Origin of the sequence: Mesorhizobium sp. B2-5-13, assembly GCF_006440535.1 — a bacterium.
GTDB lineage: Bacteria > Pseudomonadota > Alphaproteobacteria > Rhizobiales > Rhizobiaceae > Mesorhizobium > Mesorhizobium salmacidum.
Genome location: NZ_VFUI01000005.1, coordinates 167,295 through 222,143, shown reverse-complemented (window position 1 = coordinate 222,143; position 54,849 = coordinate 167,295). Strand labels below are relative to the sequence as shown.

Sequence of the window (54,849 nt, the reverse complement as noted above, 5' to 3'; positions counted from 1 at the left end):
TGCATCCCACGCGGATACCCGGTGGTGCTCAGCGTCTCTGAGTGCCTCCCCTATCTTGCGCTGGCGAAGCCGCTTTAGAAGCTCGCGTGATGCCGCGATTGCGCGCCGGGTTTGGGCTATGTCACCGCGAAGTGAGGTAATGTCGGCCATAGAACGGTGCTGAGACAGGAAGCTGGCGTCAATCATCGCCTGCGCCATGTCTATATAGCTTACGATCATAGCTACCTCCCAATAGCTAAGACTCTAGCTGTGTAAGCTAATGCAGCCCGTAAAGGATTCAAATGTCGGTTTGATACCAAGGGAATAGGGTGTGGCCCAGCTCAGTGTGGCTTCCCTGTACTCGTCGACGGAAATTCGAGGATTGTCGCAGGTCACTCCGGCTGCAGAGGCTCATGGCTAGGCACTTTACGCCAGAAGACTTGACGCAAATCCCGCCGATCGACCGGCTGACCGCATCCGGGACAATTCTAGGAAACGGGCACCTCGTGGAGGACGATCTTAGAGTGCAGCAGCCCCTGAGCTGCGCATCAAAATTCATGGAGCAAGTTAGCCAAAACCGATCACCCTCCCGGTCAGCGCCTCGTTGCTGACGTCAAAAGCGGCCGTTGATCCGTTCCAACACCGAAGTAGAATTCGAGGCGATGGTATGCGACTTTTCGGGCGAGCGACGCGCAGCCCAGGCTGCCAGCCGCTCTCAATCGCCATCGCTCATATTTCAGCCTTTGAGCGGCACCCTGCGGTCGCGGCGGGATTTTGCTTTTTGCAGCAAGCATGTCTAGCTTCCCGGTTGGGGGAAAGGCTATGCGCGACTTGCCCAAGGACGTTGACGCCGACGCGGTGATTGAGATCGGCCGCTACCTGGATGATCGAGGCAAGGGCGCGCGCATCTCCGTTCACGAGGCCATCAGGATCGTTCGGAAAAAAACGAGGACCAAATTGACTGATGCTGGCCTCCAAGAACTGATTGTGGAATGTGCGGCAGCACGGCACCTGGCGATTGTTCTGGATTCGTGACTGATCGTAATGCTTATCCAGAAAGCCCGCCAAGCGTACTGAGAGCTGGCGCTATCCGCGCAGTCTAGGTCTGGATCCCAACGAACTTTCCGTGGGGTTTGCGGCCAATCTGGCGGTTCGCCGATCCTTAAGCCAAAGCGCCTTCTTTCTTCGTGCCAGTAACTCGACGTAGTCGCCACCATCAGCAAGCGCACCGCCGCGCTTCGCAGCAATCGCATAGTCAGCCCTGTTCGTTCGATAGTCTTCTTTTTGCACGGACATCGCTTTCTCCCACTTCGCGGCCTCTCTCCCTTTTTGGCCTGACGGACGAATTAGCTGCCGGTGTATCGCACAAGTCCACCAATTGAGGATTGTATTAAAATGATACACCCGCGTACCGACAACCGGGGGCACGCGCGGAGCTGCCCGACGTAGGTCGCGTGGCGCGGTTCTCCTCCCTTCAGACTGGCTCCGCAAGCCCGTTATATGCATTTTTGCTAAAGTTCTCGGAACTGATTGCCGTCGCACGGTTTGACTCCCGGTTCCGGGAGTCGCGAGCACATGAGCAGGACCGAAGACCGGCTGTCGTTCATCGAGTTTCAATCGCCGACGCTGGTGGAGAAAGCTCCTGATGGCGGCAACTGGCTTCACGAGATCAAGTACGACGGCTACCGGACTCAACTTATCCTCGAAGGTGGAAAAGCGCGAGCCTTCACCCGGCGAGGCTACGACTGGTCGCATCGGTACAAGAGAATTGTTCAGACGGCGGCGAGCCTGCCGGTGAAATCCGCGATCATCGATGGTGAGGCTGTGGTCTTAGGCGATACTGGGCTGCCGGACTATCAAGCCTTGGAACGGGAGCTAGGCAGTCCGAACTCGTCGAGGCTCATGTTCTACGCGTTCGACCTGCTTCATCTCAACGGGCGCGATTTCCGGCAGCAGCCGCTTTCGGAACGCAAGGCTGCGTTGGAGAAGCTGCTCAAAGATACAGCTCCGACCCTGACCTATGCCGAGCATCTGGAGGTAAGCGGGAAGGACATGTTCGCCCACGCCTGCAAGATGGGGTTGGAGGGCATCGTCTCCAAGCGCGCCGATTCCCCCTATCGCTCCGGCGTCCAGACAAGCTGGGTCAAGATCAAATGCATCAAGAGCGACACCTTTCCCATCGTGGCTTTTGTCGAGAAGCTTGGCGCTCACCCGCGTCGCATCGCCTCGCTCTACATCGGCAGGCCTGAAGGCGACCGGCTGGTTTATGCCGGGAAGGCGCAGAGCGGCTACAGCTTGATCACCGCGCGGCAGGTCCACGAGCGGCTCGACCCGCTGATTATCGACAAGTCGCCATTGTCGGAGCCGATCGACAAGCCCAAGGCCACATGGGTTAGGCCGGACGTTTTGGCCGAGGTGCAGTTCAGCGGCGTGACCGACCGCGGCATCTTGCGGGAAGCGGTATTCAAGGGCCTTCGTGAAGACCTCGTCACGATCCCCGCAAAGCCGCCCGCCCCATCTAAGCGGCGGCACGAGGCCAACGAACGCGGTGTGCCTCGTGAGAACATCCTGCAGCTGCTGCCAGACGCGGTGTCGCCTTCCAAGCATGAGCTTAGGGGCTACTGGGAGCAGGTTGCCGACCAAGCTCTGGTTCATCTCAGCCACAGACCGTTGAAACTGGTCCGGCATGCCCATGGGGCGACTTTCTATCACAAGGGCCCCTTGCCCGACATTCCGAGGGCCGTGCATCAGTTACGCGTCCAGAAGCGCGAGGGAGGCGAAGGAGTGCGCGTGTGGGTCGACGATCTTGCTGGTCTGCTCGGGCTGGTCGAAATGGATGCGGTGGAGCTTCATCCTTGGAACGCCACCATTGATGACATCGATCGCGCCGATCGCGTGGTTCTCGACCTCGACCCAGGCGAGGGCGTCGAATGGAAGCAGGTGATCGAAGCGGCCCTGGCGCTTCGCGACATCATGGAGGCTGCAGGTCTGAAGAGTTGGCCTAAGGTCACCGGCGGCAAGGGCATCCATTTGATGGCGCCTATTGAACCAAAGATGACCCACGACAGCGCCCGGCAACTAGCCAAGTCGCTTGCCCGAAGTCTTATCAACGTTCAGCCCGACCGTTACCTTTTGTCCGCTGCACCGGCAGCACGGATGGGACGCATTTTCATCGACTACCTTCGCAACGGGAGAGGCAACACGGCCGTAGGTGCGTTCTCCCCACGAGCCCGCCCCGGGTTTCCAATCGCGCATCCAGTGACATGGGCTCAGGTTGAGCGGTCCATTCGGCCCGACGCCTTCACCATGGATCATCCGTTCAGGGCAGCCACTAGGAAGGCAGCCTGATCCGGCGAGGACCGGAGCAGCGAACCTGGATCAGAAGTGGGAGCTGCCGTCAGCAAATTGCAGCGAACCTCAAAGTTCCGCACGAGCTAACAAACCACGGGTTCGTATCGTAGCCGAGACGCGGTTTTCGTTTTCGGTTGGAGGCAATGCGGCTCTCCCGACGAGTTGGCGGGCTTGGGGATCGGTCCAGCCGCGATTCTCACCGCGTTCTTTGGCGGGTTATTCTGCCTGAGCGCATTTCTGGCTTTGGGATTGCTCCTCAGGGTGCAGGGTTCTCACCGACAGCACTGGCTGGGATCGTTTCCGCCAGCATTGCTGGCGGGTTGATCGGATCAATGGCAAGTAGACAGGGCGCGGAACCTTTCGAGGGGATCGTCTTAGTGACGGCGCGCATCAACGGCGCTAGCGACGGTGTTTTGGCTCTCTACTCTGATGGACGCAGCGAGCTATCGAGAGTGGGTCACCAACGTTGGAAGGCGCGACGCCTATGCTCGGACGGCGCACATTGTGTGCGAACTCATCGTCAGCTCGGTGTTACCCTCAAGTTCCGCTCACCAATGCTTGCCAGGTTCTACCCGTTTGGTTGAGGCGCGAGAGGTGGCGTATTCGGGTCCGGGCAACCAAAGGTCGACAATTGACCACATCGAGAGGGCCGATCGCCAACGCTGCCATAACGTTCCACGAGTTTTGCGAATCCGTAGGCGAACGCGAAAAGAAGCGCCAAGAAAACCACTATTCGGACGGCCATAAGGGATTGTAGCAGATCGGCACTGGCGCAGCAGTCCGCAAAAAAGCCTGCAACAGGAAGTGGGGCGACCGACGCCGGTTGGCGGGGGGCGGGATAGACGCCGGTCGCCTTCAAGGATGGGGACCATGGATTCAGCAAACTGCGTCGCGATTGGTCCTCGGACAAGAAGAGGCGATTCGCACAAGAATAGCAATTGGCCCGAAGTGCCTCTGTCCGGTCTTAAATCTCTGGGACAGATGGCTTGGCGAACGTCCGACGGAAGGAATAGCCTGAAGGGTAATGCCATAGGCTAGCTTGACGGTGATGTGCGGCCACTGGCTTTGCAAGCCGCTCGCGCTTTTTTAGCAGGCGCGATCGCCGAAAAGCGCCGGGAACATTAGTGCCCCATGCAAGTTCGGCATCTAAATCAATCCGGTCACTGAATTTGGCACATGTCCCTTCCCCGAACATTATGATCCGCAAGCTCCAGAACATCTCTGATCTCACGCAGTCAGACATCGCCGTTTTGGAAAGCATCCAATTCCAGACACGGGACTATCATGCCGATCAGGACATTGTGCGCGAGGGTGATCGTCCCACCAATTCATTCGTTGTCTTGGACGGTCTGGTAGGGTCCACCAAGCTTACAGGCGAGGGCAAGCGGCAGGTCACTTCGTTCTTTGTTCCGGGAGACATTCCCGATCTCCATGGATTGCATCTCTCGGTTTTGGATTGCACGTTCTCACCTCTCACGCGCGTCCGCGTGGGCCTCATGCGGCACGATGCCTTGCGGGCCATTTGCGACCAACATTCTTCCATAGCCACGGTGTTTTGGCGCTCGACTCTGATCGACGCAGCGATCTATCGAGAGTGGGTCACCAACGTTGGAAGGCGCGACGCCTATGCTCGGACGGCGCACATCCTGTGCGAACTCATCGTCCGCCTTCGCTCCGTGGGGCTCATCAGCGACCATGTAGCGGAGCTTCCGATCACGCAGGCGGAACTTGCCGATGCGGTAGGCTTATCCACCGTGCACGTGAACCGAACGCTTCAGGAACTTCGACGCAACGGGTTGATTGTCACCGAGGGCTCGCGATTTCACGCCGTTGATTGGGCCGGGCTCATTCGAGCAGGAGATTTCGACACCACCTACCTGCACCAAAAGAACGCGAGAACGTTGTGAGGGCGGGCTCGATGGCGAGATATTTCTTTGACGCCGGAGACAGCAATGCGGTCATCAAAGGTGAGGTAGGCATCGAATGTGATGGGATCGTGGCAGCACGTCGTGAGGCCATGGAAGGCCTGATCTTCGGCTTGCTGCGGCATGTGCAGTCCGGCCAGGCAATTGGAGATCGCGAGGCTGATGATTGCCATGGACCGGGTCACATTCACATACGTGAAGATGCTCGTCGCCCTTACGCCACAGGGGATGCTGGCCGAGGGTTTTAATCCGGCGATGATTGCCAACGTGTCTGAAGATTAACTGGGAGCGCTGACGCCGGAGCTTGGCAGGCTAAGCCATGAGTTTCTGGGCGCTGTGGAAGGACGTGGCTCTGTGAGCCTGGAACTGTTAGCGACCGGCCGCTACTTTGACCGGCTGATGGATAATTCCAAGGTGGTACGATATTTGGCTCATAATTTCCCGGCCAATTTGACGAGTTTTACAGCCTGTCGACGCCCGGCTTCAAGTCACCAGTTCTCTTCCTGGCGTAATGCTGCTGACCTTTGCCCACTGCCCTCACTCCCAACCGGAGAATGCTTCCATTCAACGTCCGAGTCCGTGCATGTAAGCAATCGCTTGTAGGGAAGGCCACGCGCGAAAGCGAGCTTATAGCGCGGCCACGCAAGGGGTGGACGTCGTGGACAAAGGTCTGGGGGATCACGACATCGAAAGGTTCTGGTGGGAGGCCGCGTGCTGCGTTTCCTGAAACTCAACGTCTCATGCTAGTTCGACGGCTCGGAACTGGTCAGCATCTGGCATTGGGATATCCGCAGGAAAAGTGGACTATGAGATCGGGCCGACCGACTGGCAGCCTTTGCCGCAGTCAACAGGCTGGCACGTGAGACAGAGAGGCAGGCGAACTCGACCTATACCAGGAGCGGGTCCGAGCAGCGGTCCCTGGAGGCCGCAGCGAGGCGCTCCCAACCACGCGTGGGAATGCTGCGTTCGGCCGGCTCGCGCAAATACTGCGGGCAGGCAGTGCCCCGTTGACGGTTGTTCTCAGATAAGCTATTGAACAGGACCATACAGGTTCACTGAACAGGTATCGATATGGCTCGTCGCGCGATGCAACTCACTCCCGGCACGGGCAAGCCCGAGCAGATCGCCACGGTTCTGGAGCATGAGATACGCTCCGGCCTGCTTGGGTTCGGCGACCGCCTGCAGAGCGAAAACGAGCTCGTCCAGCGCTTCTCCGTCAGTCGCAACACAGTCCGCAAGGGGCTCGAAGAATTGTCGAGCCGGGGGCTCATCACAACCAAGGTCGGCATCGGATCCTTTGTCACCTTCGACGGCATGCCGGTCGATGACGCGATCGGCTGGTCGCGCGCGCTTGCCAATGCGGGCGCCAATGCCGAGACCCGCACATTGCGGCTCGAGATTATCGAGGACGCGGAACTTGCGGCCAGGCTCGGGGTCGGGAGTTGGTCCTTCATCGCCGTCGATCGCGCCCGCACCAATGCCGATGACGGCCACGCCATCTCGATTGAGCGCAGCCGCCTGCCGCTGTCGCCCGAATTGGAAGACATACCGCTGCGCGGGTTGCGCGAAGGCTCTCTGCACCAGACGCTGCGCGGGGCAGGACTTGTTCCCGATCATGGCGAGGAATGGGTCGACGTCGAAATGCTGAGCGCTGCCGACGCCGCGATACTCGGTTGTGCGCCCGGCACGCCCTTCCTGCGTACACGCCGCCTGACGCGCGCCGCTGACGGACGCGCCATCGAATTCGTCACCAGCCTGCTCAATCCGGCGCATTTCGCGCTCCATCTGGAGTTCTGAGCATGGCGGACGCTGCCTTGATGGATCGGGCAATGGGGGCGCTGATCGGCGGGGCGCTTGGCGATGCGCTGGGCATGCCGACACAACTTCTGTCGCCGTCTCGCATCGCCGAGCTCTACGGCCATGTCGAGGATTTCGTCGCGCCTGCCGCCGATCACCCGGTGTCGAAAGGGCTGCCCGCCGGCACGGTTACCGACGACACCGAACAGGCGCTGCTGCTTGGCCGCATCCTTGTCGAGTCCGGCGAGCGCTTCGACCATGCGCGCTGGGTCAACGCGCTGCTCGACTGGGAGCGCGACGTCAAGGCGCGTGGCAGCTACGACCTGCTTGGTCCGTCGACCAAGCGCGCCATCGACGCCATCAACAGCGGTGTGCCCGCCGACGATGCCGGCCGCGGCGGCGACACCAACGGCGCGGCGATGCGCATCGCGCCGGTCGGCATCATGATGCCGCCGGAGCCGCTCGATGCCCTCGTCACCAAGGTCGCCCAAACCTGCCGGGCCACGCACAACACCTCGATCGCCATTTCATCGGCTGCCGCGGTCGCTGCCGCTGTCAGTCTCGGTATTTCGGGTGGCGACTGGCGCGCCGCTTGCGGCCACGGGGTCGCAGCGGCAAGACTTGGCGCCGCGCTCGGCCATTGGGTCACCGGCGGCGACATCGCTGCGCGCATCCTCTGGGCACAGGACCTTGTTCGCGGCAAGGGTGAGAAGGAAGCGATCAAGCTGATCGTCGACCTGGTCGGCACGGGCGTCGCAAGTCAGGAATCAGTGCCGACGGCATTCGCGGTGCTGGAGGTCGCGCAAGGCGATGCATGGCGGGCTGCGGTCATCGCAGCCAATCTCGGCGGCGACACCGACACGATCGGGGCGATTGCCGCCGGCATGGCCGGCGCCTGCGCCGGTCTGTCGAAGCTGCCGCAGGATCGCATCTGCGAACTGCATGGTATCGACGTCGCTGACGTCCGCACGTTGGCTCTCGATCTGGTCGCCGCGCGTCATTCCAAGACTGGCCCAGGCAAGGAGGACGCCGCATGAGGGGACGGCTCGTCCATGTCGGCAGCGCCGTGGTCGACTACGTCTACCGCATCGATGCCTTGCCGGCGGCGGGCACGGAAAAGACCGCGACGAGCTACGCACGGGTTGCCGGCGGCGGCTTCAACATGATGGTCGCGGCAAGTCGCACCGGCATGAAGGTGGTATTCGGCGGCCAACTCGGCACCGGTCCGGACGGCGACTTCCTGCGGGCCGCTTTCGCGGCCGAAGGCATCGAGACGCTGACGCCGCCGTCGCCCTCGATGGACAGCGGCAATTGCGTCGCCATGATTAGCGGCGACGCCGAACGCACCTTCGTCTCGTGGCCAGGGGCCGAGAGCCAGCTCACGCCGGCCATGATGGCGCCTGTCACGATCATGGCGGGGGACTGGGTTTTCACCTCGGGCTACACGCTGAGCTATCCCGGCAGCCGCGATGTGCTCGCCGACTGGATCGAGGCGCTACCGGCCGGCATTCCTTTGGTCTTCGACCCGACGCCGGTGATCGCCGACATTCCGCGGCCAATCCTGAACAGGGTGTTGGTGCGGACGACCTGGCTGAGCTGCAACACCAACGAGGCCGCCGAAATCGCCGGCACCGGCGATGCCCAGACCGTCGCGATCCGATTGCTCGCCGAGCACTGCCCCAGGGCCGAAGGCGTCGTCATCCGCGCCGGTGCGCATGGCTGCCTCGTGCGCATAGCCGATGGCGGCACTCGCGCGGTGCCCGGTTTCGAGGTGGGGGCCGTCGATACCAATGGCGCCGGCGACACGCATATCGGCCTTCGTCAGTGCCTTGTCGCGCGGCATCCCGCCCTGCGAGGCGGCCCGCTACGCCAACGCTGCGGCAGCCCTTTCAGTCACCCGCCATGGCGGGTCCTCGGCACCCACGCATGAAGAAACCCAGGAATTCCTGACCCAGCACGCCCAAGCAACGACGGCGCATGGCCGGGAGGAAGCGACTGCAACTTAACAAGTCCATCAACCGGGCAAACAATGAGAGGAAGAAAACATGCGCATGCCCAGACTGACCGCTTTTCTGACGGCGACCGCCGTCTTCGTCTCAGCATTCATGGTTTATGCATTCCCTTTGGCTGCACAAGCGGCCGAGGAAGTGCATGTGCTCAACTGGAAAGGCTATGGCGCCGACGAGCCGTGGGCGGTCGCCAATTTCGAGAAGGCGACCGGCTTCAAGGTGGTCAACGACTTCTTCAACTCCGAACAGGAGATGCTGACCAAGATCCGGACCAATCCCGGCCTCTACGACGTCGTCATGATCAACGCCGCCTTCAACGACCAGGCGATGGCCGGCAAGCTGATCCAGCCGATCGATGTCTCAAAACTCTCCAACTATGCCGACATCGCCAAGGACAAGGCCGGTTCGCCGATGCTTGACCATGACGGCAAAGTCTATGGTGTGCCCTGGGTGTGGGGCCTGACAGCGCTGGCCATCAATGACAAGTCGTTCGACAAGCCGCCGACGAGCATCGCCGAGATGTGGAACCCAGCCCATAAGGGGCGCGTCATCATCCGCGACGACGCCGTCGAGGCGGTGCAGTTCGGTGCGCTGGCTTCGGGACAGAACATCAACGACATCAAGGATATGCAAGCGGTCAAAGCGAAGCTCACCTCGCTGATGCCGCAGATCAAGACCTTCTGGAGCTCGGAGAACGACTGGAACCAGATGGTCGCCTCCAACCAGATCGACATCGGCACCTATTGGAGCGGCTCGGCCGATCGCGCCAAGACGCATTTCAAGTTGCCGGTCTCGCTGGTCATCCCGCAGGAAGGCTCGGTTGCCTGGCTCGACGCCTTCTCGATCCCGGTCGGCTCCAAGAATGTCGCCGGCGCCGCGGCCTTCATCAACTACATGATCGATCCGAAGTTCTACGTCGAATGGGTCACCAAGGTCGGCGCTCCTGTTTCCGCCAACACCAAGGCGGTCGAGGCACTGCCCGGGGATGCCTTCAACCGCAAGGTGATGGGTGATCCGGAGGTCGCCAAGCGCATCCAGTTCCAGGCGCCGATCACCGACGAGCAGCGCGAGAAGTACCTGGCGCTATGGCAGGAGCTGAAGGTCAACGTGAAGTAACGGGCCTCTTTCGGAGGAGAGGCAAAATGGCTGACCAGCTTGCGATCGGTTCGCGCCGTGGATTGAGGCCCGCCCTGCCGCTTCTCCTGCCCGCCTATCTGTGGCTGACGGTGGCGATCTTCTTGCCGCTGTCGGCCATGGTGTTCTTCTCCTTCATGACCGACCTGCCCCTGGCCGGGAAGGAGTGGTCGTTCACGCTCGGCAACTACACGGCCTTCTTTTCGCAAAGCCTCTATTCGAAACTGCTGCTCGCGTCGCTGCGTCTCGGGCTCGAGGTCACATTGTGGTGCGTCGTCATCGGCTACCCGGCAGCCTATGTGCTGGCCAAGGTGCTGAAGGGCCGCAGCCGCGAGGCGATCTTCCTGCTCGTCATCCTGCCCTTCTGGTCGAACGGGCTGGTGCGCATCTTCTCGTGGGCCATGGTGCTGCGCGAAGGCGGCATTCTCGATACGGCGCTCAACGCGGTGCTACCGTTCAAGATCAACATCGATCTGATGTATTCCTATCCCGCCGTCATCATCGGCCTTGTGCACTCCTACGTGCCCTACATGGTTCTGACCTGTTACCTGACGCTGCAGGCCATCGACGACTCGCTGATCGAAGCCGGCCGGTCGCTCGGCGCCACGCGGCGGCAGGTGCTGTGGCGGGTGATCATCCCGCTGTCGATGCCTGGCCTGATCGCCGGTTCAGCGCTGATCTTCGTGCCGGTGGTAGGCTCCTTCATGGAGCCACGCATCCTCGGCGGTCGCACCGGCACCTTCTACGGCACAGTCATCGAGGACCAGTTCGTCGCCGTCTTCAACTGGCCGCTGGGTGCTGCGCTGTCCTTCATCCTGCTGGCGGTCGTGCTGATCATCCTGGCGCTGGCCGCTCCAGTTTTGCGGAGGGCAGGCTGATGGCGACGACGCGCATCCTCGAATGGCTCGGGCGCTTCTACATCGTACTGCTGCTCGCCTTCCTCTATCTGCCGATCATCATCATGGCGCTGATGTCGTTCAACACGTCGCCCTTTTACCAATTGCCGTTCGAGTGGACGACGGACTGGTACGCTTCGCTCTGGCAGAACGACCAGCTGATCGCGGCGACCTGGAACAGCATCGAGATCGCCGTCATCACCACGATCATCTCAACGGTGCTGGGCGTGATGGCTTCCCTCGCGCTCTACCGCTACGAATTCCGCGGCAAGAAATTCCTGCAGGCGCTGCTCTTCCCGCCTATCGCCATTCCGTGGCTGATCACCGGCACGGCGATGCTGATCTTCTTCTTCGGCGTCGGCATCGGTCGCGGGCTCGTCGCCATCCTGCTCGGCCATGTGGCGCTGGCGCTGCCTTATGTGATCGTCGTCGTCTCTGCCCGGCTGCAGACCTTCGCGCCGGAACTCGAAGAGGCGGCGCGTTCGCTCGGTGCCAACCAGTGGCAGGTGACCATGCGCGTCACGCTGCCCTGGATCATGCCTGGTGTGATCGCCGGCGGGCTGTTTGCATTCGCCGTGTCGTTCGACCAGTTCGTGGTCTCGTATTTCCTGTCGACGCCCGGCCAAACGACGCTGCCGGTCGAGATCTATGCCGCGATCCGCAAAGGCTTCACGCCCGAGATCAATGCGGTCTCGACGATCATCATTGTCGTATCCATGGCGCTGATGCTGCTGACGGCACGCTTCTTCAAATTCGGCGGAGAGAAATAATGGCCGGCGTCGAGGTAGCTAACCTCTCCCGCAGTTTCGGCGCGCACAAGGCGCTGGACGATGTCTCGATCGATTTTGCCGATGGCGGCTTTTACGCGCTGCTCGGCCCCTCGGGCAGCGGCAAGACGACCCTGCTGCGCCAAATCGCCGGCTTCGACTTTCCGGATACCGGCCGCATCGCCATCGGCGGTGAAAGCGTCGAGCGCGTGCCGGTCGAAAAGCGGCGCATCGGCATGGTGTTCCAGAACTATGCGCTGTTTCCCAATATGAGCGTCGCCGACAACGTCGCCTTTGGCCTTTCAGTGCGCGGGGAAGCGAAGGCGACGATCGCCACGGAAGTGCAGCGCGCGCTCGACCTCGTCCAGCTCGGCAAGCTCGGCGGCCGCCGGCCGCATCAACTCTCCGGCGGCCAGAGGCAGCGCGTGGCGCTGGCACGCTCCATCGTCACCAAGCCGCGCGTGCTTCTGCTCGACGAGCCGCTCGGCGCGCTCGACAAGGCGCTGCGCGTCGACATGCAGATCGAATTGAAACGCATCCAGCGCGAGATCGGCATCACCACCATCTTCGTCACCCACGACCAGGAAGAGGCGCTGACGATGAGCGACCGCATCGGCATATTGCGCGACGGCCGGCTGGTACAGGAGGGGCCGCCCGAAGAAATCTACGACCGGCCGCAAAGCGAATTCGCCGCGACCTTCCTCGGCGACGCCAACATCTTGCGCGGCGATGCGACCGGCAACGGCATAAAGCTACCGGACGGCACAGCGATCGCTGCCTCTGTCGGCGCGTCCGTGCCCACGGGTGCAAAGGCGAGCTGCGCCGTGCGGCCGGAGCGCATCCAGATCTCGACTGGCGCGGGGAAGTCTGATCACGCCAATGCCAACACGCTCAAGGGCCAGATTTCGAAGCGCATCTTCGCCGGCAACAACAGCACCTATTTCGTCGAGCGCGGTGCCCAGACGCTAAAGGTGATCGTGCAGAATACAGGTGCCGAAAGGCTGGCCGAGGGCCAGGAAGTTGTGCTGAACTGGTCGCCGGAGAGCACGGTACTGATCGCTGCCTGAACTCGCCGATCGCGTGGCATCAGGAGAGGCCTAAATCTCTGGAATGCTCTCGCGGAAATCTCCTGAAGCCGCGGCTGGCGGAGTTCGTATAGCTGTACCACTGACAGAGCAGGGCTCTCCTGGGAGCGTCATGCATAGGTGAAGCTCATCTGATTTGGAGAGGATCGGAGCCCGAGAACGTCCGCACGTGTGACTTGGCGTCACCCGCATGGCAGCCGCGGCCCTGGCCTCCCCGTCACCGCATATTGCTCGGATATCTGGCGCGTGCTGCTGGGAGGGTGAATTTGGAAGGGCGTATGACTGTTCCTCGATAGAGCCATCACAGTTCGTGTCGAGCGGCGCATTGCGCGGGCTGCGACCATCTTGCCGTCATCAAGTTCGGCGCACGAACGGGCCGCGTACCCATCGCAACGGTGCGGTCCAGCGCCAGCTGGTTGTCGTACCGATGTTTGTCCACGTCCCGAACGCCCCAAAGGCAGAATGCGTCCGCCGCGGGGGAGAGTTCAAAACTGCAAACCGAAGCGGAACATCAGAGCTCTCTAACGGTTCTATCTTGGTCGATTTCCAAGGTAGAGGGGCGGCCGTGTCAGCGTTTGAATTCGTGTATTTTTCTGGTTTGACGGCGAGTGATCTCCTAGGCGGCGTTGTCTCCTTGTTGGCCTGTTGTGTGCTCTACAACGTTATCGCGGAGGATCGTCCGCACCGGTAGCGCGGGAGCCGAGCGCCTGGCCCGCTGGCTTCGCAGCACGTCCCGCGCGAGCGGTGTGCCTATCGACCTGCGCGCAAGAGCGCTCAACGCTTCGAACGCCTCGCTCACCCGCTTCTGCGGTGCTTCCAGGGAAGGATAGGCCCGGTCGAGTTCTACTCCGGAGGTCGCCAAGGCTGCATCGCGATCCAAGAGATTACGCTCGCTGACATCGACCGACTGGGCGATGAAGGTCCCCAGTTGACGTCCGTAGTCCCGGTTGACCTCCGTAAGTGTCGACGAGCCTATTCAGCAACTCGGCATCCCTTGCCGCCATAATGTCGGCGCAAGGTGCATAGAACGGACGGGCCTTGCGGACCCGACTTGGATTCCGCGCGAGCCAGCCAACAGTTGCCGGCAACGGAGGTGTGATCAGGCCCTGCACACGCGCGGCACGCGGATAGGCACTTTCGAAGCGCGCAAACGTCTCGAAAATCTCCCGCACCGCGGCTGGCGCCAGTGAGCCGGCCTTCGCCTGGAAGCGCTCGAGCAATCGCCCCTCGGCGCCTGAGGCGCGAAGAACCGTGTTTCCAGATCGTCCAGGCCTTCAAATATCATCTGCTCAAAGGCGGGGTTGGCCAGCCAGGCCGGGAAGCCGCGCAAGACCATCCCAAAGTTGATAGTCGAAGCCAACCTGGGCAATCTCGCCGCCTATGCTCGGGTATCGGTCAGAGCATCGCTTCCCTGCAGCGGGCCCGCGACTTCAACGAGAAGATCGCGGCCGTCACTGCCTCGCGGCCTTCACCGGCGGCCTTGCGAAAGAGGTTCTCGGCAACCTGTCGTTGGCCTTGGTCTGAGGTGATGAAGTTCCTATCGATGTCCTTGCGCAGAGTCTTGGGATCGATGCCGATCAAACCGGCAATGTCGGGTTCCGGCACGCGGTAGCCGGGCCAAAGCCTCGACCTGACGGCGATGAAACCATCGGGTGTATGCCGCGGCCTGGCCATCAGGCAGCCTCCTGAGCCCGCTCGGCGGCAGCCACAGACGCAATCAGGCCGCTGCTCATGAACGATGCTGGCGGCGAGGTTCATCCTCTACAATGGTGCCCACTTGCTCGTATCGGCCTTACGAGGGGTGGAACCCGCATCAATTTCAATAGTTCTTGGCAGGTCAAAGGGGACCAAAGTGCGGCCTAAAAGTTTCGGTGCATTGTCGGCTTCCAGAAATGCCGTCCCGACCGGACGGAGGTTCGCCCGTTGCCTCGACGCTCTCAAGTATGTCGCGGTGGCAATTGCCACGTGTTTCTTCACCCTGGTGGCCATAAACCTCACAGCCGAACCGCGTGTCCTGCGATCCATCGTGCCGCATCGTTTTGACGCGACCGATCCACAATTCGCGCGAAGCATGGCCGCTTATTCGCAAGGACAGGTATTCGAGGCAAACGCTGTGCAAACGCTGGTCAATGGAGATGAGATCTTCCCAGCGATGCTGCAGGCCATCCATGCGGCTCGGTCGACCATCGACATGGAAACTTACATCTACTGGTCCGGAACGGTCGGCTACGAGTTCGCCAATGCCTTGGCCGCGAAAGCGCGGAAGGGCGTCGAGGTTCGTGTGCTGGTGGACTGGGTCGGCAGTCTGCCATTCGACGAGGATCTCATCCACATCATGACAAGCGCCGGCGTGCGGTTTCAGCGCTACCGGCCTATCTACTGGTACACGCTTGACCGGGTGAATAACCGGACGCATCGGAAGCTGCTGATCGTTGACGGACGGTTCGCCTTTACCGGCGGGGTGGGTATCGCAGACAACTGGCTGGGGGACGCCCGCAACCCTGATGAATGGCGCGACACCCACTACCAGATCGAGGGCCCTGCTGTCTCCGCCTTCCAGGCAGCCTTCGCTGAGAACTGGCTCGAGACCGCGGGCGAGACTTTGCAGGGAGAGAAGTTCTACCCGCCACCGGAAGCAGCGGGAGCACTGAATGCTCAGCTGGTGCTATCTTCGCAGCCAAATGGCTCCGAAGGCATGGAGCTGATGATGTTGGCTGCGATAGCCGCCGCCAAAGAACACCTTCGGATAGGGATGGCCTATTTCGTCCCCGATAACATTGCCTTGCAGCAAATATTGGACGCCAGAAAAAGAGGGGTGGCGGTTGACGTCATCTGTCCCAACGGCCTGACAGATGTTCCCATCGTTCGAAAAGGCTCTCGCTATTTCTGGGGTGATTTGCTCAAGGCCGGAGTTCGGATTTATGAGTTCCAGCCCACCATGTACCACCCCAAACTCCTGATCGTTGACGATGTATGGACGAGCTTTGGTTCAACCAATCTGGACGAACGGTCTTTGCGGCTGAACGACGAAGCTTCTCTGAACGTCTTCGGCCGGGATTTTGCGCGCACGCAAATCGACTTGTTCAACGAAGACCTCAAGCGATCAAGGGAGATCAGTTTGGACGAATGGCAATCGCGTCCATTGAGCGAGAAGGTCACGGACTGGATGGCCAGCAGGCTGCATTCACAACTTTAGATGTTTAGTCCTGATCGGCACTTGCTAAAGCTAATTGAATTTGGAGCGTCTCGGTTGTGATGCCACGCCTTGCATATGAACTCGTAGGGTTAGTTTGCCGCTCATGCTGGAGACATGATGGCTCCGAGTAAATGATCTCACAGCACATGGGCTGAAGGCTCGCGGAGGACTTTTGCGGTTGTGGGTCCGACACTGGTCGAACTCGCACGTTATCGACCCGCGCACGGTCAGGCCCGACTTCATCGAAGAGCTGCCGCTGGACGGCCTTTCAAGCAGGATATGCTGGTCGCGACGGAGATGGCCCCAGGCCCCATCACCCCGCGCTGGCGATGGATACTCGGCTCAGAGGAAAGCGGCATGGCGTCGACGCGGCCCCCCGCCCAATGGCGCAGTATGCGGACCTCGCCCAGCTGGGGGAACATATCCAGGCAGATGTTGGCCATGTTAGCCATCACCGGAAAATCGACCTTGAGCGACATACGTGGCCGTTCGGGCACTTCCGTGCCACTGACCACCTCGCCGCGCGAGGTCTGGTGGAAATACGCCAGGCTATCTATGAGCGCGATCGCCGGCTTTATGAAGGTGCTCCAGTGCCATCGCTTCGATGCGCATCCCGAATCCGTTCAACGGCACATCCGCCAGAGATGCGATATCGCGGTTGTTGGGGCCGGCGCAGGCAACGACGCATTCCGCTTCGATCCGACGCTCCCCAACCAGCACGGCGGTCACCCTCGAGGCAGTTCGCACGATCCCCGTGATTTTTGTGCGATATCGCATCTCGATCTGATTGCGATGGCAGAAAGCGAGGAGTCCCTTCATTACGGCATGGTGCGGCGCCACCCCCTCCGCGTCTGGTGCTGTACTGCCCTGACGCGGGATTTGTTGATTGCCGGGAGGAGCTCGTCGATTTCGCGACGGGACAGCCATCGGGCTCTTCACCCCGAAGCTCTGCTGAACCTTCAGCCTTCCAGGAGCATCGCTTCGCTTTCTCCCGCCCGGAGATGCAAGCGATAGGAAGCCCGGTCGGATGAGAATGAACCGGTCGGAGCCCTTCATCATGCCATTTGCCGGCTTTCGCCCGGGCATATCCGTTCTTGACGCTCGCCCGCTATTGTCACAGGTAGCGATGTCGGGGTCCAAGATATACCGTCGTTCGTGTGCTTGGACCTTTTCCGGTCACCTGCCTATTTCAGCTTGCTCGGTCGCCTCTTACTCCCTCGCGTGAGTTAAAATGCGGAATACCGGCCAATGGGCAATCGCTTCGCGCAATTTGCTGAAAAGCTTGCCTTCTTTGTTGATGGCAGACCGAACTTGAACGGCAGCCCATCCGGCTTTCATCCTCCCGCCGACATGGCAATGGCAGACAATAGCGTGCAACTGCCAATCCGTAAGCTCGAAAAAGCGCTTCGCTTCGCCATACGTATCGTTCTTCAGCCCTTCAGTCCGCAAAGTTGGATCGGCGAAAGCGATGCTCAGCGCGGAGCCGAGGGACTGGGTTTTGTCGCGCACGTCCAAGGTCATGTATTCCGTCCCGGGGAAGGCGGCGAGGCACCGCTCGGGATTTCGCTCGAGCAGCATGGCCCAGTGTTCCAAACGCTGGCGCCGCGTCATACCCGGAAACGATGCTTCGACTTCCGCGACCCCATGCAGTTCCGCAAGTGTCTGATGTTTCATGGCCGTCTCCTGTTGGCGAGGCGCTCCGCCTGCAACAGGCCGAAGTAGCCTCAGTCGTCCCTATGCAGGCGAACCTGCAGTCCGTCGGGAAGTTCCACTGGCGAGAAAATTTGACAATGCGGCTGCTCCGATTTCCCGCTGTCTCGGTACGTTAGACCATCCCATGCAACGAGTTACTTCGATGCTTGGACCAAACGCCGGAGCAACGGGTAATCCTTCAGATCCTTATAAGGCGTGAGATCTAAATCCCCAGGCAGCGAAGCTGTTCGTCATCGATCGCTTTCTCATGGATCTTGATAACGCTTTGGTAGTGCCGCCAGGTCAGGCCAGCCCCTTTGACCGCGTCTCTTCGCGCGCGAAGCGATTTAATAGACGTGCAGATGATGAAGGCGCAACTCGTCCAAGAGCTTTTCAACAATTTCGTGGCACACCGGAAACGGTTCCAGGCGCACGTCCTCGCCTCTCCATCTGATGGTACGCCGGCAGGTGTCGGTCGATGTAAATTTTCATTCCATCGCTGCTTTATCCAGCAAAAACTGGTGGCTGACCTTAGCTCGTCGATGAAGCGCGGGTGCGACATCAGACAGAACGAGGTCGCTGATATCTTCAGAGCTATGACGGACCTCGTCGGCTAGTTTCACGTCCGCTCCTGCTATTTGGCTGCCGAAGCGCCCGCCCCAAGGCGAACGCTTCGAGATGACTTTTTTACTTATTGACGATGATACGCTGCTTGTCGCGGTTTTGTGCGTAAGTTGCCTTGTCGTAGGCAGTCTGCGCCTCCAGCTGGTCCTTGGTGAAGTTCGTATAGAGGTAACGGTTGCCGTTTTTGTCGGTCATGAACTTGAGGTTCTCCATACCGACGGCGACCTCCTTTTCGCCGATGCCCAGAAAGCCGCCTACATCAACGATTATCGAGTCGACCTTCTTGTCACCGGTCAGGATAACGTCGCCGATCTCGCCGACCTTCGCATCATCTGCGCCATAGACGTTGGTTCCGATCAAATTCGCGGCACTGATTTTGTCTGACGGCATTTCGGTCAAGGTCGACTTGTCGATCGAGGCCGTCGCAGTCGTATCGGTTTTGCCATTAGCCGCTTGGCTGTCGGCCATGCTGTTGGTCGGCTGGGCCGTTGGGATTGCCGCCGTATTGTAAGCCTTCGTATCGAAATTAGGCTGAGCTTTAAGCTCATCCTTGGTCGTCTTTGCGACCAACCAGCGATCGCCCTTCTTGTTGATCCATTCAAGCTTGTTGAAGTCGTAGGCCACATTTTTTTCGCCCACGCCAAGGAAACCGCCGACGCCAATGACGACGAGTTTGGCGTTCCCGTCCTTGTCCAGGACGATGTCATTAACATCGCCGATCTTCGTCGCGTCATCGGCGCTGCTGTCATAGACCGCGGCTCCCATGATCTTCGAGACGAGTTTGCCATCAATGACCGGGGCAACAGCCTCCGTCTGGGTAGCGGGCTTGCTGGTATTTGCGGCCTGTGCACCGGCCGTGCAGAACGCTGTCGACATGAGAGCAGCCGTCGCTATCGTAGTTAGGATCTTCCGCATCATTGTGAAATTCCTCCTGTTGCCTGGTTGGCGGCGTCGGTAGCTGCCAACGCCATTTCGACCAACGAAAACAAGGCCCCTAGGTTCCGGGAGTAGGTCTATGGTCCTAACGATATAGACTGAAGGCTCATGCAGAACCTGATGCTACGTTGGCGATAGGGGCGCCATCCCTGGGCCCGCAGGCGGCATAGCATCCCAGGCGGCGTTTCGCGCGGCGCCCGGTCCCCAAGCTGGCTCTCTCATATTTTGGATCCGAACGGGACTCCGAGTTGGCCAGTTCGCCAGCACCTTCACCCCGCGACGGTCGCTCGCGCTGCGCTACGCCAACGGCTCCGCGCCAGCGCCCGTCGCTCCACCCGCCCAGCAGGGCATACCCAACGCCGGAAACGAACTCAGAATTGGATAGAAACTGGGGGCAACGTAACGTTCAGCTCATATCCGGAACGCCAGGACCTCCGGTTGGATTTGGAGCCGGTGCATAGCTCCGCCTGTAGCGATGAAGTACAGCCGAACCGCATCGACCTGATTGACAAGCCCGGCCATGACAGGCCCACGACTTTGCCAGACGATTCCGAACCTGGTCCACTGGTTCCTCGCATCCAAAACGTAAAACGCCGGTCTAACGCCGAAAAGCAGAGCGCTTCTGCATGCTCTCGCTTAAGCTGCGAGGGGCATGTTGACCGCCACAAGAAAGAGAGCGTTATGAGGTTCTTTCATCGCGTTGCCAGCGCTCCGAGGGATCACACCAGGCAGCGACTGGTAGAACCGTTGCCTGTTTGCAGCCGCTAGAGCTCGGGCCTCATGCGACAGCTTTCCGCCCAGGCGAGCGGCGCTTGCCGTCGGCCTTTGACGCGGACTTGCGCTTTGAAAGGTGCGCAAGCAGAGCTGCCAAACCCAGCGCATTGAGAACCCGCGTCCTGGGCACTCCTCCCTTGCGGGCCATCTCGACACCCCAATGCATGTGGTCGAGTTCACGGATTGAATGAGCGTCCGGATTGATGCTGAAGATGCAGCCGTAGTCGAGCGCCCTTTGATGCCACCGCCAGTCGAGATCGAGCCGCCACGGATGCGCGTTGATTTCGACAGCGACGTCATATTTTGCGCACGCTCTGAGGACCTTGGCGACGTCCAGCTCATAGCCGGGACGACGCAACAACTGGCGACCGGTCATGTGCCCGATAATTGTCGTGAGGGGATTCGCGATTGCCTCAATGATACGCTCCGTCTGCTCTTTCTTAGGCAACTTGAAGCGGCTGTGCACGCTCGCGACAACGAAATCAAACTGCTTCAAGACGTGGTCCGGACAGTCAAGCGAGCCGTCGGCCAGGATGTCTGCCTCGATGCCCTTCAGGACACGGAATTTACCACCGTACTTCGTGTTCAGCCGATCCGCGTCGCGGTGCTGTTCAGTGATCTCCTGCAGTGTGAGCCCGCCCGCGTAGTGGGCAGACTGCGAATGGTCGGCGACACCAAAGTATTCAAACCCGCGCTTACGTGTCGCTTCAGCCATTGCCTCAAGCGTTTCGGTGCCATCGGATGCGGTCGTGTGAGAATGCAGGATGCCATGCAGATCTCCGTCCCGGACGAGGGGTGGTAACTGCTGGCTCGCTGCCCGCTCAATCTCGTCCCTGCCTTCGCGCAGTTCCGGTTCGATGAACTGCAGGTCCAACGCGTCGTAGATTTCCTCCTCTGTCGCTGCTGCGATCAGCTTTCTCGCGCGATAGAGCCCGTCGGGTTTGAGGGCGAACCCTCTCTCGGTCGCGTACATCTTCAACTGCTCAAGATGGGCGGCCGAACCGGTTGCTTTGAGAAGGCTCGCGCCAAAGTGCTTCTTGTCTGTGACCACAAGTGTGAGGGTGGACTGCTCGATCGCGGTCCGCTTCTTCCCCATTGCGACCAGTGCGAGGTCGATGACCAGTTCGCAACCGCGCCGGAAATCACCGGCAATTTCCACGCGCGAAAACTCGGGATGCTCTTGCTTCACCAACACGACAGCATGTTCGAGAAGAGCGGCGGCCTTGTGCAGGTGAAGTTGTGTTTCGCCGCTTCGCGCGATGGCCAGATTGTGCAGGATCTTTGTCTGAAGCGAAGCACCGAGGCCTTTGACTGGCCGGATTCGATCTGCCTTTGCGGCGGCTTCGAGCTCAGCCAACGAGTTCACGCCGAGGGCCTGATGAAGCTTCAGGATCTTGTCGGGCCGAAGCCCTGGTATGGCAAACAACTCCATCACACCCGCCGGGACCTCTTCCCGCAGCTTCTCAAGGCGTGGATGTGTGCCCGTTTCATAGAGCTTGCGCACAATATCTGCGATCGCGTTACCGATCCCCGGGATCCTGATGAGGGCGCCCGCGGCGATGATCCGGTCGAGCGGCTGCGACAACGCAGCCAGACTGTCTGCAGCGCGCAGATATGCTTTGGTGCGATAGGGGTTGTCCCCGCGCAGCGCCGTGCGATGTCCGTATTCCCTTAGGAGGCTGGCGACTGTCCGCGAATCGGTTTTTGCCATGGTCGAGGCAAACGGGGCCAATCTTCGCAGGTTCCAATCAGGCCAAGGCAACGAAGCCCTTATCCAGCCTTACTGCCTTCGCGGAGTGGGGCTACAAATTTGGCAATGATTGGTCGGCTCGCCCCCATCCCGCCAGAGATTTGCTGATTGCGCGTTTCTTCAATTCAGAAGCGTCGCCGACGTGGAAATGCGAGGGCGCATCAATCGTCTTCATTTCCGCCCAGGTGATCGGCGCCGCGACCGGAGCGCCCGATCGGGACCTTGCGCTGTAGGGCATGATCGCGGTCGCCCCACGCTGGTTGCGCAAATAGTCCACAAAGATGCGACCCTTCCGGCGCTTCTTCGACAACGCGGCCGTAAAGTGAGAGGGATCGCTTTGAGCGACCGCTTGCGCGAGGCGATGCGCGAAGTCTTTCACTTGCGGCCACTCGGCCTGAGGGGTGAGCGGCGCGATCACATGCACTCCTTTGCCTCCGGTCAGCATCGGGAATGTCGTAAGCCCCAATGACTTCAAAATATCACGAAACTGGAAAGCTGCGGCGCGGACAGCTTCAAAATCGAGACCCTCATCGGGGTCGAGATCGAAAACGAGGCGGTCGGCCTTTTCGATATCCTCGATCCGAGCTCCCCACCCATGCAGCTCGATCGTTCCCATCTGTACGCAGGTCATCAGCCCATCGGCATCGTCGACATAAAGGTATGGCTCCTCCTGGCCGTCCTTTTCAGTGATACCGACGTGGTGGACTTTGTCGCCAAAGCTCCCGGCATCATGCTTCTGGAAGAAGCACTTCTTGGCCCGGCCTTGGGGACACCGAACCAGACTGATCGGTCGACTCCCAACCCAAGGAAGCATGATCTCAGCGACGGCCGCGTAGTGGTCGGCGAGCTGACCCTTGGTGATATTCGACTCCGGATAGATCACGCGGTCACGATTGCTGATGGCGATGGTCTTCCGCGGCGACGTGGTCAGCTTGGCTGTGCGACGTTCCGTCTCCAGCATGACCGCCTCCGGCTTCTTGTCTTCGCGCAGACCGAGGTAGCTCGGATGTCTCAACGTTCCTTCGTTAGTCATCTCGGCGAAGGCAATCTCCGCGACCAGCTTGGGGCGAAGCCAGTGTGCTCCGCGAACTTCGGCTCGCGGCGCCGCGACGGTCGCGGCCTTCTGCTCGAGCGGTGCCATGATCTCCATGAGACGGAAAAGTTCAGCTGTATCGAAGCCGGTACCGACTTTTCCGGCATAACGCAGCTTGCCGCCATCATGCACTCCAAGGATCAATGACCGAAACGCGCGGACCTTTTCGGACGGCGTCCAACCGACAATCACGAACTCCTGCCGCTTGATGCACTTGATCTTGAGCCAGTTTCCGCCGCGGGCCGCCACATAATGCGAATCGGCGAGCTTGGAAACCACCCCCTCGAGCCCGGCTGCGCAAAAGCGGCCGAGCAGCTCTTCTCCGCGCCCCAGAATATGATCAGAATAACGAAGCACCGGGTTCTTCGCGGGCAAAATTCTCTGGAGCTTTTCCTTGCGTTCAAGGAGAGGATGCTTCGTGAGATCTTCGCCGTCGAGTTGAAGGAGGTCGAAGGCATAAAAGTCGATAGTGGCTGGCGCACCCTTTAATGCGTTCTGAAGCGCCTGGAAGTTTGATCGTCCGTCGGCATCGACAACGACGGCCTCTCCGTCAATCAGGGCAGAGCGGACCTGGAGCTTGCGGGCCTCCGAAAGAATGGACGGAAAACGGTGAGACCAGTCCAGGCCAGATCGCGTGTAGGCACGCGCTTCGCCGCTGCCGACCGCAACAAGAATGCGATAGCCGTCGTATTTCATTTCGTGGATCCAGCGGTCGCCGGCAGGGACGACGTCCACGAGCGTTGCGAGCTGGACGGGCCGAAAAGTGGGCAGTGCCAAATTGGCTTGCTCACGCGTTGGCGACGTCGCTTGATGAGCGGTTGACCCCTGCATTGCCTTACGCGACGTTGGCATGACCACTCACCGCCCCATACCCAAGACGAAATGGCTTAATCGCGTCCAACGCGCGACTGCTTCTTAAGTTTCGCCGAGAAGCTTGGAGCTTGTTGCCATCATTGTCGCGCCTTATCAGCGCCTCGGCCTGCTCTCAGCTGAATCCGTACTGCCTGCCTCCGTCCACCATCTTCTCAGTTTACCCGCACAATGTCGCCGGGCCGGGCAAGAGCCAGAGTAGTCGCGGAGATCGCTTGAAGCGTCGCGGTGTCACGGGCCTATCGGCCTTCCGCACCAATTGGTGAAGGAAACTCCGGGTAATCGGTCCGCACCCACTCCTCAATGAGCCAGCCTTCATCGTCGAAACGAAAAATGTTGGACAAATCCCAGGTCACACGCCGGCGGTTCGGAGGCAAGGGGGGCCGACGGGCGACTGTGTGAATTCGCGGGCAAAGCGTCCCTCGACCCAGGTTTGGCAGGCGACATAGTCACCTTCGACGATGATGATGCCTCGAGGGATCTAGCGATCGTCGAATGCTATGGACTTGAAGTAGTTGGTAAGCCCGGCGTAGTCCACCTCGAAGCCATCCGGGCCGTGGAAACGGAACTTCTCCGTGTCGAAGCACCCGGCATCGATCGCCGCGCCTGTATGGTTGGCGATGTGGCAGCGTTATAAGACCTCTGCAATTGTCTTATAACGTCACTTGCGTCGCTTCAGCTCATGCCGCTATAAGAGAAACGCATTTTTCTTATAACGGAGCCGACGCATGAAGACGGTCGATCTCGTTTATCGCACGATGTATGCGGAACTCGTTCAGCGCTGCCTTGATGCATCGTTCGTAACCGACTTCTCCACGGCGGGAAATTTCGTCCGGGTTCCGGTGAAGGGGCGGGGCTATTGGTATTTTGAGGAAACCCAACCCAAGAAAACGCGGAAGTATGTCGGCCCGTCCGACGATCCCGAGATCGCGAAACGCGTTGAAGCCTTCCAAGAAATCAAGGAAGACCTCCGTAGTCGACGGAAACTCGTCTCCACGCTGACTCGCGAAGCAGGGCTGACCGCACCGGACCGGTTCACTGGCGATGTCGTTGAAGCCATCGGAGCAGCAGGAATCTTCCGCTTAAGAGGCGTGCTCGTCGGTACGGTTGCCTTCCAGACGTATGCGGGACATCTCGGCGTAAGATTGCCTGGTGCTTCATTGCAAACCGGCGATGCCGATTTCGCGCAGCATTACTCGACTTCGTCGTCAGTCGAAGACACCCTGCCGCCGATCCTGGAAATCTTGAGAGAGATTGATCCAACCTTCAGGGAGATCCCCCATAGATCGGATCCCGGACACACGACCCAATTCGAGAATGCAACGAGATACAAGGTCGAGTTCCTTACCCCGAACCGGGGATCGGATGACTACACCGACCGCGCCAGTCCGATGCCAGCACTGGGCGGAGCTTCGGCGCAGCCCTTGCGTTTCCTCGATTTCCTGATCCACGAGCCCATCCGGACCGTGATGCTGCATCGGTCAGGGGTGCCTGTAACCGTGCCGTCGCCGGAACGGTATGCAGTTCACAAGCTCATCGTCGCCTCTCGCAGGAAATCAGATGCAAACGGCGTCGCCAAGCGCGAAAAAGACGTCCATCAGGCCAGCCTCCTCGTCGAGGCACTGGAGGCGACCCGTCGCAAGGATGACCTTGCAACAGCGTTCTCGGAAGCGTGGGGGAGGGGGCAGCACTGGCGCGAGGCGATGCTGAAGGGGCTGGGCCTGATGCCGCCGAAGAAACGACAGGAAGTTGAGGACACAGTCAGAAAGGCCCTTGTCGAGATCGGCGAGGAGCTGGACGGCTTCGACTCGGCCGTGAACTCGAAGTCGTAGTCAAAAGGGCGAGGCTCGAAAGCCGCCCTTGTCGGTTGGATTGAAGAGGACCAGCGTTGATCAGGATTGCTTACGAGGGAGTATAACCTAGCTGTTGAGGTCTGTTCGCCGTGTGTTCGTCCAAAAAAGCGCATAAAGGCAGTCTGGAATTTGCAGAGAATTTCCAGAAGCCGCCATCTCTTCGCGGCCTCAGATTTGCCAGCATGGCAAAAGCTGCGAACGGATTCAATGGATTGGGTGACGCTGTCAGAGCCGTTTCGACATCCAGGCTGTGCATTGTTCGAGGCGTTCCAGCGTAGCTTTTGGCCAACAAGCTGGTGACCCGCATTAAGCAAATTGGATTGCCTTTGGAACCAGCCGCATTGATCAATTCGGATTCAAGCAGGACTATCCGATCTCCCATCTGCTGAGCCTCCGTCAATCGTATTTCTCTAATCAGCCCAAGCTGCGCATATTCGACGTCACCATCCATGCAGCGTGGAGTAGCGCACGAAAACTAAACACCGGCAGATTTGAAAAACTCGCAAGAAGATGTCGCGCATCCCGGCTGATCACCCGCTGGTCATCCCCGCGAGGAACACCACCTGCTACCCGGGAATACGGCTGATCTGTGCCGTCTGGCACATCCTCAGCCTAGTTGCAGAAGAAACTTAATTGACTTTGTAACGACCGTTTCAGAGCCTTTATCTAAAGAAGCCGTGCCAATCTCCAACGAAACGACATGACGCCTCGCAGATGCCGGTCAGATTAATGTGCTCCCGGAGCGCTGTGCATCCGGCGGCTGCCCGCCCTTCCGCGCGGGTGCGGACGAGGATTTGCCGGAGAACGCCAAACCCAATGCGCTGCGTTTATCGCTCGCCGGTGTGCAGTTCGAACTCCAAAAGACTCTACATTTCCGACCAAGACGCCTGCTCACATCATTTGTTAAAGACTCAAGGGGCACGCGGAGTCATGTTGCAGCGTTCAATGCACATCTGCGGGACGGAGGAGCCATGTTGTTTCCGGGTCAAGTCGTCATGTCCGACGAACTGGAAATGCTCACCCGAGTCTGTCGGACCGCCTGCAACGAGCGGGATATTCCGCTCGACAGCCCGCAGGCACAGACACTCGCGTCCCATGTCCTGAAGCTTTTCCTGAACGGGCTTATGGGCGAGGAAGAGCTGCTAAGCGCCGAGCGGAACCGTATGAAAAGGCAAGCTCACATCGCCGCCTTGAATCAGCCGCCTGCTCCAGCACGCTAAATCCCGGACCCCGCAGCGACTCCTATTGGCGGCGCAGGCGTACCCGATGGTCAGCGCACCAGGAGGAACATTCCTGTCAGCCCGGCGTTAGGGGGGGTCCGCCACACCGGTGCGCTCGTGCTGATCTCGAATCCTCCACGTGAGTGGCTCACCCGAGCCGATTGGCCCGTTATATCGCGGCGCGCGGTTCTTGCAGCGCTTTCCTCCTTGATCGTGGCCGGTCCCACTGCAGCCGCGTCTGGGCAATCCCTCCCTGTCCGGTTTGGCGTGCTCGGATTTGGCACGGCCGCCTGGGAAGTCGACGTGGTCCAACGATATGGGCTGGACATTTCGCACGGCGTCTCTCTCGAGGTGCGGCGTCTTGCCAGCACGGAAGCCGGCAAGACCGCGTTGCTGGCCGGCAGCGTCGACGTCATCGTATCGGATTGGGTGTGGGTGACGCGCCAGCGCGCGGAAGGCGCCGATCTTGTTTTTGTTCCCTATTCGCGCGTGGTCGGCGCACTTGAGCTACCCGCCGGTTCCCCCGTCCGCAGGCTAGCGGATTTCGATGGCAAACGGCTCGGGGTCGCGGGCGGCCCGCTCGACAAGAGCTGGATCTTGCTGCGTGCGCTTAACCTTCGACAGTCGGGACGCGACCTCGCCGCGAGCGTGCAGCCTGTATTCGGAGCGCCGCCTTTGCTCGAACAGGAATTCCTTGCAGGCCGGCTCGACGGGTTGCTGACATTCTGGAACTTCGCGGCCCAGCTCGAAGCCGCCGGAGCCCAGCGGTTGCTGAACGTTGGACAGATTCTGGAGGGGCTGGGCGTTTCCGGCGAGCTGCCGATGCTCGGCTATGTCTTCCATGAAGACTGGGCGCGTGCTGATCCTGCGGTTCTTAGCGGTTTCCTGAAAACGGTCATGGCCGCCAAGTCGCTTCTTGCCACTTCCGACAGCGAATGGCACGCGCTGGCGCCGCAACTGGGAACAGATGATGTCCGGCTTCAGGCCGCCTTGCGCGACGCCTATCGGGATGGAATCCCCCGCCGCTTCGGCAGGAAGGAGCGCGACGACGCGGCGCGCCTGTTTTCAATTTTGGCCGATCTGAGCGGTGAAGCTCTGGTCGGCAAGGCGAAAGGCTTCGATCCCGGCATCTTTTGGAGCATACCCGCTTGAGACCGCATCCATGAGCAACAGCTTGGCCGCTTCCGCCAATGCCCAGCGATGGCAGAGCGTCGCGGCGCTGCTTGGTATGCTTCTGATCTGGCAGGCGGCGGCATCGGTGGTGGCCAGCCGGCTGTTGCCGAGCCCTTTGGAGGTCACCATCGTCCTCTTGCAAGAGGCGCTGCAGGGCGAACTCGCTTTTCACCTCGGCGTCTCGCTAACGCGAGTGATTGTGAGCCTTTCCGTCGCGATCGTGGTCGGCTCCGCGCTTGGCTATGCCGCCGGCCGCTCGCGTGATGCTGATCTTTGGTTGAAGCCATGGATCGTTCTGCTGCTCAACGTGCCGGCGCTGGTGACCGTCATCCTCATCTATGTCTGGCTCGGTCTGGTCGAGACCGCGCTCGTGTTCGCGGTCGCGCTCAACAAGATCCCCAATGTGGTAGTGACCATTCGCGAGGGCGCCAGCCGGCTGGACAAGGACCTCACGGAAATGGCCGAGGTCTATCGTTTCACCGGAACGAGGTCGCTGCGCTACATCGTGCTCCCGCAATTGGCACCGTTTTTCCTCGTCACCCTGCGCAGCGGACTGGCATTGACCTGGAAGATCGTGCTGCTCGCCGAATTGCTTGGCCGCTCCAACGGGGTTGGATTCCAGCTGCAGATCTATTTCCAGAACTTCGACGTGTCCCACATCCTGGCCTATGCCATAAGCTTCGGAGTGGTGATGCTGGCCATCGAGTACGGCCTGCTCGGGCCTCTGGAAGGCCGACTTGGCGTGTGGCGGCGTTGATGCTGACCATCAGGATAGAGATGAAGACCTTCGCTATTCCCGGCCAGGGCCAGGGTAGGACCGTGTTCCGGGACTTCGCTCTCGATGTGCCGCACGGCCAGGTTTGTGTGATCGCTGGGCCCTCGGGAGTTGGCAAATCGACGCTGCTCTCGATCGTCGCAGGCACCGACCGCGAATTCCGCGGCGTGGTGGAGGGACGCGCGCTTCCTGTCGGGATGATGTTCCAGACACCGCGTCTGCTCCCTTGGCTGACCGTCTTGCGCAATGTCGAACTCGTGATCCCCGGGCGGGAGCAGGAGGCATCGAGGTGGGTTGCCGCCGTAGGCCTTGAGGATCACGCAAACGAATATCCGCAGCGTCTCTCCGGAGGCATGGCCCGGCGCGTGGCGCTCGCCCGCGCGCTTGCCGTCGAGCCCGCGCTGTTGCTGCTCGACGAACCTTTCGCTTCGCTCGACGAGGCGACGGCGAACACGATGAGCCTCCTGCTGCGTGAAGTTTTCAATACCAGGCCGCCCATCGCGCTTATTGTCACGCACAATTTGGCCCAGGTCTCGTCGCTGGCCGACCGCTTCGTCGTTCTGGAAGGCTCGCCGGCAGCTATCGTGCGCGATGTCGGGATTGCCCGGGGTGGCGGACCGGCTTCACCGCGTGGCCCGGCCAGCTTGCAGGCAGGCGGAGCGGAATGAGACTGGTGCTGTCGATCGTGCTGCTCCTGTTGGCCGCTGCCCCCGGCTCCGCCGCACCGCAGACCATGGTGGTCGGCTATATCGGCCAGGAGCGCACGCCACCCCTGCCTTTAGGACCGCTTGACCAGCCCGTCAGCGATGACGGCCTGCAGGGGGCCCGGCTGGGCATCGCCGATGACGGCGGCACCGGCCGCTTCCTCGGCCAGTATTTCCAGCTCGAAGAACGCGTGCTGAAGCCAGGCGAAGCGCCCACCGAAGCAATCGCCAGCCTTGCCGCGAGCGGCGTCACTTTCGTCGTGGCCGACCTCGATGCGGCCACGCTGAACCAGGCTCTCGCAGCACCCGGAGCAGACAAGATGCTGTTGTTCAACAGCCGTGCGCCGGACGATGCGCTCCGCCAGCAGCACTGCCGCAAGAACCTCCTGCATACCGTTCCAAGTCGCGCCATGCTCGCCGACGGCCTCGCGCAATATCTCATCTGGAAGCGTTGGCAGCACTGGTTTCTGCTGGTCGGCCCGCATCCTGCTGACGAGGCGCTGGCTGCAGCGTTGCGCCGCGCGGCGACACACTTCGGCGCCGAGATCGTCGTCGACAAGCCTTGGACGTTCCGGCCTGCCAATGGTCGTGCGGACACGGGACATGTCACGCTTCAGACCGAGATACCGGCCGCCACCCAGGTCGGCGATTACGACGTGCTGGTCGTCGCCGACGAGGCGGACGAGTTCGGCGCCTATCTCGAGGGCCGAACCGCGCTACCACGGCCGGTCGCCGGGACGCAGGGGATCGTGGCGACCGGCTGGAGCGCGGTCAACGAGGAATGGGGCGCAACGCAACTTCAAGACCGCTTCCGCAAGCAGGCCGGGCGCTGGATGACGGCTTACGACTACGCCGGTTGGCTCGCCGTGCGCAGCGTCGGAGAAGCGGCAACACGCCTGCGCAGCCTCGATGCTTCGGCGATCACGGCATATTTGCGCAGTGACGACTTCCTTCTCGCCGGCTTCAAGGGGCAGGGGCTCAGCTTCCGGTCATGGGACGGCCAGATGCGGCAGCCCATCCTGATAGCGGGGCCGCGGCTGCTCGTCTCCAGCTCACCGCAACCGGGTTTCCTGCATCAGCGCACGCCCCTCGACACGCTGGGCGTCGACCTCGAGGAGAGCGCATGCAGGTCGTGATCCCAATCCTGCTGTCGGTGTTGATTGTCGCCGGACCTGCCGCAGCGGAGACGATCTACGTATCGAACGAGCAGGACAACACAGTGGCGGTGGTGGAGGGCGCCGGCATGAGCCTCTCCACGGCCATCAACGTCGGAAGGCGCCCACGCGGCATGGCGCTTTCGGTCGACAAGAAGCTGCTCTTCGTGGCTGTGGGCGACGACAACCGGATCGACATTGTCGATCTCGCCAAACGGCAGGTGACCGGCCAGCTCCCCTCAGGAGTCGATCCGGAATTTTTTGTCGTGCATCCTGACGGCAAACGCCTGTTCGTCGCCAATGAGAATGACAATCTGGTCTCAGTCGTCGATATCGCGTCCGCCAGGGTGATCGGTACCGTTGACGTCGGGGTCGAACCCGAGGGTATGGCGGTCAGTGCCGACGGCCATTACGTTGCCTGCACCTCGGAGACCACCAGCATGGTGCACCTCATCGACGCCGGCACGCTCGACATCGTAGACAACCTCCTGGTCGACACCCGTCCCCGCGCGGCGTCGTTCTCGCCGGATGGGAAGCAGCTTTGGGTGTCTTCCGAAATACGCGGAACCGTGACCGTCTTCGACACTACGTCTCGTGCTGAGGCCGGCAAGGTCCAGTTCGAGGTTCCCGGTATCCGCCGCGACGGCGTCCAGGCGGTAGGCATCGAAATGACCCGCGACGGCGCCACTGCCTATGTGGCGCTTGGTCCGGCCAACCGGATTGCCGAAGTCGATACCAGGACGCTGGCCGTGCGCCGCCTCTACCTCGTCGGCCAGCGCCCGTGGCATGTGGCGCTGTCGGATGACCAGAAGCGCCTGGTAAGCGCCAATGGCAATTCCGGGGACATCTCGTTCATCGATCTTGAAGACGAGGAGGTGGTGAAGTCGGTGCCGGTGGGACGCGGCCCCTGGGGAGTGGTGATCGGCCCATGAAGGCGCTGTCACTCGAAGGTCTGGGACACAGCTTCGGACAGCGGCGGGTTCTCGAAGCCGTGTCGTTCTCGGTCGCGGAAGGCAGAATGTGCATACTGCTCGGACGCAACGGCGCCGGCAAGACGACGTTGTTCTCGCTGGTCACCGGCCTCTATCATGCCCGATCCGGCCAGATCGATGTGTTCGGCCACTCCATGCGGGCCGATCCGGCCGCCGCACTTGCCCAGATGGGTGTTGTCTTCCAGCAGCAGACGCTCGACCTCGATCTCACCGCCGCCGAAAATCTGCGCTATCACGGCGCCCTGCACGGGCTGGCGGCCGGCGTCTGCGAAACAAGGTTGCGCGAAGAACTCGAACGGCTGGAGGTCCCTGACCGGTGCGACGAGCCGGTCCGTTCACTGTCGGGCGGTCAGCGGCGACGTGTCGAAATCGCGCGCGCCCTGATGCATCGGCCCCGCATCCTGCTGCTCGACGAGCCGACGACCGGGCTCGACGTGCCTGGGCGCCGGGCGATCGAGCAGCATGTGCGCGCGCTCTGCCGGGAACGAGGTATTGCCGTTCTCTGGGCAACGCATTTCCTGGAAGAGGTGTCGGCCGACGACGACCTGGTGGTGCTGCATAAGGGCAGGCTGCGTTGGGCTGGCGGGGCCGGCCGCGTCGCGGCGGATCTTGCGGTCGCCAGCATGGCCGATGCGTTCGATGTGCTGACGGAGGCGGCATGAAAAGGCGTCACGCGCTGCGGGCCATTACAGGCATACTGCGCCGGGAGATGCTGCGAACGCTGCGGCAGCGTGGCCGGCTGCTCTCGGCGATCATACGGCCGTTGGTCTGGCTCGCCATCTTCGCCGCCGGGTTCCGCTCGGTGCTTGGCCTGTCGATCACGCCGCCCTACCAGACCTACGTGCTCTACGAAGTCTATGTCGTCCCCGGACTGGCGGCCATGATGCTGCTCTTCCATGCCATGGCAAGTTCGCTGGCCATGGTCTACGACCGCGAGATGGGCAGCATGCGCCTGTTGCTGACGGCACCGCTTCCGCGCTGGTACCTGCTTGCCGCGCGGCTGCTTGCGAGCGTCATCGTCAGTCTGCCGCTGGTCTATCTGTTCCTGCTGATCGCGCGCTATTGGGACGTGCGCCCCCCAGTTCTAGGCTATCTGGCCGTGTTTCCGGCGCTCGTCCTGTCCGGCCTGATGCTCGGCGCATTTGGGTTGCTGGTTTCGTCGATCTCGACGCAGATGGAGAACTTCGCCGGCGTGATGAACTTCGTCATCTTCCCGACCTTCTTCGCCTCGACGGCTCTCTATCCGATATGGCGACTCGCCGAGGCGGGGCCGGTGCTGGCAATGATCGCCGCATGGAACCCGTTCAGTTCGGCGGTCGAGCTGATACGCTTCGCCCTCTATCTGCGCTTCGATCCCGTTTCGGCTCTCGTCGTTCTCGCTTGCCTCGTCGGGTTTTTCCTTGCGGCAGTGGTCGGCTATGACCCCGGTCGTGGCTTGTGGTCCCGCCGCGGCGGCGAAGGCTAATCATCTGAGGGCATAGAGATAGGCGGCGATATCGCGCGCCTGCTGCTGCGTAATCCTTGTCGATGGCATCGCCGTGTGCGGATTGATCTCCCTGGCCTCTCGTACCCAGCGGATCAGGTTCTCGGGATTGTTAGCCAGCACCCCGCCGATAAAGACCCGGTCGGCAAGGCTGGAATCGAGGCGCGGACCAACCTGGCCTTGTGCCCCTGGCACGCCGGGGATTGTATGGCACCCCGAGCAGCCATTCGCGGTCATGATCGGAATGGCGCGCGCGCCCACGCCACCGGTCGCAACATCCGATTCGTGGCGAACACGATCACGCCGGTCCGACCACAAGGTCGCCCCGGCGACGGCGGCGGTCAGCAGCAGGATGGCGGCGAGCGCGCCGCCGGTCATCCTAGCCAGGCCGGAGCCCATGGGTGGCCTCCCTGATTCCGCTCTTGCTTATCCAAAGGCCGGCGAGCAGCAAGGCGGCTCCGCCATAGATCAGGCCAGCCGGAACCCACATCACCAAGCCGGCGAGCTGCTGGTCCTCGATCGGGGTCAGTCCCCACAGCGCCGCGCCAGCGGCATTCTGCGGATACCAGAGTTTGGGCGACAACAGCAGCAGCACGCCAAGTAGACCCGTGTGCAGCGAGGTGAAGAAGAGATGCATGACCGCGCTGCCATAGGCCTGCTGGCGGCCGGAACGCGGCAGAATCACCCACCAGAACAGCAGGGCTGTGCCGAGGAAGCTCGCATGCTGGGCATAGTGCAGGACGCCCTGCTGAAGCGCTGCCTCGAACAGTACGGGGACGTGCCACATCCAGATCGCGATACCGTGGATGGCGGTTGCGTTGAGGGGACGGCTGGCAACGGCCCAGATCGCCTGGAGAAACTTGCCGTGCGTGAGCATTCCCGTTCCGCGGCGGAATGCGGCCGGCAATGCCCATATCAAGGCTGCGCCGGGGCAGGCGGCGACAAGGAGCGGCGCCGCCACCGCCATCAGCAGTTCATGCTCGATCATGTGGGCGGCAAACACCCGTTCGCCAAGCGCATGGATCGGGCTGACCAGCGCTCCCGTCAGTAGGCCCCAGCCGGCGGCGAACAACAGAGCTTGTCGCGTCCGCTCGGGGCGGCCCCGGCTGCTGCGGCGCCACAGCCGGCTCGCTCCGATCGCATAGATGAGCGCGATTGTGACCAGAGGGAGCGTGATGGGAAACGCAAGTGTCCATCCCCCTTCGGGCGCGCCGGCGCCATAGCAGATCGATGTTGAGAGGAAAGCCTCGAAGCTCATCGCAGGCACTCGTCAAGGATGAGCGCGGCGCTCCCCTGCATGACGATGACGAGGGCAAAAAGCAAAGCCGCAAGAATGCCGAGATCGGCGACGAATTGTTCGGTGCTGCGCGTGCGCTCCGGCTTGAAAGCCGCGCCCCCCTGCCGCTTTGCCCGCCAAGAAAGCATGCCGCCGAGAAGCGAAAGCAAGGCAAGCAGCAGTGCGATTGGAAGCACGACCGGCACCTGGCGATTGCATTGCCAGGGAACAAGCGCGTAATTCAGCTGCGTCGAAATTGCCCAAGCCGAGGGCCCCGACAGAAGGCCACCCCAGGACGTTCCCAATTGCAGCGCGCGCATCAGCCTAGCCTCGGTACCCAGTAGATGAGCAGATAGATCGGGATCCAGGTGAGCACCACGAAATCCCAGTAGAAGACATTATCGCCTACGTCGCCGAAGCGCCGGCCGCTGTAGCCATGGCGTGTGAACATCAGCACCGTCAGCACGATCGTGTCGCCGACATCGGTGATCAGGTGGGTGGTGTGCAGTCCAAGCAGCACCCAAAGCATAGAGCCGTACGCGTTCGTGTCCCAATAGATATTCAGCGCCGGGAACTCGAACCAGCGCACCACGAGCGGGGCGAGACCGAACAGCGACATCACCACCATGCCGATCCGCACCGGTACAATGGCGCAACGCTCGGCGTAGCGATTGAGAATGTGGTTCGGCACCAGGCTGGCGATCAGCAGGAGGGTGACGATCGTTCCCGGCCAATGGTTAGGCTCCGGGGCGCTCAGACGCCAGTTGGGCCACGACATTGCCAGGTAGAGATAGGCGCCGGCCGCCAGCGCGAAGCCCGTCCCCTCCAGCGCCATGAAGCCGAGCGTGCCCCACCAGGTCGGGCTGCGCGGACCATGTCCAAAGGTGGGAAGCCCGGAAAGGTCGGCGACGGGTCGCTGGTTCATTCCTCGTCCTCCGGATCGCCTTTGGGCCAGAACCAGCCGACCAGCGTGACCGCGATCGGCACGGCGCCCCACACGACCGCCCACGGCGTGAAGATCGAGTAGAGGAAAGTGCCGCCCACGGCGATCGCCGCAAGCAGGGGCCAGATTGACGGCGTCGCCGATTTCTCGCGGATGTCGGGATGGGCTTCCGCCACCGTCGAGATGAGCAACTCGCGCACGTCGACGCGCAGGCCGGTTGCGACGGGAAGCGCGTCTCGTTCGGCCCACAGCGGCTCAACGTTTGTCACGATCGGGATGCGTGTGAAATTATAGCTTGGAGGCGGCGAGGACGTTGCCCATTCCAGGGTGCCTGCATCCCAGGGATTGTCCCCGGCCGGTACGCCTTTCAATACGCCGTGCACGAGGTTGAAAGTGAACAGCACGAAGCTCAAGAAGAACAGCACCGCGCCGGCGCTGATGAGCAGGTTGATGTTGCCCCAGCCAAGCTCCGCCGGATAGGTGTAGACCCGGCGCGGCATTCCCCACAGGCCGACCAGATGCATCGGGAAGAAAGCCACGTTGAAGCCGATGAAGGCCAGCCAGAAATGCCAGCGTCCGAGACGTTCGCTCATCATGCGGCCGGTGATCTTGGGGAACCAGAAATAGGCCGCGCCCAGCAGCGGGAATACCGATCCGCCGATCAGCACGTAATGGAAGTGGGCGACGACGAAATAGGTGTCGTGCACCTGCAGGTCGAGCGGCACCGAGGCGAGCATGACGCCGCTGAGCCCGCCGATGACGAAGATGAAGAAGAAGCCGAAGACGAACAGCAGCGGCGTGCGGATCACCGGTCTGCCATCCCACAAAGTCGCCAGCCAGCAGAAGATCTGCAGGCCATTGGGTATGGCGATCAGCATGCTGGACGCCGTGAAGAAGCTCGCCCCCAACTTCGGCAATCCCGTCGCAAACATATGGTGCACCCAGAGGCCGAACGACAGGAAACCGACCGCGATCAACGAAAGGACCAGCCCGAGATGGCCGAACGTCGGTCGCCGGGCAAAAGCGGGAATGATCGAGGAGACCATGCCTGTCGCCGGCAGGAAGATGATGTAGACCTCGGGATGGCCGAAGAACCAGAACAGATGTTGGAACAGCAGGGCGTCGCCGCCCTCCGCCGGATTGAAAATGTGGGTTCCGACAAGCCGGTCGAGAATGAGGAAGGTCGAGGTGATCATGACTGCCGGCATCGCGAAGACCACGACGAACGAAGTGACCAGCAGTGCCCACACATAAAGCGGTATCTTGTCCAGCGACATGCCGGGTGCGCGTTGCTTGAACACGGTCACGATGGTGGCGACGGCGACCGCAAGCGAGGACACTTCGGTATAGGTGATCATTTGCGCCCAGACATCGGCGCGCTTGCCGGGAGAGAATTCGGGACCGGACAAAGGCACATAGGCGAACCAGCCGACGTCCGGTGCCATGTTGAGGAGGAATGAAACCCAGGCAAAGACGCCGCCCGAAAGATACACCCAATAGCCGAATGCATTGAGCCGCGGGAAGGCGATGTTGCGGGTGCCGACCATCAGCGGCACCAGATAGATCCCCGTTGCCTGCACGATAGGCACGGCGAACAGGAACATCATGGTGACGCCGTGCATCGTGAACAGCTGGTTGTACAGGTCCGGCCCGATCAGCCCACGCTGCGGCCCTGAGAGTTGGATTCGCATGGCGACCGCGTTCAGTCCGCCAAGGCATAGGAAGATGAAGGCCGTGATCAGATAGCGCCTTGCGATCACCTTGTGGTCGACGCTCGACAGAGCGCCGATGATGCCGGGCGGCGTGCACCATGCCCGCGCCAGCCAGCGGTGCAGGCTGGCGTCGTCCATGCCGGCATCACGCGGTCCGTCATGCTCGGGAGCAACGTCGCCTTGGGTGGCGGTCCCCCGTTGCGGCAGGTCGCGTTCGCTCGTTAGATCCGCGCTGCTCATTTCAGGCCCTCGAGATAGGCGACGATGGCGTTGAGTTCGTCGCCGTTGAGCTCCACCACCGGCATGTGGGAGCCGGGCTTCACGCCTTGCGGATCCGCTATCCAGGCCGCCAGATTGCCGCGGCTCATCATCAAGGTACCGGCAGCGATGGTTTGCCGGCTGGCCACATGCGTGAGATCAGGCGCGACGGTTCCTCCCGCTGGAGTGCCGCCGATCCTGTGGCACATCACGCAGGGGCGCTTGAGGAACAGGTCCGCGCCATTTTTGGCCTCCCCATTCGTCGGGGGCCCAGCCGGCTGCAACTGGTCGTTCCACCAGGCGTCGAACTTTGCCCGCGGCTCGGCGATGATGAAGGTGCCCATATTAGCATGCTGCGCACCGCAGAACTCGGCGCACTGGCCGCGATAGACGCCGGGCTTGTCGGCCCTGATATCAAGTACATTGATATGACCGCGGATGAGGTCGAGCTTGCCGGCCAAACTCGGGATCCAGAACGAGTGGATAACATCGGTCGAGGTCAGCAGAAGCCGCACGGGCTCCCCGGCGGGAATGTGGATCTCGTTAGCCGTGGTCAGGATGCGGCTCGGCGTGGCATCTTCGTAGCGCACCTCCCACCACCATTGGTGGCCGGTAACGCGAATGGTGAGCGCAGCGTCCGAGCCGATCGCCGCTAGCGTCCTGTTGGCGAAGAAGCTCAGCAAGGTCAGCCCGACCACGATCGCGGCAGTCAGCCCGACGGCGATCACGACGACCCGCAACTTGCGATGGTCGGCGCCTGCGTCGAGCGCGAGCGGCTCGGAACGTGTGCGAGGCCGCATCAACAGCGGCGCGGCAAGCGCGATCATCACCAGGACCCAGATCACTGCGCAAAGCGCGGTGAAAAACCAAATGAGCCATGCCAGCTCACTGGCAGCGGGACCTTTCGGATCGAGCGCTGATTGCCATCCCGAGCATCCCTGCAGAAACAAGACGCAGGTCGTGCCGAACCCGGTCGACGCAAGGCGTTTCACGGTGATTTCCCCAGTGTGGCGGCGTCCGGCAGGCGGTTTTCCGACGGATGTGGCATCATGTCGTCATTGCGCTGCGGGGCGGCGGACGAGGGCGCATTGCCGCTCAGCGAGCGGACAAAGGCGGCAAGCTCCCAAATCTGGTCATCGGGGATCTTGTCGCGGAAGCTCGGCATGCCTTTTGGCCGACCATCGCGGATCGTAGCGTGGATGCTTTCGATCGAGCTGCCGTAAAGCCACTTCTGGTCCATCAAAGCCGGCCCCATGCCGCCGCCGCCATTGGCATGACAGCCTGAACAGTTGAACCAGCTGAACAGCCGCTTGCCTTCGCTGAGGTGGAAGGCGTTGGCCTCGAAACTCGCCGCCTTGTTATCGCTGGCGGAAGCCCGCTGTCCGCCGGGTTCCAATGTCGTCACAGGCGCCGGCTGCTCGCCCGATCCGAGCGAATTTTGCGGGCGCGTGTCCCGCTCCTCGCGCTGGCATGCCGCAAGCGTCAGGAGCGCAAACAGGAGCATGGCGGCGCCCGGCCTCATCGCACTGGACTCCCCGAGCCGTCGAGCCGCGGCACGCCATATTGCGACAGCAATGCGTCGATCTCGGCCTTGTGCCTGGCCAGCGCGCTATTCACATCGCCACGTAGCACATCGTCCTCGCGCCTAACGCCCATCGAGATGTCGTAGATCATGGGCAACTGCGGTCCGTCGATGCGAGGGGTGACCGGCGTGATGCGCAGCGGCACTTTCTGCTTCTGGGCGAAGTAGCCGGCGAGCGGGCCCCAGACGACGGCAAGATCGATCTCGCCGGTCGCCACCGCTTCAACGATGCGCGCTGGGGGGTTGGGTGCGGAGTAGTCGCCATAGACCGGGTAGCCGACGAGGTGCCCGACGATGCCACGGCGGCCAAGCGCCTGAACGGGGGGCGAATTGGCCCCGTCGTCGCCGATGAGTTGCACGCCGATCCGCATAGCGCGCAGTTGCGGATCGTTGAAGGACGCCACATCCGGACCGTCCTGGCGGGTGACGAAAACATAGGATGAGCGATAATAGGGTGTGGTGGTGCGCAGCATTTCGAGGTTGGCAGGCGTGCCTGGTACGAGATCGCAAAGGCCGGCTTTCAGCGTGTTGCGCACGAAGCCGCGGCGCTGCGCCCACCAGGTGTAGGTCAGCTTGGCACCGAGATCGGCGGCCACGATCTCAACAATCCTGTTCTCGAAACCCTGACCGGCCGCGTTGGAAAATGGCATGTTGTTCGGATCAGCGCAGACCCTCAGTTCACGGGCATTGGCTCCCACCGGCAAGAACAGCAAGGCGAGCGCGGCCATGCCGAGCGCCATGCGCGCGGCCCAGTGTTCAGGGCAGCCGGAACACATAAAGCGTGCCTCCCGCCGTTGTGGCCTCCTTGAGGTCCTTCATCGCGTTGACGAAACCGAGCGCGGCGGTGGCGTCGCGCGGATCGAGATCGCCCGATACGATCGCGCCGGCCCAGCCGCCGACACCCGACAGGATCGCTACATATTGACGTCCGTCGGGACCGCGATATGTGATGGGCTGGCCAATGATGCCGGACGCAGTCTTGAACTGCCAAAGCAGATCGCCAGTCTTGGCGCTGACCGCCTTGAACCAACCTTCCATTGTCCCGTAGAAGACGACATCGCCGGCCGTCACGACCGCGCCGCTCCACACCGGGAAGTTCTCCTTGAGGCTCCAGGCGGGCTTCTGCGCAGCGATGTCCCAGGCGGTGAAGGCGCCCCGGTTGCCACCGGGCCCAGGGATCATGCGCACGTTCATGCCGACATAGGGGGTGCCGGCGATGTAGTTCACCTCGACGCCTTCTTCGTCCATGCACAGATTGTTATGCGGAATATAGAGCAGCCCGGTCTTCGGCGAGAAGGCGGAAGGCTGCCAGTCCTTGAGCCCCGACGCGGTTGGGCAGATGTCGCGGACGACTTTGCCGGTCCCGGTCTTCTTGTCCGGGTTTTCGATCAGACGTCCGCTCTTGAGATCGACACCCTTGCTGGAATTGACAGGGCCGAAAGGTTTCGCGGACAGCACTTCGCCCGTGGTCCGGTCGAGGATGTAGAGGTAGCCGTTGCGTTCAGGCCGGACCAGCACCTTGCGCGGCTTGCCCTGCCAGTTCATGTCGAGCAGGACCTGCTCGTTGATCCCATCATAGTCGTGGAGGTCGTGCGGGCTCCACTGATAGAACCATTTCGCCGCGCCGGTATCGGGATCGCGGGCGAAGATGCCTGACGTCCATTTGTTGTCACCGGGCCGCAGATCGGGGTTCCACGGTCCAGGATTGCCGGTGCCGTGGAAGATCAGGTTGAGATCCGGATCGTAGGAAATCCAGCCCCACATGTTGCCGCCGCCGATCTTCCAGGCTTCCGGCGGCCATGTTGTGACGCCAAGGTCCTTGCCCTTGTCCATGTCGTAGTGCGGCTTGAAGTCCGGGCCGATAAGCACTTCCTTGTCCGGCCCGGTGCCGTAGGCCGTCCAGACGACGTGACCGTCGCCGGCGTCGAGCGCCTTGACCCAGCCGCGGACGCCCATCTCGCCGCCTGAATTGCCGACCAGCACTTTGCCTTTCACCACCAAGGGCGCCATGGTGATGGTCTCGCCGATGTTGATGTTGCCGATATGGGCGTTCCAGATCGGCTGACCGGTGTTCGCGTCGAGCGCGATGGTGTGCCCGTCCAGTGTGTTGAAGAAGATGCGTCCGTTCGCGAAAGCGGCGCCGCGATTGACCACATCGCAACAGGCAACCCCTTGCGCCGCCGGCTCGGGATTGGGTTCGAACTTCCATTTCATCGGCGCACCCGGCTTGGTGAGATCAAGCGCGTAGACGATGTTGGGGAAGGGGCTCACGATGTACATCGTGCCGCCGACGACCAACGGCGCCGCTTCCTGGCCCTTATTGACGCCGGTCGAGAAGGTGAAGGCCACCTGCAGGTCCTTGGCGTTGCCTTCGTTGATTTCCGTGAGCTCGCTGTAGCGGGTCGACGCGTAGTTCTTGGCGGGCATCGTCCACTGCCCGTCGTCAGGTGGCGCAGCGGAAGGCGGCGGCGAGATCGCCGGCGTTGGCGGAGCTTCCGAAGCGGCCATCAGTAAGGGAGTGGAAGCCAGCAGCAGCATCGCAAAGATGCTCGCAAGACATTTTCTGGGTGCCGCCGAGCGGTTGGCGCATACCGCGACAACGCAGGGCGCGACAGGTTGGGCTGTTCGCTTCATTTCGGCGTCGAGCCTCCGACGCCAGAACCAAGTTCGGCCGCGACATCGGCCTCATGCCCGGCACAAAGCGGGTGGCCCCACCCGGAGGCGCTTTTGCCACCGGGATCGAGATCATAGATAATGGCATCCTTGCGATTGGGATTGACGCCCGCCGGAACTTTGTCGAGGCCGAGCGCCGCGCGAACGCGCCAGGCGACATTGTGGTCGGCGCAGGAGGAATCGCCACTGACGCCAAGTGCACCGACGACCGTTTTGCCGTCGTATAGAGCCAGGCCTCCGCCAAACACGACAATGCCGCCGATCGGCTTGCCTAGCAGCGGATCTTGGGCGCTACCGAAAGTCTTGGCATCCCCGGCATAGGCTGCCGCCTGGTTGACGGGATTGGTGGCCTGCAGACCGAACAGCGGCCCACCCGGCTGCACCCCTGCATAGAGGTTGGCGGTCGAGAGCGCCATGTTCGCCAAGCTGAGCCCATTGGCTGTATTCGCCTTCTCGGCGGCGATGAGCCGGCTGCCCGGCCATTGCGCATCGACGGCAGGTCCACTGAAGGCGACGGCGCAGACCGTCCCGTCGCGGGCGACAACGGCCGCCCATTCATTGGTCTCGAAGCCGCCATTCGCCGGGCCCCCGCTTGCCTTGACATTGGTCTTCAAGGCTGCGAGCAGCTTCTCGTGGTCGGCTGGGCACGGCGCTTGGGCTCGCGCAGGGTTTTGTGCCAGCCCGACAATCGTCAGGATCAAGAGGCACAGAGATGGTAAGGGAAACTGGCGACGGTCCATGGCTCCTCGAAACACCTTCTGCATGGGAGCTGATCCGCTCTTGGGCACCGAACGAACAAGGAGCTGCTTTGTTCCTGATGCGTGGAGCGACAGTGTTGCAGGCATTAGGCGCGCGAAGCAGCCGGGGCTGGCCTGCCCTTGAGTGGTCTGCCAATGCAGGTGCCCTCAGCGCTCTTGGTGAGAGCATATCTTTCCTCTTCTGCAGCCCGCCAGTGAACGGAAGAGCCGGCTTGACCGCCGGACTCTGATGATCGCAGCCAGGGAACAAGCAGAACTGCCCTGCGTTGGACAGCCAATGGAGCAGCTTCGATCAGATTTGGCCGCGATGGCTCAGCCTGGTTACTGGTTGGCCGTCGTGCTTTTGTTGATCCCTTACGCAGTGGGCGTTTTCTTGCTGGTCAGGACGTGCCATTGCCTTTGACTTGACCCGCCGGCCTTGAATTGTGAGCGCCAGGGCAACAGGTACAGCCCCGCTATTGACGGAATTCGGCGCAGTTTCGTGTTGGTGTTCGCGTGACGAGCTGTGTGGGGCCTTCGTGACGCGCTATCGGCACCTGATCCGAAGAGCCACCTCCAGTCTCTTGAGGAGTCTCTGTCACATCGTGCGGATTTGTCGAGGTAAGCTGCGTCCTGCTGGCGCTATGCCGCCTGTGCAGGCTCATTGAGGTCGAAATCGACAATCTGGCCTCGGCTGACCGCAGCTCTTGCAATGAGCGTGGCCAGTTCATAATCAGAAGCGAGGCAACCCCGGAAAACTGTGCGTATCGCGACGACGGCCGCCGATACCGAAAGCGGCCAAGGTTTGCCTCTCCTGCACTCAATATAGTGCTGGATAAGATAGTCCAGATCGCGGTGCTTTTGGCTCATCTCAGCCTCCTTTCCTCGCGAATGTACGGGAACAGAACTAGCCCGCACTTAGATTTGTTAATGGCTATAAATTTTTGCCCAGCCAAGGTGCTCGGCCACGGGCAAGCTCGATCCTCTGGTCGGAACCTCACATCTCTGCTGGCTTCCGGGTTGTGCCTTCAGCGCGACGTAATCGCCCCACTATTCAAGGAACGGCTGCCCTGCTCCAACAGACGTCGTCACCAGACGCGCCAGCCCCGACGGCAACTTTCGGACTGCACCGTGGGAACACAGCGTCGCTCTGCTGGTTTGGTCGCGAACGATGCCAGTGATCCGAAAGAGAATGTCAATGCCTTCTGCCACGGCTGCAACTGCTTGGAGCGCCTCTTCCAGCATCGGCTCCTATCTATGACCGATGGGCTCGCATCACTGGCAAAAGCGATCGGCCGCGGTAGTGCGATCCTGTTTGTCGGAGCGGGTGTGTCGATCAGCGTTGGGCTTCCATCCTGGGAAAAGCTGATCGAGCAGATGGCAAAAGAACTTGGGATCGATGAGGAATTTTCGATGCGGCGCGACCGTTTTCAAACTCTGGCCGAGTACTATCGGATTAGGCATGGCAGCATCGGACCACTGCGCAGCTGGATGGACAGGAACTGGTCGGTCGCCAGGGACCGCATTGAGACATCGGAGTTGCATCGCCTCATTGTGATGCTCAATTTCCCCATTATCTATACCACGAACTACGACCGGAACCTGGAACTGGCTTTCGAAATATACGGTCAGCGATACGTCAAAGTGGCCAATGCACGCGATGTAGCGCAAGCCCGGCAGGGGGTCACCCACATCGTGAAATTCCATGGCGACTTCGACGATGATTCGTCGCTTGTCCTGACCGAAACGGACTACCTCGATCGGCTTTCCTTTAATTCCCCACTCGATGTGCGGTTTCGTGCGGATGCCCTTGGTAGCACCATCCTCTTCATAGGCTATAGCCTTTCCGACCCGAATATCCGGTTGCTGTTGCACCGCCTTTGGCAAACCTGGCATCGATCCGGCTATGAAAAAGATCGCCCTCCCTCGTTCATCTTCATGGCCAGCCGAAACCCCGTGGAGGAGGCGGTGCTTGGACACTGGGGCATTTCGGCGGTCGTCGGCGAGGTCAATGATCCGCAGGCTGCCCTGGTGAACTTTCTCAGGCAGCTGGTGGAGGCGGTCGGGGAGGAGGCGAAATTTGGACGGGCGGACCCCGGTGGAACGATGTCCGCCCGGCAGACGAATGGAGCCACCGGCTCGGGGGGAAGTTAGGCGGGCCTCTTGAACGAGCCGCGAGAGGCAGAGAATTCCGTCTGAAATTTCAACATCAATTTCGGTCCGCAGCATCCACTAGGAGACACTCGGATATAGGTGCGGGCGTGATGTGCGCGGTGAATTGGTTCAGCCGCTTGCCAAGCTCAATATCGAAGGCTCTATGCTGTCTCGAGTGATGTCGACCGCCGCAAGGGTGACAGGCAGCTTAAACCGTCGTGGGCCAGCGCTGCCCGGATTCAAATAAAGCACGCCATCCACTGTCTCCATCCTCGGCACATGCGAGTGACCGGACACGATCAAGTCGATGCCTTGGGCAACCGGGTCGATCTGCAGCGTCTTGAGATCATGAAGCACGTAGATTGCTCGCCCGGCGAGGCGTACGAGCTCGGTTTCCGCGTATGGCAGCGCCCAGCCACCGGTGTCTACGTTTCCTCTGATCGCGGTAACCGGGGCGATACAGCGAAGCGCCGTGATGATCTCAGGGCGACCGATGTCTCCTCCATGAATGATGTGGTCGACTCCGGCCAGGCAACGCGCCGCCTCCGGCCTCAGCAAGCCGTGCGTGTCCGAGATGACGCCAATTCTGAATGTCATGGCCCTGCCACTAGTTCGACGGCGAAAGCATCAAACCGGCATTTCGTATCTGGCACTGGTTTTGCAGGATCAGGAGAGCTCCGAGGTCAAAGCCAGGCAACATTCAAACCATAATTGTCAAAAAGGTACGGCTCTCGTACACCCAGAAACTTGCGATTTTCGAACTAGGGCTTTGGTGGTGCGAAACGGCTATCCCACCGTCTTGCCGCCCTCCACCCGACCGGACCTGCGCGCCCCCAAATGTTAGCTGGCCAATTGCGGAACCTTTGGCAGCGCGCGACCTTTTCCATAGTCGAGACCAGAGGAGGAACGAGTGGCAAATCTTGGAAGACTTGCGATCGCTATGCTGGGAGTCCTGGCTTATCAAAACCGCGACAAGATCGCAGAGATGATCCGTGGGGCGGGAGAGCGCGATCCAAACAATCTGCAAGGTGGGATTTTGGACCAGGTGTCCAAGGGGGGTTCCGGTACAGCGCTCGGCGATCTTCTCGACCGTTTTAGAAATGCAGGCAGGCGCGAAAGTGGACTCTTGGGTTGGCACCCGGCCGAACGAGCCGATCGAGCCTCACGAGGTGGAAAGGGCCATTGACGTGCAGACGCTGGAAGCTCTTTCGAGGCAGACTGGCCTTTCGCGCGAGGAGCTGATTGCGAGGATCACCAGGGATCTGCCGGATGCCATTAACCAGATGACCCCAAACGGCAACCTGCCAGCTGATCACCAAACGAATGCCTCGGGCGAGCCGACGCTGCTCGATGACGTGCCTTTCCGGCCGACGCAAAGCTAATCAGAGATGGTGGAGGCGGACTTGAAAGGGCAGTGCGCTATCGAGGAGATCGGATCGAGCGAGCAAGGCCAGCCGCCAAGCTATGGACAAGCGAGCAGCCTATTGTGGATCGTCAGACTGCGAATGCAATTGCTGAGCTCGACTTGTTGGCCGTTCTGCTTGATTCACGATGGCGCCTCCCGGCAACGCCAATTCGGTTTGGATTGGATGCCTTAGTGGGCCTAGTGCCAGTACTAGGGGATGCAGCAACCGGTCGGAACCGACCTCATCGTTGATTGTTGATCCCTCAAACACAGTGAGGTTATACGATGTTCAGCAATAATGAGACGCGCATTCTTGAGATTGGACTGTTCGCGGCTGTACCGATCTGTGTTGCTATCGCTGCGCTGGTCGCCCTCTTCACCTTGGCGCAACCGTGAAGGAGTACGCGACAGGAACCCCCTCATGAATCACATCCTCTTTCTGACGGCCGACTTCCTTTCGCGCCCACCTGGCTTTTATGTCATGGTTGTAGCGAGGTGCTGTGTACCGCGCTGGTGCCATTCGGCCTGACGAATGCAGTTACCTATGCCCGTCGGTAGCGGCCATCGTGATCACCGGAGTTGTGCTCATTCAAGGCTATCGGGACACCGCCGCCCTTCATGCCAAGCTCGATGAGATCGTCGTTTCGTTGAAAGAGACCAGAAACGATGTTGTCGGGTTAGAGCACGCCGAACCCGAGGAGATCCGGGCAAAGCGAGTGATGCTCGAAGAGGAAGCGACTCAATCGAACGTGCTGCCCCTATCCCGGGACGCGTCCAAGAAGGATCGAACTCGTTCATAGCAGCGTCGCGGTACATGGGCTAATGGCCTTCTCCGCTTTCGCGGGGCAGTCGCAATCGTCAGCGCCGTCAAAGTGACACGCTGCGCCGTCTCCAGCATTGAACGGCTAGCGCGGGAGGTTCGGTTAGAGTTTCAGCTTGGCCCTTAACGCATCGATGCGCTTGGATGCCTCGGCCTTACTAAGCCCTTGTTCGAAGCTCGCGGCGTCATCGGCCTGCTCACTCAGGGTCTTCAAGTATGAGGCTTGCGATGGCGTCATTGGATCGTCTCCACTAACCCATTCATCAGGGTCCTTGTCGATATTGGCTGAAACATCAGCATTGTCGTTTAGGTTCTGCATTTGAGGTCTCCTGTCTGAGCAGGAGAGAATGTCTCTGATCTCCTTTTGTTCCGTAAGGGAATTGTCACGAGCCGCGGTTCATCGACCCCCGTCGACAAGATTGCCAGCCCTGAGGGGCGCGCTGGATGGGCGGCGATCAATCCATGCATTCATAGACGGCCTCGGCAATTCCTACCCGCGCTTCCGCAAGCCTCATTGGCAGAGGGGTGCTCGGCCTGATTGGGGCCACGGAGACTTGCGATTTCACGCAACCAAGTCAGTTTGCCGGCATTAATATCAGGAACGCGCCGGAGGAGGTCTATGCTACACTATAGCGTGCCCCGGGAATTTGAGATCGGTGACGAGGTCACCTTGACGGGTACGGTTAGCACGATGCTGCCTAGCGGACGCGCCAAAGTAAACATTCCATCGTATGACCGACCCTATTCGGTTGACCCTCCACCTAAAACCCGCGCTGGAGATAAGGTCGTTCTTGTTGGAGACATCATCCGCATCGATCGCAAAGCCGACAAGTTGACGGTGCGGACTGACTGCGGCGGCGTGATCACCGTCGGACGCTCGGCGATTACCAGGCTGAGAAAGCACCGGTCTTCACCCCCCTGACGCTCACCGCCGGAGCGCGCCCACAATGGTCTGCGGCGCAACTCGACAGGTGGTTAACAGTGAGCGGCGCTTCTGCCGAACCGGTGAACGCGTGGTCGGCATGCCGTGAAGGCGGGATATCGGAATGGGGAGGAAGTTGACAGCATTTGCGGTCATGGTCGATGCTGTCGCCAACCTCGTCTATGCGAGACGCTCACTAAGATCGCCATTTCTGAATCGGTACAGCCCGTCGCCCCAATCAGCGACGGGCCTACCCGCACTTTGGTCAGTTATAGACCTTGATGATCTTGCGGGTGCCCGGGTCCACGAGAACTGTCCGGTTGTGGACCACGACATAGCGGTACTTGACGTTGGGAACTTCGCGAAGCTCGACGGTGTCGGGAAGCGCGGCGCCGACGCTGAGTTCGACCCCGGGGACTTCCACGGACGCGAGGGGCTGCTTGTGCACGTACTCCTGAATGACCGTGTCCTGTTCAGGCGCGATAACGACGTCCTGGGCTGCAGCGATGCCGACACCGGCAAGGAGCAGAAACGAAGCAGCGGCGGCGGTGAAATGCATTCTCATGTGACAGCCTTCCTGTGAGCTCGGGCATAATCGCCCTGGACCGAACGTGTCCGAATCCGAAACGTTCCGAGCCCGTACCTAGGTCCGATTTGCATCCCGGACTTTGGGCTTGGAATGATGCTGAAAAGGTCTGCGTTCAGCAAAATCGAGGAACCGTCACATGACCGGCGCCGTTGACCGCCGCAAATTTGAAGAAAGCGTCATGGAAAAAAGTATTGGCCAGGCACGCTGGTTGCTGGCACCGGTCTTCGCGATGGCGATTACTCTCCTGGCAATCGGCGTAGCTCTTGGATGACGAGGGCGGCCAACGGGATCCGCGCAGCTATGTCCCTTCCTGCGCCGGATAGGGCTCGCCCGCTGCTCGCAAGTGTGGCGTACGAGCCCTCTAACCAGCACTCATCGAGGCGACCAACACGATTTCTGGAGGGTGGCTTACTTCGACCCGGAAACCGCTCCGTGCGGTTGAGCGCGGCATCGGATGAGCACGGGCCTGACTCTTTGTACGCGAACTTCGCTTGGTACATCATAGGTTAGCGACACATCGTGCGCTGTGCCGCATAAAACGCGAGGGCAGCGGGCAATGCTCCGCTGCTTGGGAGACCATCGCACTCTCGCTCGTTTGGAGACGCTTGATGCTTGACCGACCCATTCGCACGGACACCTTCTACCCCAATGATCTGGATACGCTCCGTGCGGTCTTCGACGCGATGTGCCAGGAGTTTGACGTTCTCCCGGACACCGCGGCAGCACATTTTATCGCGAGAGAGCTGATCAGGCTTTTCCAGACCGGGATGACGGAACCGGCCATGCTGATGATTGCCGTGCGCGCGCGTTGGCAGGGCGATTGGAAAACGGAAGACAGCAACGCTGCCTGACGTTGACGGTCAGGTGCGCACAATCGCTCTGAAGCCCGGATTTCTCAATAGCCGGGCCGCCAGTCAAGTTCGATCCAGGCTGGCGCGTGATCGCTTGGCTTGTCGTGTCGTGCTGGAACATCGAACAATCCAGATAGTTCACCACTAATGGAACAATCCAGGCATGACAGCCACGCCAGTCACCCGAACGCCGAGGCCGAAGATGTGCTGATCGTCGGAGGCGGGCCCGGGGGACTGACCGCGGCCCAGTATCTTGCCCGCTTCCGCCATCGCGTGCTGGTGGTCGATGCCGGCGATCCCCGTGCCGCCCTGATCCCGAGGAGCCATAATTGTCCGGGCTTTCCAGAAGGGATAAGTGGCCCCGATCTTCTGGATCGGCTCCGACGTCACGCGAGCTTGTACGGAGCAACCGTGATGCAGGGGCAAGTCTTTTCGCTGGCCTCTGGCGACGGAGGCTTTGACGCTGAGACCTCGATCGGCACAATCCGGGCGCGTAAGGTCTTCCTGTCGACCGGAATTATCGACACGACACCCGTCTTGCCTCGCATGGCGGAGGCAATTGCCGCAGGTGTCGTTCGGCTTTGCCCGGTGTGCGACGCATACGAGGTTATCGACCGGAAGATAGCGGTCGTCGGGCAGGGCGACAGAGCCTTGCACGAGGCCATTTTCCTTAGCCGATTCACGCCACACGTAACGATGCTGGGGACCCACGCATCGGACTTTTCAACCAGCACGCGCCGCGCGGCCGGCGAAAGAGGGATACTCATCCGTCACACTCTCGACAAGCTCAGCCAGGCTGCTGACGGGTGTGCGGCGATTTTGCAAGACGGAACGACATGCCGCTTCGATGCAGTCTATGCGGCATTGGGCTGCAAGGTGCGCTCCCAACTCGCCCTGGGCCTCGGCGCGAGATGTTGCGCGGAGGGCTACATCACGGTCGATGAGCACCAGCAGTCGTCCGTCGACGGCATGTACGCGATCGGTGACGTTGTAAAAGCGTTGAACCAGATAGCCGTCGCGTTTGGACAGGCTGCCATTGCCGCGTCTCATGCCCACAGAGAGCTTACCGCCTGAGCCGTTTTCAGCCGGCTACAAAGCATTGTCTTTGTCTGGCGGAACAAGCTGTCGTCCCGAAGGTTCGACACGGCGGGCAACCGAGCAAGACACTTCCTGGCAGGCATTGGCATGGCGTTCGACAGAGATGGACCGAAGCTCTCGACCGTGCTGCTTGTCGCCGCGTTGGCGGCACTTGCCGGATACAACCACGTCCGCGCCAAGCGTGCGCTTGCCGGCCGGGCGCAGGGGCGTGTGCTGGAGATTGACGGTATACGCTTGCATTTTCTCGAAGCCGGCACTGGCATGCCGCTCATTCTGTTGCATGGAAACGGATCCATGGCGCAGGATTTCAAGTCGAGTGGCATCTTCGATCAGGCGGCAAAGACCTATCGGGTGCTCGCATTTGATCGACCGGGCTTCGGGCGAAGCACACGGGCGCGGGGCCGGCGGTGGTCTGCCCGCGACCAAGCCGATCTCATACATGCCGCCGCCGGCAGGCTGGGCATCGACAAATATCTGGTGCTTGGGCATTCGTGGGGCGCTTGGATAGCCCTCGAACTGGCGCGCAGGCATTCTCCTTCGATTGCCGGTATCGTGCTGGTTTCCGGCTATTATTATCCGCCCCCGCGGCTTGATCTTGCACTGGCCGCACTTCCGGCTTTGCCGGTCGCCGGCACAGCGTTTCGCCACACCTTGCTGCCGCCGCTTGTGAGGCTTGCCTGGCCGTGGGCGATGCAGAAGATCTTTCACCCGGCGGTTGTCGCTGCCGACTTCGCCGCTCGCGCAAAAGAGGTCGCCAGCCGCCCCTCCCAACTGCGCGCCGTGTGCTCGGAGTCGGCATCGATGCTGGCCGCGGCCCTGCTGACGAAGGCCAGCTACAGGGATATTGCCGTGCCGACCGGCATCGTGGCCGCCTCTGGAGACCGGTTGTTCGACGCGGAGCAGGAAGCACGACGCCTGCATGCGGAGGTCAGCGGGTCCCTCCTCAACGTCGTTGCGGGCGCCGGCCATATGGTTCACCAGAGCGCCCCTCAGGCGGTGGTGGCCATGGTCCACGCGATTGCAGGACTGCACTCCTCGTTTCAAGGGGCCGTCGGCCGCGACCTAGGCCAGCCGACAAGTTCGGTCTCGCCCGAGGTACCAGCCGGCGATGAGGGCCAGCAGATGATATCCCCGCCAAACCGGGCTTTAAAGAAATGAACGATCAACATCCCGCCGACATACAGTCGGTCCTTCACCAGAACATCCAGGCCCTGATCGACCACAGGCGACAGCAGGAGGAGGACCAAAGCCTTCAGGCGCGAATTGCTGGCGCCGTTTCGCGCTTCGCGGGAAGTATGGCCTTTGTCTATTTGCATCTCGCAATTCTCGTCGCCTGGATTCTTGCCAACCTTGACGCGATACCCGCCATCCCAGCATGGGACCCAACTTTTGTGATCCTGGCCATGGTCGCCTCGGTCGAGGCAATCTTCCTGTCCACTTTCGTGCTGATCAACCAAAACAGAATGGCCGAACACAGCGAGCGCCGAGCGGAACTGGACCTCCAGATCAGCCTTCTCAACGAGCACGAAACCACGCGGCTCATCGAAATGGTGGCCGCCTTGACAGGCCGTCTGAATGTCTCGACGCCGGCCGATGAGGAGCTGCCGCAACTGGCCGAGAATGTCGATCCCCGGCAGGTGATGACGCAAATTCAGCAAGCTTCCGCAGATCAGGAGAAATCTTGAGCAAACAAGATGCACACGTCGAACGGGCCGCCGCCGAGACTGAAGGAGCTTACCCCGAGGAACATTTACCGCTGCTCAATGTTTGGTTGCAGGCCTACAATCCTCCCTCATTGTCTTGGCCTCAAGGCTGTCAAAGCAGCTTCGGCCCGTCTCGGTTTTGTCCGAGGCGGGCCTTCATCACTACGCTTGGATGTCGCGGTGGCGTAACGCTTCGGAGTCACCCACCGCCGATGGGTATCAGACGGAACCAAGTTGACGCCGAGGTAGCGGTGGGCGACCTGGGGATATTCCGGTGAACGATGGCGCCGTTCTGATCGTCGAAGATGAGCCGATGATACTGCTCGACCTCGAGTCAGGGTTGGAGGAGGCTTGGTTCTAGTTCGTCGGCGGTCGAAATGCTGCCCCGGCGCTGGCGGCCTTCGACCCGATCCCAAGGCCGCGTTCACCGACATCGCCTGGGGCCGGGACAATCGGAGGTCGCTCGGCTTGCGGAGGTCCAACCCGACCATTCCAGTTGTATATGTAAGTGGCGACAGTCTTCTTTCTACCCGGATCACAACCGCCGTTTCTCAACTTTAAAATGCACAGCAAACCCCGTCGTTTTTCGTTTTTCCTCCTTCCATGAAACCTCCAGAACATTCTTTCCCGTTCAGCGTTAGGCCGCGCCGGAGAATGCTTGTTTACGATTTCTTGTTTCTTCGGCGTCGGAGCTGGCACACCAGCTTGAGGCCACGTCGGCCCTTCCGGAGGCGGGCCACGCGGGAGTTGAGATGCGATGCATAGGGACGCCTATACCCCATCAGAACTTGCCGTACTGAGCCGCGTCCTGGCCCGCAGCAATATCAAAAACGAAACCGAAACCGAGAGAGAACGGCGCGCATCGCGCATTCTTGCTTATTATCAAGCCGGGATTACGGACGAGAACGAACGTGAACAGTTTTCTCGGCAGCCGCTGGGAAGGTGACGACTAATCTTCCGTCTTCAGAGCTTCCGCCTCGTCTCTGAGCTTCGGCCAATCGGCCCCATGCCTGCGAAGAAGCCTTCGCGCCTGCTTGGGATCGATCTCCGTGAGCTCAACCAGGTGTTCAACCTCAAGTTCCTGGCCTTTTGCCGCTCGGCCCGCTTCTTTTGCTGCTCGTTGCATTGCACTATCCGCTGCTGAGATAAACTAGCGATTACTGCAAGTTGCAGTTCCGGGGGCTCCGAGAAAAATACTCCCCCGCGACCGGGTGCCTGTCGGAATTTCCCTCGTGCGAGCAAGCATGCACTCATTCATCGACCCTGCGGTCAAGTTCTCGAGCAATGACCGATGTTCGCGGGGCATATCCGCATCTGTCGGCAGATCCAGCAACTGCCGAAGCTGGCGACGGCTGGCGTCCGAGGAAATCCATTGACGTATGAGACGGGCTATGGCCCTCTGTTGGGCCTTGCCGATTTCTTCCATGTTGGGAACCCAAGGCTTATCCTTGGTCGAACTCGGCGGCTCCCTGATGGTTCCCTGGCTGAATATCAAACTGCGGTTGAGCAATCGGCGACCTGGGTAAAGGACGGCTGTCTGACAGCCCTCAACTTTCTCTAGGGCGTGACGATTAATTACCTGAGCGAGATAGCGATAGCGGCAAGTTTGACAAAGCCCATGAAGTTGGCGAGCAACTTGTCGTATCGTGTTGCGACGCGGCGGACACCTGCTAATGATAAGCCGCCAGGACAGGTAGAGGGCTGTATCTGCTCCGGAAGGCCCGGACCTGACGCGTTGAGCTTGCGACGGTGCTCAGCCATTAGACGGATCCTCCACCGACGGAACCTCTTTCTTGTTGGTCTGATCTGGCGAGATGAAGGTCCAGGAAGCGATTGTCATGTCTTGCTCCAAGCTGATATAGGGCCCCGTGAGCTGACAAGTCCTGCGTGCGAAGCATAGACCCAATTAATCGCTCACCGACTTTGATGCACTTACATAGATTAAAGCGCCCGCCCACTTGCGCCGATCTACTCCGTGATCAAGCCCGAACCATCTTCCCGGCTTCCCGTCCGATGGGCATGGTTAGCTTGTGGGCAGGGCCTGATCCGGCAGGCGGCAAACTAAAGCAACTTTGTTCGTGGCGCCGTTGCCACGTTCCTGTTGCAGAGATTTTCGGGAGCAACCGGATGCCGTCGCAAGGGCGCAGCCGCCGGCGTGAAAACCGTACGAATTCATCTCATCATTTTGATATCAAGTGATAGACTTAGTCGCAGGACTTTTTCCCCATTCTCATCACGCACCTCGACAAACAATTGCTGCCCGTCGATGCTTTTCAGTTCGTCTCTCGAGAGGTCGACGAGGCCCTCGAATCCGACACGGCGCACCTCTTCGATACCAGCGCACTCCACACCTATCTCATCCTGCAAGACCAGATCGCGATCACCGCTGTCAAAGAAAAATCGTGCCATCGAAGAGTTCCCGTCACCACTAATCTGCGGGGTTCTTTTGGTGCAGGTAGGTTGTGTCGAAATCTCCTGCCCGCTTGAGGCCGGCCCAGTCGCGAGCATGCACTCTCGATCCTGTGGTGGCGATGAGGCCTTCACGTCGTAGTTCCTGAAGCATTCGGTTGACATGGACCGTTGACAAACCCAATGCATCGCCAAGTGCGGCCTGAGTTATGGGAATATCCGCAACGTGATCCTCAATGCGCCCCACCGATCGCATGCGACATATCAGTTCGCATAAAATGTGAGCCATGCGGGTATAAGCCTCCCGTCTCCGCACATTGGTGACCCACTCCCTGTATATTGCGGCGTCGATTAGCGTCGACCGCCAGAAGGCCGTGGCGATGCGGGGGTGTTGGTCGCAAATGCTGCGCAGAGCGTCGTGTCGCATGAAGCCCACTCGGGCCGGCGCTACCGAACTTTTATTCACGCCAAAAGTTCCGGCTGGC

Annotated in this window: 55 protein-coding genes and 4 pseudogenes (1 of these 59 cut by a window edge); 32 read left to right on the top strand and 27 right to left on the bottom strand. The window is 60.8% G+C overall.

Annotated elements, in window-relative coordinates:
* A protein-coding gene (locus FJ434_RS11395) for a hypothetical protein (protein ID WP_140746959.1) crosses the window boundary here: on the bottom strand, positions 1-219 show its 5' portion. Its footprint begins 159 nt before the window's first position; the window shows 219 of its 378 coding nt (coding positions 1-219); it begins with the start codon at positions 217-219; its stop codon lies off the left edge, out of view.
* A gap of 582 nt (positions 220-801) precedes the next feature.
* Here FJ434_RS11395 and FJ434_RS11390 point away from each other — a divergent pair.
* The 12 genes and pseudogenes from FJ434_RS11390 to FJ434_RS11325 all read left to right on the top strand — a co-directional run bounded on the left by FJ434_RS11390 (position 802) and on the right by FJ434_RS11325 (position 12,925).
* Positions 802-1,014, top strand: coding sequence for a hypothetical protein (locus FJ434_RS11390; RefSeq protein WP_140746956.1), 213 nt, complete (start codon positions 802-804; stop codon positions 1,012-1,014).
* Positions 1,015-1,554: 540 nt separating this feature from the next.
* Positions 1,555-3,327: a DNA ligase D gene (gene ligD / locus FJ434_RS11380; RefSeq protein ID WP_140746953.1), complete on the top strand. Its 1,773-nt coding sequence runs from the start codon at positions 1,555-1,557 to the stop codon at positions 3,325-3,327.
* 402 nt (positions 3,328-3,729) lie between these two features.
* Positions 3,730-3,849 (top strand): annotated as a pseudogene (locus tag FJ434_RS30160) (Crp/Fnr family transcriptional regulator); the annotation flags it as partial.
* A gap of 677 nt (positions 3,850-4,526) precedes the next feature.
* On the top strand, positions 4,527-5,237 hold the full coding sequence (locus FJ434_RS11370) for a Crp/Fnr family transcriptional regulator (protein ID WP_246675993.1): 711 nt from the start codon (positions 4,527-4,529) through the stop codon (positions 5,235-5,237).
* A gap of 11 nt (positions 5,238-5,248) precedes the next feature.
* The gene (locus tag FJ434_RS30155) at positions 5,249-5,503 is read left to right on the top strand and encodes a hypothetical protein (protein WP_246675994.1); all 255 of its coding nucleotides are present in this window, start codon (positions 5,249-5,251) and stop codon (positions 5,501-5,503) included.
* An 823-nt stretch (positions 5,504-6,326) separates the two neighbouring features.
* Complete coding sequence (locus FJ434_RS11355; RefSeq protein WP_140746944.1) at positions 6,327-7,052, top strand: GntR family transcriptional regulator; 726 nt, start codon at positions 6,327-6,329, stop codon at positions 7,050-7,052.
* Between the two features lie 2 nt (positions 7,053-7,054).
* On the top strand, positions 7,055-8,089 hold the full coding sequence (locus FJ434_RS11350; protein ID WP_181165885.1) for an ADP-ribosylglycohydrolase family protein: 1,035 nt from the start codon (positions 7,055-7,057) through the stop codon (positions 8,087-8,089).
* A pseudogene (locus FJ434_RS11345) lies at positions 8,086-9,058 on the top strand (PfkB family carbohydrate kinase). Before FJ434_RS11350 ends, FJ434_RS11345 begins: the two are co-directional and overlap by 4 nt.
* Before the next feature lie 39 nt (positions 9,059-9,097).
* Positions 9,098-10,177, top strand: a complete 1,080-nt coding sequence (locus tag FJ434_RS11340; RefSeq protein ID WP_140746938.1) for an ABC transporter substrate-binding protein — start codon at positions 9,098-9,100, stop codon at positions 10,175-10,177.
* 26 nt (positions 10,178-10,203) lie between these two features.
* The gene (locus FJ434_RS11335; protein WP_140746935.1) at positions 10,204-11,073 is read left to right on the top strand and encodes an ABC transporter permease; all 870 of its coding nucleotides are present in this window, start codon (positions 10,204-10,206) and stop codon (positions 11,071-11,073) included.
* Complete coding sequence (locus FJ434_RS11330) at positions 11,073-11,861, top strand: ABC transporter permease (protein ID WP_140718387.1); 789 nt, start codon at positions 11,073-11,075, stop codon at positions 11,859-11,861. Before FJ434_RS11335 ends, FJ434_RS11330 begins: the two co-directional genes overlap by 1 nt.
* A complete protein-coding gene (locus FJ434_RS11325) occupies positions 11,861-12,925 on the top strand; it encodes an ABC transporter ATP-binding protein (RefSeq protein ID WP_140746932.1) in 1,065 nt (354 codons plus the stop codon). Before FJ434_RS11330 ends, FJ434_RS11325 begins: the two co-directional genes overlap by 1 nt.
* A gap of 1,413 nt (positions 12,926-14,338) precedes the next feature.
* On the opposite strand, the gene FJ434_RS11320 is transcribed toward FJ434_RS11325, so the two are convergent.
* The gene (locus FJ434_RS11320) at positions 14,339-14,617 is read right to left on the bottom strand and encodes a hypothetical protein (protein ID WP_140718391.1); all 279 of its coding nucleotides are present in this window, start codon (positions 14,615-14,617) and stop codon (positions 14,339-14,341) included.
* A 178-nt stretch (positions 14,618-14,795) separates the two neighbouring features.
* Here FJ434_RS11320 and FJ434_RS11315 point away from each other — a divergent pair, with 178 nt between their 5' ends.
* The gene (locus tag FJ434_RS11315) at positions 14,796-16,139 is read left to right on the top strand and encodes a phospholipase D-like domain-containing protein (RefSeq protein ID WP_246675996.1); all 1,344 of its coding nucleotides are present in this window, start codon (positions 14,796-14,798) and stop codon (positions 16,137-16,139) included.
* 549 nt (positions 16,140-16,688) lie between these two features.
* Here the strand turns inward: FJ434_RS11315 and FJ434_RS11310 are convergent.
* The 6 genes from FJ434_RS11310 to ligD (FJ434_RS11290) form a co-directional block, all read right to left on the bottom strand.
* Positions 16,689-17,198, bottom strand: a complete 510-nt coding sequence (locus FJ434_RS11310) for an FAD-dependent oxidoreductase (protein ID WP_181165884.1) — start codon at positions 17,196-17,198, stop codon at positions 16,689-16,691.
* Between the two features lie 150 nt (positions 17,199-17,348).
* Positions 17,349-17,813, bottom strand: a complete 465-nt coding sequence (locus FJ434_RS11305) for a hypothetical protein (protein WP_140746926.1) — start codon at positions 17,811-17,813, stop codon at positions 17,349-17,351.
* Positions 17,814-18,319: 506 nt separating this feature from the next.
* Positions 18,320-18,454, bottom strand: a complete 135-nt coding sequence (locus tag FJ434_RS30470; protein WP_281406157.1) for a hypothetical protein — start codon at positions 18,452-18,454, stop codon at positions 18,320-18,322.
* A 64-nt stretch (positions 18,455-18,518) separates the two neighbouring features.
* The gene (locus FJ434_RS11300) at positions 18,519-19,373 is read right to left on the bottom strand and encodes a PRC-barrel domain-containing protein (protein WP_140718399.1); all 855 of its coding nucleotides are present in this window, start codon (positions 19,371-19,373) and stop codon (positions 18,519-18,521) included.
* A gap of 796 nt (positions 19,374-20,169) precedes the next feature.
* Positions 20,170-21,876, bottom strand: coding sequence for a DNA polymerase/3'-5' exonuclease PolX (locus tag FJ434_RS11295; protein ID WP_140747202.1), 1,707 nt, complete (start codon positions 21,874-21,876; stop codon positions 20,170-20,172).
* Positions 21,877-21,967: 91 nt separating this feature from the next.
* Positions 21,968-23,839 carry a DNA ligase D gene (gene ligD, locus FJ434_RS11290; RefSeq protein ID WP_281406445.1) on the bottom strand — a complete coding sequence of 624 codons (1,872 nt, stop codon included), beginning with the start codon at positions 23,837-23,839 and terminating at the stop codon, positions 21,968-21,970.
* Between the two features lie 767 nt (positions 23,840-24,606).
* Here ligD (FJ434_RS11290) and FJ434_RS11280 point away from each other — a divergent pair.
* The 9 genes from FJ434_RS11280 to FJ434_RS11240 all read left to right on the top strand — a co-directional run bounded on the left by FJ434_RS11280 (position 24,607) and on the right by FJ434_RS11240 (position 33,214).
* A complete protein-coding gene (locus FJ434_RS11280) occupies positions 24,607-25,710 on the top strand; it encodes a GSU2403 family nucleotidyltransferase fold protein (RefSeq protein ID WP_140506207.1) in 1,104 nt (367 codons plus the stop codon).
* A gap of 815 nt (positions 25,711-26,525) precedes the next feature.
* Positions 26,526-26,951: a hypothetical protein gene (locus FJ434_RS30150; RefSeq protein ID WP_246672993.1), complete on the top strand. Its 426-nt coding sequence runs from the start codon at positions 26,526-26,528 to the stop codon at positions 26,949-26,951.
* Between the two features lie 267 nt (positions 26,952-27,218).
* Positions 27,219-28,103 (top strand): ABC transporter substrate-binding protein, encoded by an 885-nt coding sequence (locus tag FJ434_RS11270; protein WP_246679058.1) that lies wholly within the window; start codon positions 27,219-27,221, stop codon positions 28,101-28,103.
* 10 nt (positions 28,104-28,113) lie between these two features.
* On the top strand, positions 28,114-28,881 hold the full coding sequence (locus tag FJ434_RS11265; RefSeq protein WP_140506201.1) for an ABC transporter permease subunit: 768 nt from the start codon (positions 28,114-28,116) through the stop codon (positions 28,879-28,881).
* Positions 28,881-29,567, top strand: a complete 687-nt coding sequence (locus FJ434_RS11260; protein ID WP_140718407.1) for an ATP-binding cassette domain-containing protein — start codon at positions 28,881-28,883, stop codon at positions 29,565-29,567. The genes FJ434_RS11265 and FJ434_RS11260 overlap by 1 nt, the downstream gene beginning before the upstream one ends.
* Entirely contained in the window at positions 29,564-30,739 is a 1,176-nt protein-coding gene (locus tag FJ434_RS11255) for an ABC transporter substrate-binding protein (RefSeq protein ID WP_140746917.1), read from the top strand. Before FJ434_RS11260 ends, FJ434_RS11255 begins: the two co-directional genes overlap by 4 nt.
* A complete protein-coding gene (locus FJ434_RS11250) occupies positions 30,727-31,689 on the top strand; it encodes a PQQ-dependent catabolism-associated beta-propeller protein (protein WP_140746914.1) in 963 nt (320 codons plus the stop codon). Before FJ434_RS11255 ends, FJ434_RS11250 begins: the two co-directional genes overlap by 13 nt.
* Positions 31,686-32,411 (top strand): ATP-binding cassette domain-containing protein, encoded by a 726-nt coding sequence (locus FJ434_RS11245; protein WP_140746911.1) that lies wholly within the window; start codon positions 31,686-31,688, stop codon positions 32,409-32,411. Before FJ434_RS11250 ends, FJ434_RS11245 begins: the two co-directional genes overlap by 4 nt.
* Positions 32,408-33,214: an ABC transporter permease gene (locus tag FJ434_RS11240; RefSeq protein ID WP_140746908.1), complete on the top strand. Its 807-nt coding sequence runs from the start codon at positions 32,408-32,410 to the stop codon at positions 33,212-33,214. The genes FJ434_RS11245 and FJ434_RS11240 overlap by 4 nt, the downstream gene beginning before the upstream one ends.
* Here the strand turns inward: FJ434_RS11240 and FJ434_RS11235 are convergent, their stop codons facing one another.
* From FJ434_RS11235 to FJ434_RS11185, 11 genes are all read right to left on the bottom strand, one after another.
* Positions 33,215-33,631, bottom strand: coding sequence for a cytochrome c (locus tag FJ434_RS11235; protein ID WP_140506189.1), 417 nt, complete (start codon positions 33,629-33,631; stop codon positions 33,215-33,217). It lies immediately after the preceding gene.
* Positions 33,612-34,490: a cytochrome c oxidase assembly protein gene (locus FJ434_RS11230; protein WP_140746905.1), complete on the bottom strand. Its 879-nt coding sequence runs from the start codon at positions 34,488-34,490 to the stop codon at positions 33,612-33,614. Before FJ434_RS11230 ends, FJ434_RS11235 begins: the two co-directional genes overlap by 20 nt.
* Entirely contained in the window at positions 34,487-34,828 is a 342-nt protein-coding gene (locus FJ434_RS11225) for a hypothetical protein (RefSeq protein ID WP_140506185.1), read from the bottom strand. The genes FJ434_RS11230 and FJ434_RS11225 overlap by 4 nt, the downstream gene beginning before the upstream one ends.
* Positions 34,828-35,433: a cytochrome c oxidase subunit III gene (locus FJ434_RS11220; protein WP_027145372.1), complete on the bottom strand. Its 606-nt coding sequence runs from the start codon at positions 35,431-35,433 to the stop codon at positions 34,828-34,830. The genes FJ434_RS11225 and FJ434_RS11220 overlap by 1 nt, the downstream gene beginning before the upstream one ends.
* Positions 35,430-37,403 (bottom strand): cytochrome c oxidase subunit I, encoded by a 1,974-nt coding sequence (ctaD, locus tag FJ434_RS11215; protein ID WP_140746902.1) that lies wholly within the window; start codon positions 37,401-37,403, stop codon positions 35,430-35,432. Before ctaD ends, FJ434_RS11220 begins: the two co-directional genes overlap by 4 nt.
* A complete protein-coding gene (gene coxB / locus FJ434_RS11210; protein WP_140746899.1) occupies positions 37,400-38,413 on the bottom strand; it encodes a cytochrome c oxidase subunit II in 1,014 nt (337 codons plus the stop codon). The genes ctaD and coxB overlap by 4 nt, the downstream gene beginning before the upstream one ends.
* Positions 38,410-38,943, bottom strand: coding sequence for a c-type cytochrome (locus FJ434_RS11205; RefSeq protein ID WP_140746896.1), 534 nt, complete (start codon positions 38,941-38,943; stop codon positions 38,410-38,412). Before FJ434_RS11205 ends, coxB begins: the two co-directional genes overlap by 4 nt.
* Complete coding sequence (locus FJ434_RS11200; protein WP_140746893.1) at positions 38,940-39,779, bottom strand: substrate-binding domain-containing protein; 840 nt, start codon at positions 39,777-39,779, stop codon at positions 38,940-38,942. Before FJ434_RS11200 ends, FJ434_RS11205 begins: the two co-directional genes overlap by 4 nt.
* The gene (locus FJ434_RS11195; RefSeq protein WP_281406444.1) at positions 39,760-41,511 is read right to left on the bottom strand and encodes a methanol/ethanol family PQQ-dependent dehydrogenase; all 1,752 of its coding nucleotides are present in this window, start codon (positions 41,509-41,511) and stop codon (positions 39,760-39,762) included. Before FJ434_RS11195 ends, FJ434_RS11200 begins: the two co-directional genes overlap by 20 nt.
* A 122-nt stretch (positions 41,512-41,633) precedes the next feature.
* Positions 41,634-42,416 carry a heme-binding protein gene (locus tag FJ434_RS11190; protein ID WP_181165883.1) on the bottom strand — a complete coding sequence of 261 codons (783 nt, stop codon included), beginning with the start codon at positions 42,414-42,416 and terminating at the stop codon, positions 41,634-41,636.
* 639 nt (positions 42,417-43,055) lie between these two features.
* Positions 43,056-43,283 (bottom strand): hypothetical protein, encoded by a 228-nt coding sequence (locus tag FJ434_RS11185; RefSeq protein WP_140506173.1) that lies wholly within the window; start codon positions 43,281-43,283, stop codon positions 43,056-43,058.
* 387 nt (positions 43,284-43,670) lie between these two features.
* Between FJ434_RS11185 and FJ434_RS11180 the strand changes: the two genes are divergently transcribed.
* Positions 43,671-44,567, top strand: coding sequence for an SIR2 family protein (locus tag FJ434_RS11180; RefSeq protein ID WP_140747199.1), 897 nt, complete (start codon positions 43,671-43,673; stop codon positions 44,565-44,567).
* Between the two features lie 129 nt (positions 44,568-44,696).
* Here the strand turns inward: FJ434_RS11180 and FJ434_RS11175 are convergent, their stop codons facing one another.
* Positions 44,697-45,164, bottom strand: a complete 468-nt coding sequence (locus tag FJ434_RS11175; RefSeq protein ID WP_140746887.1) for a metallophosphoesterase family protein — start codon at positions 45,162-45,164, stop codon at positions 44,697-44,699.
* 503 nt (positions 45,165-45,667) lie between these two features.
* Here FJ434_RS11175 and FJ434_RS30145 point away from each other — a divergent pair.
* The 3 genes and pseudogenes from FJ434_RS30145 to FJ434_RS11160 all read left to right on the top strand — a co-directional run bounded on the left by FJ434_RS30145 (position 45,668) and on the right by FJ434_RS11160 (position 46,772).
* The gene (locus FJ434_RS30145) at positions 45,668-45,949 is read left to right on the top strand and encodes a YidB family protein (protein ID WP_246675999.1); all 282 of its coding nucleotides are present in this window, start codon (positions 45,668-45,670) and stop codon (positions 45,947-45,949) included.
* Between the two features lie 32 nt (positions 45,950-45,981).
* Positions 45,982-46,224 carry a DUF4112 domain-containing protein gene (locus tag FJ434_RS11165; RefSeq protein WP_210241532.1) on the top strand — a complete coding sequence of 81 codons (243 nt, stop codon included), beginning with the start codon at positions 45,982-45,984 and terminating at the stop codon, positions 46,222-46,224.
* A 169-nt stretch (positions 46,225-46,393) separates the two neighbouring features.
* Positions 46,394-46,772, top strand: a pseudogene (locus FJ434_RS11160) (low affinity iron permease family protein).
* Between the two features lie 123 nt (positions 46,773-46,895).
* Here FJ434_RS11160 and FJ434_RS11155 read toward each other — a convergent pair.
* Positions 46,896-47,111, bottom strand: a complete 216-nt coding sequence (locus tag FJ434_RS11155; RefSeq protein ID WP_140506169.1) for a DUF3072 domain-containing protein — start codon at positions 47,109-47,111, stop codon at positions 46,896-46,898.
* Positions 47,112-47,979: 868 nt separating this feature from the next.
* On the bottom strand, positions 47,980-48,279 hold the full coding sequence (locus FJ434_RS11145; protein ID WP_140506165.1) for a DUF1236 domain-containing protein: 300 nt from the start codon (positions 48,277-48,279) through the stop codon (positions 47,980-47,982).
* Positions 48,280-48,439: 160 nt separating this feature from the next.
* Here FJ434_RS11145 and FJ434_RS30465 point away from each other — a divergent pair, with 160 nt between their 5' ends.
* From FJ434_RS30465 to FJ434_RS11135, 3 genes are all read left to right on the top strand, one after another.
* The gene (locus FJ434_RS30465; RefSeq protein ID WP_281406442.1) at positions 48,440-48,574 is read left to right on the top strand and encodes a hypothetical protein; all 135 of its coding nucleotides are present in this window, start codon (positions 48,440-48,442) and stop codon (positions 48,572-48,574) included.
* Between the two features lie 337 nt (positions 48,575-48,911).
* Positions 48,912-49,154, top strand: coding sequence for a hypothetical protein (locus FJ434_RS11140; protein ID WP_140716991.1), 243 nt, complete (start codon positions 48,912-48,914; stop codon positions 49,152-49,154).
* 147 nt (positions 49,155-49,301) lie between these two features.
* Positions 49,302-50,228, top strand: a complete 927-nt coding sequence (locus FJ434_RS11135; RefSeq protein ID WP_140716993.1) for an NAD(P)/FAD-dependent oxidoreductase — start codon at positions 49,302-49,304, stop codon at positions 50,226-50,228.
* Between the two features lie 15 nt (positions 50,229-50,243).
* On the opposite strand, the gene FJ434_RS30140 is transcribed toward FJ434_RS11135, so the two are convergent.
* Positions 50,244-50,534 (bottom strand): hypothetical protein, encoded by a 291-nt coding sequence (locus tag FJ434_RS30140; RefSeq protein ID WP_246676000.1) that lies wholly within the window; start codon positions 50,532-50,534, stop codon positions 50,244-50,246.
* A 12-nt stretch (positions 50,535-50,546) separates the two neighbouring features.
* Between FJ434_RS30140 and FJ434_RS11130 the strand changes: the two genes are divergently transcribed.
* From FJ434_RS11130 to FJ434_RS11120, 3 genes are all read left to right on the top strand, one after another.
* Entirely contained in the window at positions 50,547-51,410 is an 864-nt protein-coding gene (locus tag FJ434_RS11130) for an alpha/beta hydrolase (RefSeq protein WP_246676001.1), read from the top strand.
* Complete coding sequence (locus FJ434_RS11125) at positions 51,407-51,937, top strand: DUF1003 domain-containing protein (RefSeq protein WP_140746881.1); 531 nt, start codon at positions 51,407-51,409, stop codon at positions 51,935-51,937. Before FJ434_RS11130 ends, FJ434_RS11125 begins: the two co-directional genes overlap by 4 nt.
* Positions 51,938-52,712: 775 nt before the next feature.
* Positions 52,713-52,901 (top strand): hypothetical protein, encoded by a 189-nt coding sequence (locus tag FJ434_RS11120; protein ID WP_140746879.1) that lies wholly within the window; start codon positions 52,713-52,715, stop codon positions 52,899-52,901.
* 3 nt (positions 52,902-52,904) lie between these two features.
* Here the strand turns inward: FJ434_RS11120 and FJ434_RS11115 are convergent, their stop codons facing one another.
* The 4 genes and pseudogenes from FJ434_RS11115 to FJ434_RS30135 form a co-directional block, all read right to left on the bottom strand.
* Positions 52,905-53,081: a hypothetical protein gene (locus tag FJ434_RS11115; RefSeq protein ID WP_140746876.1), complete on the bottom strand. Its 177-nt coding sequence runs from the start codon at positions 53,079-53,081 to the stop codon at positions 52,905-52,907.
* A gap of 449 nt (positions 53,082-53,530) precedes the next feature.
* Positions 53,531-53,617, bottom strand: a pseudogene (locus FJ434_RS11110) (IS5/IS1182 family transposase); the annotation flags it as partial.
* A gap of 510 nt (positions 53,618-54,127) precedes the next feature.
* Positions 54,128-54,364, bottom strand: coding sequence for a hypothetical protein (locus FJ434_RS11105; RefSeq protein WP_140717001.1), 237 nt, complete (start codon positions 54,362-54,364; stop codon positions 54,128-54,130).
* Positions 54,365-54,383: 19 nt separating this feature from the next.
* Positions 54,384-54,653 carry a helix-turn-helix domain-containing protein gene (locus FJ434_RS30135; RefSeq protein WP_281406441.1) on the bottom strand — a complete coding sequence of 90 codons (270 nt, stop codon included), beginning with the start codon at positions 54,651-54,653 and terminating at the stop codon, positions 54,384-54,386.
* Between the last annotated feature and the right edge of the window lie 196 nt (positions 54,654-54,849).

Bases quoted from the DNA above. Each gene is read 5' to 3' on its own strand.
- FJ434_RS11390 (WP_140746956.1), top strand. From the start codon at position 802: ATGCGCGACTTGCCCAAGGACGTTGACGCCGACGCGGTGATTGAGATC.
- ligD (WP_140746953.1), top strand. From the start codon at position 1,555: ATGAGCAGGACCGAAGACCGGCTGTCGTTCATCGAGTTTCAATCGCCG.
- FJ434_RS11370 (WP_246675993.1), top strand. From the start codon at position 4,527: ATGATCCGCAAGCTCCAGAACATCTCTGATCTCACGCAGTCAGACATC.
- FJ434_RS30155 (WP_246675994.1), top strand. From the start codon at position 5,249: ATGGCGAGATATTTCTTTGACGCCGGAGACAGCAATGCGGTCATCAAA.
- FJ434_RS11355 (WP_140746944.1), top strand. From the start codon at position 6,327: ATGGCTCGTCGCGCGATGCAACTCACTCCCGGCACGGGCAAGCCCGAG.
- FJ434_RS11350 (WP_181165885.1), top strand. From the start codon at position 7,055: ATGGCGGACGCTGCCTTGATGGATCGGGCAATGGGGGCGCTGATCGGC.
- FJ434_RS11340 (WP_140746938.1), top strand. From the start codon at position 9,098: ATGCGCATGCCCAGACTGACCGCTTTTCTGACGGCGACCGCCGTCTTC.
- FJ434_RS11335 (WP_140746935.1), top strand. From the start codon at position 10,204: ATGGCTGACCAGCTTGCGATCGGTTCGCGCCGTGGATTGAGGCCCGCC.
- FJ434_RS11330 (WP_140718387.1), top strand. From the start codon at position 11,073: ATGGCGACGACGCGCATCCTCGAATGGCTCGGGCGCTTCTACATCGTA.
- FJ434_RS11325 (WP_140746932.1), top strand. From the start codon at position 11,861: ATGGCCGGCGTCGAGGTAGCTAACCTCTCCCGCAGTTTCGGCGCGCAC.
- FJ434_RS11320 (WP_140718391.1), bottom strand. From the start codon at position 14,617: ATGGCCAGGCCGCGGCATACACCCGATGGTTTCATCGCCGTCAGGTCG.
- FJ434_RS11310 (WP_181165884.1), bottom strand. From the start codon at position 17,198: ATGATGAAGGGCTCCGACCGGTTCATTCTCATCCGACCGGGCTTCCTA.
- FJ434_RS11305 (WP_140746926.1), bottom strand. From the start codon at position 17,813: ATGAAACATCAGACACTTGCGGAACTGCATGGGGTCGCGGAAGTCGAA.
- FJ434_RS11300 (WP_140718399.1), bottom strand. From the start codon at position 19,373: ATGATGCGGAAGATCCTAACTACGATAGCGACGGCTGCTCTCATGTCG.
- FJ434_RS11295 (WP_140747202.1), bottom strand. From the start codon at position 21,876: ATGGCAAAAACCGATTCGCGGACAGTCGCCAGCCTCCTAAGGGAATAC.
- ligD (WP_281406445.1), bottom strand. From the start codon at position 23,839: ATGCAGGGGTCAACCGCTCATCAAGCGACGTCGCCAACGCGTGAGCAA.
- FJ434_RS11280 (WP_140506207.1), top strand. From the start codon at position 24,607: ATGAAGACGGTCGATCTCGTTTATCGCACGATGTATGCGGAACTCGTT.
- FJ434_RS11265 (WP_140506201.1), top strand. From the start codon at position 28,114: ATGAGCAACAGCTTGGCCGCTTCCGCCAATGCCCAGCGATGGCAGAGC.
- FJ434_RS11260 (WP_140718407.1), top strand. From the start codon at position 28,881: ATGCTGACCATCAGGATAGAGATGAAGACCTTCGCTATTCCCGGCCAG.
- FJ434_RS11255 (WP_140746917.1), top strand. From the start codon at position 29,564: ATGAGACTGGTGCTGTCGATCGTGCTGCTCCTGTTGGCCGCTGCCCCC.
- FJ434_RS11250 (WP_140746914.1), top strand. From the start codon at position 30,727: ATGCAGGTCGTGATCCCAATCCTGCTGTCGGTGTTGATTGTCGCCGGA.
- FJ434_RS11245 (WP_140746911.1), top strand. From the start codon at position 31,686: ATGAAGGCGCTGTCACTCGAAGGTCTGGGACACAGCTTCGGACAGCGG.
- FJ434_RS11240 (WP_140746908.1), top strand. From the start codon at position 32,408: ATGAAAAGGCGTCACGCGCTGCGGGCCATTACAGGCATACTGCGCCGG.
- FJ434_RS11235 (WP_140506189.1), bottom strand. From the start codon at position 33,631: ATGGGCTCCGGCCTGGCTAGGATGACCGGCGGCGCGCTCGCCGCCATC.
- FJ434_RS11230 (WP_140746905.1), bottom strand. From the start codon at position 34,490: ATGAGCTTCGAGGCTTTCCTCTCAACATCGATCTGCTATGGCGCCGGC.
- FJ434_RS11225 (WP_140506185.1), bottom strand. From the start codon at position 34,828: ATGCGCGCGCTGCAATTGGGAACGTCCTGGGGTGGCCTTCTGTCGGGG.
- FJ434_RS11220 (WP_027145372.1), bottom strand. From the start codon at position 35,433: ATGAACCAGCGACCCGTCGCCGACCTTTCCGGGCTTCCCACCTTTGGA.
- ctaD (WP_140746902.1), bottom strand. From the start codon at position 37,403: ATGAGCAGCGCGGATCTAACGAGCGAACGCGACCTGCCGCAACGGGGG.
- FJ434_RS11205 (WP_140746896.1), bottom strand. From the start codon at position 38,943: ATGAGGCCGGGCGCCGCCATGCTCCTGTTTGCGCTCCTGACGCTTGCG.
- FJ434_RS11200 (WP_140746893.1), bottom strand. From the start codon at position 39,779: ATGTGTTCCGGCTGCCCTGAACACTGGGCCGCGCGCATGGCGCTCGGC.
- FJ434_RS11195 (WP_281406444.1), bottom strand. From the start codon at position 41,511: ATGGCCGCTTCGGAAGCTCCGCCAACGCCGGCGATCTCGCCGCCGCCT.
- FJ434_RS11190 (WP_181165883.1), bottom strand. From the start codon at position 42,416: ATGGACCGTCGCCAGTTTCCCTTACCATCTCTGTGCCTCTTGATCCTG.
- FJ434_RS11185 (WP_140506173.1), bottom strand. From the start codon at position 43,283: ATGAGCCAAAAGCACCGCGATCTGGACTATCTTATCCAGCACTATATT.
- FJ434_RS11180 (WP_140747199.1), top strand. From the start codon at position 43,671: ATGACCGATGGGCTCGCATCACTGGCAAAAGCGATCGGCCGCGGTAGT.
- FJ434_RS11175 (WP_140746887.1), bottom strand. From the start codon at position 45,164: ATGACATTCAGAATTGGCGTCATCTCGGACACGCACGGCTTGCTGAGG.
- FJ434_RS30145 (WP_246675999.1), top strand. From the start codon at position 45,668: ATGCAGGCAGGCGCGAAAGTGGACTCTTGGGTTGGCACCCGGCCGAAC.
- FJ434_RS11155 (WP_140506169.1), bottom strand. From the start codon at position 47,111: ATGCAGAACCTAAACGACAATGCTGATGTTTCAGCCAATATCGACAAG.
- FJ434_RS11145 (WP_140506165.1), bottom strand. From the start codon at position 48,279: ATGAGAATGCATTTCACCGCCGCCGCTGCTTCGTTTCTGCTCCTTGCC.
- FJ434_RS30465 (WP_281406442.1), top strand. From the start codon at position 48,440: ATGACCGGCGCCGTTGACCGCCGCAAATTTGAAGAAAGCGTCATGGAA.
- FJ434_RS11140 (WP_140716991.1), top strand. From the start codon at position 48,912: ATGCTTGACCGACCCATTCGCACGGACACCTTCTACCCCAATGATCTG.
- FJ434_RS11135 (WP_140716993.1), top strand. From the start codon at position 49,302: ATGGAACAATCCAGGCATGACAGCCACGCCAGTCACCCGAACGCCGAG.
- FJ434_RS30140 (WP_246676000.1), bottom strand. From the start codon at position 50,534: ATGCAACAGAATGAGCGGCATGCCAGTGCCGGCTTCGAGAAAATGCAA.
- FJ434_RS11130 (WP_246676001.1), top strand. From the start codon at position 50,547: ATGGCGCAGGATTTCAAGTCGAGTGGCATCTTCGATCAGGCGGCAAAG.
- FJ434_RS11125 (WP_140746881.1), top strand. From the start codon at position 51,407: ATGAACGATCAACATCCCGCCGACATACAGTCGGTCCTTCACCAGAAC.
- FJ434_RS11120 (WP_140746879.1), top strand. From the start codon at position 52,713: ATGCATAGGGACGCCTATACCCCATCAGAACTTGCCGTACTGAGCCGC.
- FJ434_RS11115 (WP_140746876.1), bottom strand. From the start codon at position 53,081: ATGCAACGAGCAGCAAAAGAAGCGGGCCGAGCGGCAAAAGGCCAGGAA.
- FJ434_RS11105 (WP_140717001.1), bottom strand. From the start codon at position 54,364: ATGGCACGATTTTTCTTTGACAGCGGTGATCGCGATCTGGTCTTGCAG.
- FJ434_RS30135 (WP_281406441.1), bottom strand. From the start codon at position 54,653: ATGGCTCACATTTTATGCGAACTGATATGTCGCATGCGATCGGTGGGG.